This is a genomic window from Haladaptatus ordinarius (assembly GCF_054177595.1).
Genome location: NZ_JBPEHH010000001.1, coordinates 1 through 53,306 on the forward strand (window position 1 = coordinate 1; position 53,306 = coordinate 53,306).

Annotated in this window: 62 protein-coding genes and 1 tRNA gene (1 of these 63 running past the window's edge); 25 read left to right on the top strand and 38 right to left on the bottom strand. The window is 63.2% G+C overall.

Annotated elements, in window-relative coordinates; translation table 11 throughout:
* Positions 1-95: 95 nt before the first annotated feature.
* Positions 96-737, bottom strand: coding sequence for an acyltransferase family protein (locus tag ACR3FF_RS00005; RefSeq protein ID WP_458184913.1), 642 nt, complete (start codon positions 735-737; stop codon positions 96-98).
* A 386-nt stretch (positions 738-1,123) separates the two neighbouring features.
* Between ACR3FF_RS00005 and ACR3FF_RS00010 the strand changes: the two genes are divergently transcribed.
* The 4 genes from ACR3FF_RS00010 to ACR3FF_RS00025 are packed head-to-tail and all read left to right on the top strand — an operon-like array spanning position 1,124 to position 4,547.
* Positions 1,124-2,770, top strand: coding sequence for a CTP synthase (locus ACR3FF_RS00010; RefSeq protein WP_458184914.1), 1,647 nt, complete (start codon positions 1,124-1,126; stop codon positions 2,768-2,770).
* A complete protein-coding gene (guaA, locus tag ACR3FF_RS00015; protein ID WP_458184915.1) occupies positions 2,770-3,687 on the top strand; it encodes a glutamine-hydrolyzing GMP synthase in 918 nt (305 codons plus the stop codon). The genes ACR3FF_RS00010 and guaA overlap by 1 nt, the downstream gene beginning before the upstream one ends.
* Positions 3,687-4,007, top strand: coding sequence for a DUF7126 family protein (locus ACR3FF_RS00020; protein ID WP_458184916.1), 321 nt, complete (start codon positions 3,687-3,689; stop codon positions 4,005-4,007). The genes guaA and ACR3FF_RS00020 overlap by 1 nt, the downstream gene beginning before the upstream one ends.
* A 45-nt stretch (positions 4,008-4,052) precedes the next feature.
* Positions 4,053-4,547, top strand: coding sequence for a GNAT family N-acetyltransferase (locus ACR3FF_RS00025; RefSeq protein WP_458184917.1), 495 nt, complete (start codon positions 4,053-4,055; stop codon positions 4,545-4,547).
* Positions 4,548-4,614: 67 nt separating this feature from the next.
* On the opposite strand, the gene ACR3FF_RS00030 is transcribed toward ACR3FF_RS00025, so the two are convergent.
* Complete coding sequence (locus ACR3FF_RS00030; RefSeq protein WP_458184918.1) at positions 4,615-5,124, bottom strand: GNAT family N-acetyltransferase; 510 nt, start codon at positions 5,122-5,124, stop codon at positions 4,615-4,617.
* Between the two features lie 40 nt (positions 5,125-5,164).
* Here ACR3FF_RS00030 and ACR3FF_RS00035 point away from each other — a divergent pair, with 40 nt between their 5' ends.
* Genes ACR3FF_RS00035 through ACR3FF_RS00045 form a run of 3 tightly spaced genes read left to right on the top strand, consistent with a single transcriptional unit; the run spans position 5,165 to position 7,152 of the window.
* Positions 5,165-5,317: a hypothetical protein gene (locus tag ACR3FF_RS00035; protein ID WP_458184919.1), complete on the top strand. Its 153-nt coding sequence runs from the start codon at positions 5,165-5,167 to the stop codon at positions 5,315-5,317.
* A gap of 39 nt (positions 5,318-5,356) precedes the next feature.
* Entirely contained in the window at positions 5,357-6,322 is a 966-nt protein-coding gene (locus ACR3FF_RS00040) for an ABC transporter ATP-binding protein (RefSeq protein ID WP_458184920.1), read from the top strand.
* Complete coding sequence (locus ACR3FF_RS00045) at positions 6,319-7,152, top strand: ABC transporter permease (RefSeq protein ID WP_458184921.1); 834 nt, start codon at positions 6,319-6,321, stop codon at positions 7,150-7,152. Before ACR3FF_RS00040 ends, ACR3FF_RS00045 begins: the two co-directional genes overlap by 4 nt.
* 63 nt (positions 7,153-7,215) lie before the next feature.
* Here the strand turns inward: ACR3FF_RS00045 and ACR3FF_RS00050 are convergent, their stop codons facing one another.
* The gene (locus ACR3FF_RS00050) at positions 7,216-8,265 is read right to left on the bottom strand and encodes an NAD(P)-dependent glycerol-1-phosphate dehydrogenase (protein WP_458184922.1); all 1,050 of its coding nucleotides are present in this window, start codon (positions 8,263-8,265) and stop codon (positions 7,216-7,218) included.
* A gap of 263 nt (positions 8,266-8,528) precedes the next feature.
* Here ACR3FF_RS00050 and ACR3FF_RS00055 point away from each other — a divergent pair, with 263 nt between their 5' ends.
* Entirely contained in the window at positions 8,529-8,846 is a 318-nt protein-coding gene (locus ACR3FF_RS00055; RefSeq protein WP_458184923.1) for a HalOD1 output domain-containing protein, read from the top strand.
* Between the two features lie 113 nt (positions 8,847-8,959).
* On the opposite strand, the gene ACR3FF_RS00060 is transcribed toward ACR3FF_RS00055, so the two are convergent.
* Positions 8,960-10,243: an amidohydrolase gene (locus ACR3FF_RS00060; RefSeq protein WP_458185344.1), complete on the bottom strand. Its 1,284-nt coding sequence runs from the start codon at positions 10,241-10,243 to the stop codon at positions 8,960-8,962.
* 265 nt (positions 10,244-10,508) lie between these two features.
* Here ACR3FF_RS00060 and ACR3FF_RS00065 point away from each other — a divergent pair, with 265 nt between their 5' ends.
* The 3 genes from ACR3FF_RS00065 (at position 10,509) to ACR3FF_RS00075 (ending at position 12,973) form a co-directional block, all read left to right on the top strand.
* The gene (locus ACR3FF_RS00065; RefSeq protein WP_458184924.1) at positions 10,509-12,080 is read left to right on the top strand and encodes a Na+/H+ antiporter NhaC family protein; all 1,572 of its coding nucleotides are present in this window, start codon (positions 10,509-10,511) and stop codon (positions 12,078-12,080) included.
* Entirely contained in the window at positions 12,077-12,331 is a 255-nt protein-coding gene (locus tag ACR3FF_RS00070; RefSeq protein WP_458184925.1) for a DUF7513 family protein, read from the top strand. The genes ACR3FF_RS00065 and ACR3FF_RS00070 overlap by 4 nt, the downstream gene beginning before the upstream one ends.
* 159 nt (positions 12,332-12,490) lie before the next feature.
* On the top strand, positions 12,491-12,973 hold the full coding sequence (locus ACR3FF_RS00075; RefSeq protein WP_458184926.1) for a twin-arginine translocation signal domain-containing protein: 483 nt from the start codon (positions 12,491-12,493) through the stop codon (positions 12,971-12,973).
* 73 nt (positions 12,974-13,046) lie between these two features.
* Here ACR3FF_RS00075 and ACR3FF_RS00080 read toward each other — a convergent pair whose 3' ends face one another.
* Complete coding sequence (locus ACR3FF_RS00080; protein WP_458184927.1) at positions 13,047-13,379, bottom strand: 30S ribosomal protein S10; 333 nt, start codon at positions 13,377-13,379, stop codon at positions 13,047-13,049.
* 193 nt (positions 13,380-13,572) lie between these two features.
* Between ACR3FF_RS00080 and ACR3FF_RS00085 the strand changes: the two genes are divergently transcribed.
* Positions 13,573-14,001 (top strand): bis(5'-nucleosyl)-tetraphosphatase, encoded by a 429-nt coding sequence (locus ACR3FF_RS00085; RefSeq protein WP_458184928.1) that lies wholly within the window; start codon positions 13,573-13,575, stop codon positions 13,999-14,001.
* Between the two features lie 21 nt (positions 14,002-14,022).
* Here ACR3FF_RS00085 and ACR3FF_RS00090 read toward each other — a convergent pair whose 3' ends face one another.
* Entirely contained in the window at positions 14,023-14,724 is a 702-nt protein-coding gene (locus ACR3FF_RS00090) for a DUF7827 domain-containing protein (RefSeq protein ID WP_458184929.1), read from the bottom strand.
* 140 nt (positions 14,725-14,864) lie between these two features.
* Here ACR3FF_RS00090 and ACR3FF_RS00095 point away from each other — a divergent pair, with 140 nt between their 5' ends.
* The gene (locus ACR3FF_RS00095) at positions 14,865-15,941 is read left to right on the top strand and encodes a DUF5787 family protein (RefSeq protein WP_458184931.1); all 1,077 of its coding nucleotides are present in this window, start codon (positions 14,865-14,867) and stop codon (positions 15,939-15,941) included.
* A gap of 35 nt (positions 15,942-15,976) precedes the next feature.
* Here the strand turns inward: ACR3FF_RS00095 and ACR3FF_RS00100 are convergent, their stop codons facing one another.
* The 3 genes from ACR3FF_RS00100 to ACR3FF_RS00110 all read right to left on the bottom strand — a co-directional run bounded on the left by ACR3FF_RS00100 (position 15,977) and on the right by ACR3FF_RS00110 (position 17,365).
* Positions 15,977-16,477, bottom strand: coding sequence for a DUF5797 family protein (locus ACR3FF_RS00100; protein WP_458184933.1), 501 nt, complete (start codon positions 16,475-16,477; stop codon positions 15,977-15,979).
* A 243-nt stretch (positions 16,478-16,720) separates the two neighbouring features.
* Positions 16,721-16,963 carry a DUF3194 domain-containing protein gene (locus ACR3FF_RS00105; RefSeq protein ID WP_458184934.1) on the bottom strand — a complete coding sequence of 81 codons (243 nt, stop codon included), beginning with the start codon at positions 16,961-16,963 and terminating at the stop codon, positions 16,721-16,723.
* A 3-nt stretch (positions 16,964-16,966) separates the two neighbouring features.
* Positions 16,967-17,365 carry a prefoldin subunit beta gene (locus ACR3FF_RS00110; protein WP_458184936.1) on the bottom strand — a complete coding sequence of 133 codons (399 nt, stop codon included), beginning with the start codon at positions 17,363-17,365 and terminating at the stop codon, positions 16,967-16,969.
* A 206-nt stretch (positions 17,366-17,571) separates the two neighbouring features.
* Here ACR3FF_RS00110 and ACR3FF_RS00115 point away from each other — a divergent pair, with 206 nt between their 5' ends.
* Positions 17,572-18,588 carry an NAD-dependent epimerase/dehydratase family protein gene (locus tag ACR3FF_RS00115; RefSeq protein WP_458184937.1) on the top strand — a complete coding sequence of 339 codons (1,017 nt, stop codon included), beginning with the start codon at positions 17,572-17,574 and terminating at the stop codon, positions 18,586-18,588.
* Positions 18,589-18,635: 47 nt separating this feature from the next.
* On the opposite strand, the gene ACR3FF_RS00120 is transcribed toward ACR3FF_RS00115, so the two are convergent.
* The 11 genes from ACR3FF_RS00120 to ACR3FF_RS00170 form a co-directional block, all read right to left on the bottom strand.
* Entirely contained in the window at positions 18,636-18,818 is a 183-nt protein-coding gene (locus tag ACR3FF_RS00120; RefSeq protein ID WP_458184939.1) for a hypothetical protein, read from the bottom strand.
* 164 nt (positions 18,819-18,982) lie between these two features.
* Positions 18,983-19,249, bottom strand: a complete 267-nt coding sequence (locus ACR3FF_RS00125) for a KEOPS complex subunit Pcc1 (protein WP_458184940.1) — start codon at positions 19,247-19,249, stop codon at positions 18,983-18,985.
* Between the two features lie 4 nt (positions 19,250-19,253).
* Complete coding sequence (locus tag ACR3FF_RS00130) at positions 19,254-19,388, bottom strand: DNA-directed RNA polymerase subunit P (protein WP_007979966.1); 135 nt, start codon at positions 19,386-19,388, stop codon at positions 19,254-19,256.
* Positions 19,385-19,663 (bottom strand): 50S ribosomal protein L37ae, encoded by a 279-nt coding sequence (locus ACR3FF_RS00135; protein ID WP_458184942.1) that lies wholly within the window; start codon positions 19,661-19,663, stop codon positions 19,385-19,387. The genes ACR3FF_RS00130 and ACR3FF_RS00135 overlap by 4 nt, the downstream gene beginning before the upstream one ends.
* A gap of 43 nt (positions 19,664-19,706) precedes the next feature.
* A complete protein-coding gene (locus ACR3FF_RS00140) occupies positions 19,707-19,862 on the bottom strand; it encodes a DUF8015 family protein (protein ID WP_458184944.1) in 156 nt (51 codons plus the stop codon).
* Between the two features lie 39 nt (positions 19,863-19,901).
* Positions 19,902-20,618 carry a DUF2103 domain-containing protein gene (locus ACR3FF_RS00145; RefSeq protein ID WP_458184946.1) on the bottom strand — a complete coding sequence of 239 codons (717 nt, stop codon included), beginning with the start codon at positions 20,616-20,618 and terminating at the stop codon, positions 19,902-19,904.
* 156 nt (positions 20,619-20,774) lie between these two features.
* Positions 20,775-21,200 (bottom strand): zinc ribbon domain-containing protein, encoded by a 426-nt coding sequence (locus ACR3FF_RS00150; RefSeq protein ID WP_458184948.1) that lies wholly within the window; start codon positions 21,198-21,200, stop codon positions 20,775-20,777.
* 100 nt (positions 21,201-21,300) lie between these two features.
* A complete protein-coding gene (gene truD / locus ACR3FF_RS00155) occupies positions 21,301-22,638 on the bottom strand; it encodes a tRNA pseudouridine(13) synthase TruD (RefSeq protein WP_458184950.1) in 1,338 nt (445 codons plus the stop codon).
* A gap of 27 nt (positions 22,639-22,665) precedes the next feature.
* The gene (locus tag ACR3FF_RS00160; protein ID WP_458184951.1) at positions 22,666-23,040 is read right to left on the bottom strand and encodes a DUF7344 domain-containing protein; all 375 of its coding nucleotides are present in this window, start codon (positions 23,038-23,040) and stop codon (positions 22,666-22,668) included.
* Between the two features lie 349 nt (positions 23,041-23,389).
* Positions 23,390-23,701 carry a transcription factor S gene (locus ACR3FF_RS00165; RefSeq protein ID WP_458184953.1) on the bottom strand — a complete coding sequence of 104 codons (312 nt, stop codon included), beginning with the start codon at positions 23,699-23,701 and terminating at the stop codon, positions 23,390-23,392.
* A gap of 45 nt (positions 23,702-23,746) precedes the next feature.
* Complete coding sequence (locus ACR3FF_RS00170; protein WP_458184955.1) at positions 23,747-24,004, bottom strand: DUF5789 family protein; 258 nt, start codon at positions 24,002-24,004, stop codon at positions 23,747-23,749.
* 117 nt (positions 24,005-24,121) lie between these two features.
* Between ACR3FF_RS00170 and ACR3FF_RS00175 the strand changes: the two genes are divergently transcribed.
* The gene (locus ACR3FF_RS00175; protein WP_458184957.1) at positions 24,122-25,369 is read left to right on the top strand and encodes an MFS transporter; all 1,248 of its coding nucleotides are present in this window, start codon (positions 24,122-24,124) and stop codon (positions 25,367-25,369) included.
* Positions 25,370-25,381: 12 nt separating this feature from the next.
* Here ACR3FF_RS00175 and ACR3FF_RS00180 read toward each other — a convergent pair whose 3' ends face one another.
* The 6 genes from ACR3FF_RS00180 to ACR3FF_RS00205 all read right to left on the bottom strand — a co-directional run bounded on the left by ACR3FF_RS00180 (position 25,382) and on the right by ACR3FF_RS00205 (position 32,974).
* Positions 25,382-26,158, bottom strand: a complete 777-nt coding sequence (locus ACR3FF_RS00180) for an enoyl-CoA hydratase/isomerase family protein (RefSeq protein WP_458184959.1) — start codon at positions 26,156-26,158, stop codon at positions 25,382-25,384.
* A gap of 160 nt (positions 26,159-26,318) precedes the next feature.
* Positions 26,319-27,734, bottom strand: a complete 1,416-nt coding sequence (locus ACR3FF_RS00185) for an FAD-binding oxidoreductase (protein ID WP_458184960.1) — start codon at positions 27,732-27,734, stop codon at positions 26,319-26,321.
* A gap of 91 nt (positions 27,735-27,825) precedes the next feature.
* Positions 27,826-29,679, bottom strand: coding sequence for a DUF2070 family protein (locus ACR3FF_RS00190; protein ID WP_458184962.1), 1,854 nt, complete (start codon positions 29,677-29,679; stop codon positions 27,826-27,828).
* Between the two features lie 35 nt (positions 29,680-29,714).
* Positions 29,715-30,263: a GMP synthase subunit A gene (locus ACR3FF_RS00195; protein WP_458184964.1), complete on the bottom strand. Its 549-nt coding sequence runs from the start codon at positions 30,261-30,263 to the stop codon at positions 29,715-29,717.
* Between the two features lie 38 nt (positions 30,264-30,301).
* Entirely contained in the window at positions 30,302-31,732 is a 1,431-nt protein-coding gene (locus ACR3FF_RS00200; protein WP_458184966.1) for a PKD domain-containing protein, read from the bottom strand.
* A 366-nt stretch (positions 31,733-32,098) separates the two neighbouring features.
* A complete protein-coding gene (locus tag ACR3FF_RS00205) occupies positions 32,099-32,974 on the bottom strand; it encodes a TIGR01548 family HAD-type hydrolase (protein ID WP_458184968.1) in 876 nt (291 codons plus the stop codon).
* Here ACR3FF_RS00205 and ACR3FF_RS00210 point away from each other — a divergent pair.
* On the top strand, positions 32,973-33,716 hold the full coding sequence (locus ACR3FF_RS00210; protein ID WP_458184970.1) for a class I SAM-dependent methyltransferase: 744 nt from the start codon (positions 32,973-32,975) through the stop codon (positions 33,714-33,716). The genes ACR3FF_RS00205 and ACR3FF_RS00210 overlap by 2 nt on opposite strands.
* Positions 33,717-33,736: 20 nt before the next feature.
* Here the strand turns inward: ACR3FF_RS00210 and ACR3FF_RS00215 are convergent, their stop codons facing one another.
* Entirely contained in the window at positions 33,737-34,126 is a 390-nt protein-coding gene (locus tag ACR3FF_RS00215; RefSeq protein ID WP_458184971.1) for a UPF0146 family protein, read from the bottom strand.
* Between the two features lie 39 nt (positions 34,127-34,165).
* Here ACR3FF_RS00215 and ACR3FF_RS00220 point away from each other — a divergent pair, with 39 nt between their 5' ends.
* A complete protein-coding gene (locus ACR3FF_RS00220; RefSeq protein ID WP_458184972.1) occupies positions 34,166-34,702 on the top strand; it encodes an archaemetzincin family Zn-dependent metalloprotease in 537 nt (178 codons plus the stop codon).
* Positions 34,703-34,723: 21 nt separating this feature from the next.
* On the opposite strand, the gene ACR3FF_RS00225 is transcribed toward ACR3FF_RS00220, so the two are convergent.
* From ACR3FF_RS00225 to kdgK1, 4 genes are all read right to left on the bottom strand, one after another.
* Positions 34,724-35,989: an NHL repeat-containing protein gene (locus ACR3FF_RS00225; protein ID WP_458184974.1), complete on the bottom strand. Its 1,266-nt coding sequence runs from the start codon at positions 35,987-35,989 to the stop codon at positions 34,724-34,726.
* Between the two features lie 88 nt (positions 35,990-36,077).
* A complete protein-coding gene (locus tag ACR3FF_RS00230; protein ID WP_458184975.1) occupies positions 36,078-37,889 on the bottom strand; it encodes a ribosome biogenesis/translation initiation ATPase RLI in 1,812 nt (603 codons plus the stop codon).
* Positions 37,890-37,891: 2 nt separating this feature from the next.
* Complete coding sequence (locus ACR3FF_RS00235; protein WP_458184976.1) at positions 37,892-38,203, bottom strand: EMC6-like membrane protein; 312 nt, start codon at positions 38,201-38,203, stop codon at positions 37,892-37,894.
* 90 nt (positions 38,204-38,293) lie between these two features.
* The gene (kdgK1, locus tag ACR3FF_RS00240) at positions 38,294-39,247 is read right to left on the bottom strand and encodes a bifunctional 2-dehydro-3-deoxygluconokinase/2-dehydro-3-deoxygalactonokinase (protein WP_458185346.1); all 954 of its coding nucleotides are present in this window, start codon (positions 39,245-39,247) and stop codon (positions 38,294-38,296) included.
* A 187-nt stretch (positions 39,248-39,434) separates the two neighbouring features.
* Between kdgK1 and ACR3FF_RS00245 the strand changes: the two genes are divergently transcribed.
* The gene (locus ACR3FF_RS00245; RefSeq protein ID WP_458184978.1) at positions 39,435-41,372 is read left to right on the top strand and encodes a bacterio-opsin activator domain-containing protein; all 1,938 of its coding nucleotides are present in this window, start codon (positions 39,435-39,437) and stop codon (positions 41,370-41,372) included.
* A gap of 129 nt (positions 41,373-41,501) precedes the next feature.
* Here ACR3FF_RS00245 and ACR3FF_RS00250 read toward each other — a convergent pair whose 3' ends face one another.
* Positions 41,502-42,311: an aldo/keto reductase gene (locus ACR3FF_RS00250; protein ID WP_458184979.1), complete on the bottom strand. Its 810-nt coding sequence runs from the start codon at positions 42,309-42,311 to the stop codon at positions 41,502-41,504.
* Positions 42,312-42,524: 213 nt separating this feature from the next.
* On the opposite strand from ACR3FF_RS00250, the gene npdG reads away from it, so the two are divergent.
* A complete protein-coding gene (gene npdG, locus ACR3FF_RS00255; protein WP_458184980.1) occupies positions 42,525-43,193 on the top strand; it encodes an NADPH-dependent F420 reductase in 669 nt (222 codons plus the stop codon).
* 84 nt (positions 43,194-43,277) lie between these two features.
* On the opposite strand, the gene trxA is transcribed toward npdG, so the two are convergent.
* Positions 43,278-43,547: a thioredoxin gene (gene trxA / locus ACR3FF_RS00260; RefSeq protein WP_458184982.1), complete on the bottom strand. Its 270-nt coding sequence runs from the start codon at positions 43,545-43,547 to the stop codon at positions 43,278-43,280.
* 156 nt (positions 43,548-43,703) lie between these two features.
* Between trxA and ACR3FF_RS00265 the strand changes: the two genes are divergently transcribed.
* The gene (locus ACR3FF_RS00265) at positions 43,704-43,868 is read left to right on the top strand and encodes a preprotein translocase subunit Sec61beta (RefSeq protein WP_458184984.1); all 165 of its coding nucleotides are present in this window, start codon (positions 43,704-43,706) and stop codon (positions 43,866-43,868) included.
* Positions 43,869-43,905: 37 nt separating this feature from the next.
* Positions 43,906-44,490: a pyridoxal 5'-phosphate synthase glutaminase subunit PdxT gene (pdxT, locus tag ACR3FF_RS00270; protein WP_458184986.1), complete on the top strand. Its 585-nt coding sequence runs from the start codon at positions 43,906-43,908 to the stop codon at positions 44,488-44,490.
* Positions 44,491-44,702: 212 nt separating this feature from the next.
* Here the strand turns inward: pdxT and carB are convergent, their stop codons facing one another.
* On the bottom strand, positions 44,703-47,885 hold the full coding sequence (gene carB / locus ACR3FF_RS00275) for a carbamoyl-phosphate synthase large subunit (protein ID WP_458184987.1): 3,183 nt from the start codon (positions 47,883-47,885) through the stop codon (positions 44,703-44,705).
* Positions 47,886-48,111: 226 nt separating this feature from the next.
* Between carB and ACR3FF_RS00280 the strand changes: the two genes are divergently transcribed.
* From ACR3FF_RS00280 to ACR3FF_RS00290, 3 genes are all read left to right on the top strand, one after another.
* Positions 48,112-48,702: an FxsA family protein gene (locus ACR3FF_RS00280; RefSeq protein WP_458184989.1), complete on the top strand. Its 591-nt coding sequence runs from the start codon at positions 48,112-48,114 to the stop codon at positions 48,700-48,702.
* Positions 48,703-48,737: 35 nt separating this feature from the next.
* A tRNA-Ile gene (locus tag ACR3FF_RS00285) sits at positions 48,738-48,811 on the top strand.
* Between the two features lie 179 nt (positions 48,812-48,990).
* Positions 48,991-49,530 carry a DUF302 domain-containing protein gene (locus ACR3FF_RS00290; protein ID WP_458184990.1) on the top strand — a complete coding sequence of 180 codons (540 nt, stop codon included), beginning with the start codon at positions 48,991-48,993 and terminating at the stop codon, positions 49,528-49,530.
* Positions 49,531-49,656: 126 nt separating this feature from the next.
* Here ACR3FF_RS00290 and ACR3FF_RS00295 read toward each other — a convergent pair whose 3' ends face one another.
* The 4 genes from ACR3FF_RS00295 to ACR3FF_RS00310 all read right to left on the bottom strand — a co-directional run bounded on the left by ACR3FF_RS00295 (position 49,657) and on the right by ACR3FF_RS00310 (position 52,207).
* The gene (locus ACR3FF_RS00295; RefSeq protein ID WP_458184992.1) at positions 49,657-50,361 is read right to left on the bottom strand and encodes an alpha/beta hydrolase family protein; all 705 of its coding nucleotides are present in this window, start codon (positions 50,359-50,361) and stop codon (positions 49,657-49,659) included.
* Positions 50,358-51,131, bottom strand: coding sequence for a hypothetical protein (locus ACR3FF_RS00300; RefSeq protein ID WP_458184993.1), 774 nt, complete (start codon positions 51,129-51,131; stop codon positions 50,358-50,360). Before ACR3FF_RS00300 ends, ACR3FF_RS00295 begins: the two co-directional genes overlap by 4 nt.
* Positions 51,132-51,259: 128 nt before the next feature.
* Positions 51,260-51,760 (bottom strand): hypothetical protein, encoded by a 501-nt coding sequence (locus ACR3FF_RS00305; protein WP_458184995.1) that lies wholly within the window; start codon positions 51,758-51,760, stop codon positions 51,260-51,262.
* 75 nt (positions 51,761-51,835) lie between these two features.
* On the bottom strand, positions 51,836-52,207 hold the full coding sequence (locus ACR3FF_RS00310) for an SHOCT domain-containing protein (RefSeq protein WP_458184996.1): 372 nt from the start codon (positions 52,205-52,207) through the stop codon (positions 51,836-51,838).
* Positions 52,208-52,289: 82 nt separating this feature from the next.
* On the opposite strand from ACR3FF_RS00310, the gene ACR3FF_RS00315 reads away from it, so the two are divergent.
* Positions 52,290-53,306: the 5' portion of a cytochrome P450 gene (locus tag ACR3FF_RS00315; RefSeq protein ID WP_458184997.1), read on the top strand. Its footprint extends 303 nt past the window's final position; 1,017 of the gene's 1,320 nt are visible here — the first part of the coding sequence; it begins with the start codon at positions 52,290-52,292; its stop codon lies off the right edge, out of view.

Genomic DNA, 53,306 nt, shown 5'->3' on the forward strand with positions numbered 1-53,306 from the left:
GAATCTCCCGAACACGTGGTATCGAGAGGCGAGACAACCAGCTCCGTCACGCCAGACGCTTCTTGAGGAGGTGAATGCAGCACTGTATGCTGGTTTTACGTCTTAACCGAATACGAATGGACCGAACTGATGTGGTATCCGAGAGCGACGTAGAAGAATCCAAAGAAGAGGGCATCCCGTGTTCGAAACGGTACGTCAACGAGCATTCCATAATTCGTTCGGACGAGACCCACGGTGTGGAAAAGCCCAGCAACGGGCAGTAGAAAGCGGGTTTTTTCGAACTTGACAAAGCAAGCGACGAAAACGAGAGCGTAAATCAATGCCGTCAGAAACCATAGTGGAACGGAAAGCGCGCTTCCAGAGTACAGGAGGTCGACCGTGGAGATGTTGTCGAGGCCACGGTTGACGAGGGCATTCGCTACAGGAACGCCTTGGAACAACGCGAGACCGATTACTGTCGTCACTGAGAGCAGTCTCCCGAACAGGTATATTGACCCGAGTTTCCGGACGAAGCCACTGACGGTCGATTCGACGTTGTCGGCAGTCACCGTCTTTGCGAGAAAGTATCCGGACGTTACGAAAAAGAACGGAACGTCGAACTGACCGATTGTGTCCATCACGAAGTAGATGTGATTTCCGTACGTTCCGAAGCCTCGAAACGGTTGCACGTGTCCGATGACGATGAAAAATATAGCGACCGCTCGCAGGGTATCTATGCTGTGAATTCGATCACTCATCGTAGCTCAAATATCCATTGAGAAGTCGCTCCGCGCTAATTTAAAGTGTCTCCGATACGGCGAGAAAGTCAAGTTAGTTCGTGGCCGCTTCGATAGCACCGCATTTCACGTATCCGAGACGGACGAGAGTACGGCGACGACGGGGCGAGTTCCTTATTCAGAATTACCGTATACATAATAAATCTATAATATAATACTACTTAGAAACCATATCACAATATTTGGTAGCCACAGAGGCATTTTCCGGGGCGTTTTAATCGCATTATTCGTTTTTATAGTAGGTAAATAAGTTAACAGGTAGACAAAAGCTGCCAGATGGTAAGACAATTCTTAGCATTACAGTTTGTTCCCGAAATCGTTTTGAACACCGCTCGCAGAAAGTCAGTATGCCGACTAACCCCGAGACAGACTACGACCCCACGATGGGGGAGAAGTTCATTTTCGTCACAGGGGGCGTCATGTCCGGACTCGGCAAAGGCATTACCGCCGCGAGCACCGGCCGACTGCTCGCCAACGCCGGGTTCGACGTGACTGCCGTGAAGATCGACCCGTATCTCAACGTGGACGCGGGGACGATGAATCCCTACCAGCACGGCGAGGTGTACGTGCTGAAAGACGGTGGCGAGGTGGACTTAGACCTTGGAAACTACGAGCGCTTCCTCGGTGTGGATATGACGTTCGACCACAACATCACCACCGGGAAAGCGTACAAGAACGTCATCGAGCGAGAGCGCGCCGGCGATTACCTCGGTAAGACCGTCCAGATTATCCCGCACATCACGGACGAAATCAAACGCCGTATCCGCGAGGCTGCCGACGGCCACGACGTGTGTATCGTGGAGGTCGGCGGCACGGTGGGCGACATCGAGAGCATGCCGTTCCTCGAAGCCCTCCGTCAGTTCGCCACCGAACAGGACGACGAGGACTTCCTGTTGACCCACGTCACGCTCGTCCCGTACTCGAAGAACGGCGAGCAGAAGACGAAACCGACCCAACACAGCGTGAAAGAACTGCGGAGCATCGGCCTGCAACCCGACGTGCTCGTGGGGCGCTCCGACGACGAACTCGACCCCGAGACGAAATCGAAGATCGCACTCTTCTGTGACGTGCCGACGGACGCCGTCTTCTCGAACCCCGACGTAGAGGACATCTACCACGTCCCGCTGGTCGTAGAGGAGGAGGGTCTAGACGAGTACGTCATGACCCAACTCGAACTGGCCGACAACGCAATGCCGAAAGCCGAGCGCGACAGCGAGTGGCGCGACCTCGTCACGCAGGAGACGGAGGGCGAGGTCGACATCGCCCTGGTCGGGAAGTACGCGCTCGAAGACGCCTACATGTCCATCCACGAGGCGCTGAAACACGCCGGACTGGAGAAGAACGTCGACGTGAACGTCCTCTGGGTGGACTCCGACGAGATGGACGACGACCACGAAGAGCGACTGAGAGAGGCGGACGGAATCGTCGTCCCCGGCGGGTTCGGCAGTCGCGGCACGCAGGGCAAAATCGACGCCGTTCGCTATGCCCGTGAACACGACGTTCCGTTCCTCGGCCTGTGTCTGGGCTTCCAGATGGCCGTCGTGGAGTTCGCCCGAAACGTCCTCGGACTGACGGGCGCGAACTCCGCAGAGATGGACCCCGACACGCCACACCCCGTCATCGACATCCTCCCCGAACAGTACGAAGTCGAAGACATGGGCGGTACGATGCGCCTCGGTGCCCACGAGACGCAGATAGAACCGGGTAGCCTCGCCTACGAGGTGTACGGTGCGACCCAGTGTACCGAACGCCACCGTCACCGCTACGAGGTGAATCCCGAATACTTCGACGACTTCGATGGCTCCGGCCTCGTCTTCTCCGGTCGCGCGGGCAATCGGATGGAGATTCTCGAACTCGACGACCATCCGTACTTCATCGGGACGCAGTTCCACCCCGAGTTCCGTTCCCGCCCCGGTCGGGCGAGTCCGCCGTTCGTCGGCCTCCTCGAAGCGGTGTTAGACGAGACCGAACTCGAACAGGAGGTGGATGTCTGATGGTCGAAACTGGCAAGTTCATCGAGGAAGCGGTCGCAGAGATTCGAGCGGAAGTCGGCGACGAACACGCCATCATCGCGCTGTCTGGTGGCGTCGATTCCTCCGTGGCCGCCGCGCTGGCGTACAAGGCCATCGGCGACCAGTTGACGCCCGTCTACGTCGATACGGGCCTGATGCGGAAGGGCGAGACGACCCAGATTCGCAAGACGTTCTCCTACATGAGTTCGTTGCAGGTCGTAGAGGCACAGGACCGATTCTTCGACGCCCTCTCGGGCGTCACCGACCCCGAAGAGAAGCGTGCCGTCATCGGCGAGCAGTTCATCCGGGAGTTCGAGCGCGAGGCCAAGGAGACGGACGCCGAGTATCTCGTGCAGGGTACCATCTACCCCGACCGAATCGAGAGCGAGGGTGGCATCAAATCCCACCACAACGTCGGCGGCCTGCCGGACGTGGTGGACTTCGAAGGCATCGTCGAACCCGTCCGCGACCTCTACAAGGACGAGGTGCGCGAGGTGGCGCGCGCGCTCGGTCTCGAAGAGATAATCTCCGAGCGGATGCCCTTCCCGGGGCCGGGACTCGCCGTTCGCGTCATCGGCGAGGTGACCCGAGAGAAGGCCCAGGTCGCCCGCGACGCGTGTCACGTGGTCGAGGAGGAACTGGAGGAGTACGACCCGTGGCAGGCGTTCGCCGCCGTCATCGGCAAGGGAACGGGCGTGAAAGGCGACAACCGCGTTCACGGGTGGATCGTCGCGGTTCGGTCGGTCGAATCGCGCGACGGGATGACCGCGCGTGCACAGGAACTCGACTGGGAGACGCTCCAGCGCATCCAGTCGCGCATCACGGGGCAAAACGAGAACGTCGCCCGCGTCGTCTACGACGTGACACATAAACCCCCGGCGACCATCGAGTACGAGTGATGCGCGCAGTCATCGCAGGTCCCGACGAGAGCGGACTCGGTTCGGCGCTGGAGAAAGAAGGCGCCGAGACGACCCGCGTCGATGGAATCGCCTCCCGCCCCGCGCTCGAAGACGCCGGCATCCACGACGCCGACCTGTTCGTCCTGACCGACGTGGGACAGGCCACCGCTATCGCCGTGGCGAAAGACGTGAACCCCGGCGTCAAAGTCGTCGTCTACGACGAGAACACGATTCCCGAGTTCGCGCGTGCGCAGGCCGACCTCATCGTCGACCCGAATCTCTTGACGGTGGCTTCGGTGGCCGAAGAGTTGGTCGACTGAATCGGGATAGACAGAGCTAATCTCTTCGCTATCCGACGTCGTTCCATGCCCCGCGACCGTCGAGACGATTCTACGTCTGACGACACTCGAGACGACTCGACGCCCTACGAACTCCGTGACGAACTACCGACGCCTGAGGAGTTTCTCACGCTCCGCAAGGCCGCCGACATGACCCCCAGAAGCCGTGATGGGGTCGAACGGGGGCTACCGAATTCGGTCTTCGGCGTGACGGTAGTGTACAAGGGGAGCGAGAGACACGGTGATGATAGAGAGGGCAGCAGGGATTGCGATGTCGTCGGCATGGCTCGCATCGTCGGTGACGGTGGTTCGGTGTACTACCTCTGCGATATGGTCGTCCATCCCGACCACCAGCGGCGGGGTCTCGGCACGAAGATGATGGAGCGACTGATGGCGTACCTCGAGGAAAACGCGCCCGAGTCGGCCTACGTGAACCTCATGGCGGACGTCGAGGGGTTCTACGAACGGTTCGGGTTCGAGTACACCGCACCCGCCTCGCGTGGGATGTACCTGCGAACGTAGTGGCTGAACCGAGAGACGAGCGACGTCGTTTTCGTCGCCCGTACCGGCCTACCAACCTCGTTCCCGCTCACTCCGGCGAGAGTCGCTTCTCGTACACGAACTCCCGGACACCGAACCCGCCCTCGGCGCGCTCGTCGACGCGCTCGAAACCACGGGATTCGTAGAAGCCCACGCCCACCTCGTTCTCTGCGAAGACGTTCAATCGGAGGCGTTCGATGGACCGTTCACGCAAGCGTTCCTCGACGCAGTCGAGCAGGCGGGTGCCGAGACCCGACCCCCACTCCTCCGAGACGACGTAGATTCGAACGAGCAGGTACGTGTCCACCTCGTCCGAGAACGGTGCAGCGTGGACGAACCCGACGACGGTTCCCTCCGGACGCTCCGCGACGAACACTTCGTGGTCGGCGTGAGTCGTGCTATCGCGGAGGCCGTCGGGGTCGTACCACTCCTCGATGGTCTCGTCGACGGTGTCGGCCCCGATGATCTCGTCGTACGCGGCGTGCCACGAGTCTCGGGCGACGCGCTGGATAGCCGTCGCGTCGTCCGGTTCCGCGCGGCGAATGAGAGGGTCGGCCATACGAAGATTTCGGCACGAACTGTCAAAAGTTTTTCTCGAAGTGTTTTCCCTCGAAGAGTGGTTCGTGCCGGTCGTCCTCGCCGTCTGGCTCGTCGTCCCGCTGGGTCTCGGCTGTCCGTCGTCGAACGGTCGGACCTCGGATAGCCTCGTGTCGTGTGTGGACTGCAAACAGGTGTGTCGAGAGATGTCATGACGAAGTACGTTTAAACCACATGAGGACAAACGAGGGGCCATGGCCGCCATTCAAACGACTGGTCTCACGAAGCGGTTCGGCGACGTGGTCGCCGTCTCCGATCTCGACCTCGAGGTCGAGGAAGGCGAGGTCTTCGGCTTCCTCGGCCCGAACGGGTCGGGCAAATCCACCACCATCAACATGCTCTTAGACTACGTCCGGCCCACCACCGGCAGTGCCACCGTGCTCGGCTACGACGCCCAGGCCGAGACGCAGGCCATCCATCGGCGCATCGGCATCCTCCCCGATGCGTTCGACCTCTACGACCGTCTCTCCGGGCAAAAACACGTCCAGTTCGCCATCGACTCCAAGCAGACCGACGACACCGTCGCGGACATCCTAGCACGCGTCGGCCTCTCGGCCGAGGACGCCGCGCGTCCGGCGGGCGATTACTCGAAAGGGATGCGCCAGCGGCTCACGCTCGGGATGGCGCTCGTCGGTGACCCCGACCTGCTCATCCTGGACGAACCCTCCTCGGGACTCGACCCGAACGGCGTGCGCGAGATGCGCGAAATCATCCGCGCCGAGGCCGCACGCGGCACCGCCGTCTTCTTCTCCAGCCACATTCTCAGCCAGGTCGAGGCGGTCTGCGACCGCGTCGCCATCATGAATCGCGGCGAACTCGTCACCGTCGACACCATCGCCGGGTTGCGCAAGGCCACCGACTCCGGGGCCACCATGGAACTCACGGTCGACAGCGTGCCGGAGGTGGCGCTGGCCGACATCGACGGCGTGACCAACGTCACGATAGACGGCAACCGCATTGTCGTCACCTACACCGAATCGAGCGCGAAAGCCAAGGTCATCAACCGGGTCGAGGAGGCCGGTTCCACCGTCACCGACATTACCACCAAAGAGTCCTCGCTCGAAGACCTCTTTACCACCTACACCTCCGACGCCGGCGACCAGCGGCTCGAAGATAGCGTGACGGACGACGCCGAAGCCGAACAGGGGGCACAAACATGAGCTGGGCAGTCGTCGCGCGCAAGGACTTCGAAGACGCGGCGCGCTCGAAGATGCTCTGGGCCATCACCGCTCTGTTCGTCTTGACCACCGCCGGCGGGATGTACGCGGCTGGCGTCATCCTCGAACAGCAACAAGCCAGTCAGGCGCTCCAGTGGCTCAGTGCGCCAGCGGCGATGATAGTTCCGCTCGCCGCCCTCGTCGTCGCGTATCTCGCCATCGCGGGGGAACGCGAGTCGGGGAGCATCAAGATACTGCTCGGATTGCCACACACGCGTCGAGACGTGGTAATCGGGAAACTCGTCGGCCGTGCGACCGTCGTCTCCGTAGCGACGATTATCGCCTTCCTCGCAGGGGCAGTCGTGCTACTCGTCCAGTACGGTTCGTTCCCGGTCGTCGATTTCGCCCTGGTCGGCCTGAACACCCTGTTTTTCGGGCTGGTGTTCGTCGGAATCGCTGTCGGTTTCTCGGCGATGATGGCGACCCGGTCGCGTGCGATGGCGGGCGCGATAGGGCTGTTCTTCGTCTTCCAGCTCATCTGGGATTTCGTACCGCTGGGCGTCTACTACGTCGTCAAGGGTGGAATGCCGACCGTCACGAGCGGACTCCCGGCGTGGTACTTCTTCGTCCAGATGATAAACCCGAAGAACGCCTACTCGACGCTCTCGACGTATCTCATGAACCCGGAGACGACGCTCCAGTTCGAGCAACTGCTCGGCGGTGACGTTCCCTTCTATCTGCAGGAGTGGTTCCTGGTGGTCATCATGCTCGCGTGGCTGGTCGTCCCCGTGGTACTGGGCTACTGGCGGTTCCGAAGCGTCGACCTGAGCTAACTCGCGGAAAAACCTTCCTCGACCACTGAAACGGTACCGGCACCGTTCTAGCGAAACCAGCGATTAGATTACGCCCGTTCGTTCTGCCGCTTCGATGGCCGCGGCTTCGTTCATCCCGTTCCCGAGAATCGTATAGCGGTCGCGAATCTCGTGGGCCGTCGTGAGCGATTCGACGACCGTCCCGGCGTCGATTCCGAGTTCGTCCGCCGTCGTCGGTGCGCCGATGGTCGCCAGCGCGTCGCGGATTCCTTGCCAGTCGCCGCCGTGGAGGTACTCCGTGATGATGGTGCCAACGCCCACCTGGTGGCCGTGGAGGGCCGCGTCGGGCACGAGTCGGTCGAGTTGGTGTGAAAAGAGGTGTTCCGCGCCGCTGGCCGGGCGTGACGACCCGGCGATGCTCATCGCCACGCCGGAGGAGACCAGCGCCTTGGTGACGACCCACGCCGACTCTTCGAGGCCGGGTTTGATGGAGTCGGCGTTGTCCACCAGCATCTCGGCGGTCATCTCCGAGAGTGCGGCCGCGTACTCGGAGAATTCGACGTTCTGGAGCCGGTTCGCGAGTCGCCAGTCCTTGACGGCGGTGTAGTTGCTGATGATGTCGGCACACCCCGCAGTGGTGAGCCGCCACGGCGCGTCCGCGAGGATTTCCGTGTCGGCGACCACCGCGAGCGGCGGTTCTGCGGCCACGCTGTGCCGGGTGTCCTTCTCGGGGACCGAACCGCGCCCGCTGACGATACCGTCGTGGCTCGCTGCGGTCGGAATCGAGACGAAACCGTGTCCCAACTCGTCGCTCGCCATCTTGGCGATGTCGATGGCCTTGCCACCACCGACGCCGACGAGGTAGCCGGCATCGACCTCACGGGCGACCGCCATGACGCGCTGTACCGATGCAAAACTCGCTTCCTCGACGACGACCGTTTCGACGTCGAATCCCGCGTCCTCGAACTGGTCAGCGACGCGCTCTCCGGCGACTTCGTTCGGCGTCGGACTCGTCACGAGCAGGGGAGTTCCGTGCAAGTGGAGTTCGGAGATGGCATCTACCGTCTCCGAGAGGACGCCGTGGCCCACCAGGACGTTCCGCGGGAGACGAATCCACGTCGACTTCTCGAACATAACCCTCAGTCGTTCGTGCGCCGTGAAACAGTTTCCGCTCCGAGGAGCGCGAATCGACCCGAAGTGGTTTCGGAGCACGCCGTGGCGGTGTGGAAGGAAAAACGGTAAGCGACCGCTGACGGAGCAGACCGGACTATCGAGTGTTACGAAGATAGTTACACTCAGACAACAGTTTCAAATGGATACGGTAATTTTTATAATAGCCCGTCGCAATGCCTTCGGTAGACCAAGCCGGATCCACGGTATTCGAGAGGTCTACACCTATGAACGGGAATATTAACGACAGTGACGATGGAAGCGTTATCGCGAACACGAGCAATCAGAATCGACACGCCTCTTACACCGATGGCGAACCGCTCAGCACGGCAGTGGTCAAAGCGCTCGCCGAGGTCGCCGGGGACGACCCCGCATCGATGGGGGTACCGCTCTACGACGCTATCGACCCGGATGCACTAGACAATCTATTTACCGACAGGCACGATGGCACGCCGCGGATGGGTGGGACGGTCGTGTTCACCATCCTCGATTACGAGGTAACCGTCGAAAGCTACGGTGAAATCGTCGTTCGAGAACAGAGTTAGCGAAGACCTGTAAGCGTCTCTCCACGGGAGTCCCGAGTGGAGACGCCGTTCGTACATTTCTGAACGACGGACCGCCCGCGATCTCATCACGACGGCACCCCCGCCGAGCGTGGTCAGGGACGCTGGCGGGCTATCTCCCGAATCGAACCGGAGAGGAGGTCGACCGCGACGGGGAGACTGTCTTCGTCGACGTCGAAGGTCGCCGTGTGGTGGCCGCCGGGGTGGTCGGTGCCGACGCCGACGTAGGCCGCGAGACCGCCGTTTTTCTGGACCTCCTGCATGAGATACGTCGCGTCTTCGCTCCCGCCGAGCGAATCCCGGCGAATGGGGTTGTCCACGCCCCGGGTTTCGCGCGCGACGCCGTCGACGATGTCGACAAGCCCTTCGTCGCTCTCGGCGCTAGGTGCTTCGCCCTCCGTACTCAGTTCCACCGAACAACCGTGCATCGCCGCCGCGTTTTCGAGGATGCGCTCGGCACGCTCTTTCATGTAATCTTTGAGTTCGGTTGTCTCGCCGCGCACCTCGCCCTCGATGAAGGCGTGTTCGGGGATGATGTTCGTCGCCGTCCCACCGCCGACCAGTCCGGCGTTGACGCGCGTCGGGCCGTCGCTGTGGCGAGGAATGGCGTAGAGGTTCTGGATGGCGGCCGCCATCGCCTGTACCGCGTTCTCGCCTTCGTCCGGTTTACCGCCGGCGTGGGCCGGTTCCCCCTCGAACTCCGCACGGAAGTGACTCACCGCGAGAAAGCCGTCGATGCCGGCGACGACCTCACCGGTCGGGTGGTCGAGACCGATGTGAACCGCGAGCAGATAGTCCACGTCGTCCAGATGGCCGCTTTTCGCCATCGGCTTCCCGCCGGCGACCATCTCCTCGCCGGGTTGAAAGAGCACCTTCAGCGTCCCCTCGAAGTCACTCTCCTCGATGGCCTCGACGACGCCCAGACCGATGGTCGTGTGCGCGTCGTGACCGCAGGCGTGCATCGCGCCCGCGTGCTCGGAGCGAAAGCCCTCGGCCGCCGGAACGTGGTCGTCGTCGGCCGACTCCTCGCGGAGGAGGCCGTCGATGTCCACGCGCAGGGCAATGGTCGGTCCTTCGCCGCGTCCGACGACGGCGAGTGCGCCCGTGAAGCCGCCTTCGAGTCGTTCGAGGATGTCCTCGCGTGCGCCCGCCTGTCGCGCCTGTTCGTACCAGCGACCGAGTTCGGCGTCGTCGGGGACGGCCATGCGCTCGTCTTCGGAGAGCACCTCCGGACCGACGTACAGTTCGTCGACGCCGATGGATTCGAGTTCGGCCACGATTCGGCAGGTGGTGTAGAACTCACGCCACGCGGGTTCGGGGTGACGGTGGAGGTCACGGCGGAGTTCGACCAGGCGGTCTCGGCGTGTTTGCTGGGTCATGTAGGGGCGGACGAAGGCCGCCGTCTTAAAATCTCGAGAGCGGGCAGGGGTTGCTCGTTTCGAGCAGACGTGGGGATTCTGGAGGACTCGACCAGCGTCCGGAACTGCGTTCGGTGGGGGGTCGGCTCGGTACGGCTCGAAGACGGGGTCGTCGAAAGCGCGTAGCACGTTCGTGGTCGTGTTCGCCATGTCGACGTATCACCTCGCACGAACTGTGATTTATAGTCCCGTGTGGTCATGGCATAGCATGATAGAGGTAAAATAGATGGGTGCGTCAGATGAAAGTCGCGACGAAGCGGTAGAAGAAGAGTTGATGGAAGCGAAAGAGGCCCGGAGCGGTCCGCGAATCGAGTTCTACGGCGGGAAGTGGATGAGCACCATCCCCATCGCGCTGTTCATCGTCTGGGCGGTCTTCCAGAGCGGGTTCCTCGGCATCGGGGACACGACGGGGCTCGTCATCGGGATGCTCGTCTCGCTCATCGTGGGCATGTTCTTCGCGAAAGGCGACTGGAAGACCTACGCGAACACCATCTTCGAGGGGATGACCCAGCGCGTGGCTGCGACGGCCATCGTCGCGTGGCTGTGGGCAGGCATGTTCGCACAGGTGCTCCAAGACGGTGGTTTCGTAGAAGGGCTCGTCTGGGCTGCCGACGCGCTGAGCGTCGGTGCCGCGTTGTTCCCGGCGGCGACGTTCATCCTCGCCGCACTGCTGGCGACGGGTATCGGAACCGGCTACGGGACGACCATCGCGTTCACGGGGCTGTTCTTCCCTGCGGGCGTTCTCATCGGCGCGAGTCCGGCGTTGATGTTCGGCGCGATTCTCTCGGGTGCCGTGTTCGGTGACAACCTCGCGCCGGTCAGCGACACGACCATCGTAAGCGCGGTGACACAGGACTCGGACATCGGTGGCGTCGTCGCCTCCCGGTTCAAGTACGCCATCTTCGCGGCGATACTGGCGCTCGCGGGGTACGTCATCGCGGGGTCGATGATGCAGGGAGACCCCGTCTCGGGGTCCAGCGTCCTCGAAGGAGACCCGGTCGGTCTCGTCCACCTCGTCTCGATGCTCATCGTCATCGTGACGGCAGTCGCGGGGCGACACATCGTGGAGGCCATCTCGTGGGGACTCCTCTTCGCCGTCGTCGTCAACCTCACGCTCGGCCTCGCCCCGCTTCAGAGGATGCTCCTCTTCTACGCGCCGAGAAACGGACCGTTCGCGCAGGAACTGGGATTCCTGCCGATAGTGCAGGTCGTCGCGCCGGATGCTGAGACCGCTGGTACCGTCAGCGGGAGCCTCTACGCCGGCGCGGAAGGCTTCTTCCCGCTCATCGTGTTGACCTTGCTCATCGTCGCGGGCGCACAGATCATGATTCGGGGCGGAGGCTTCGAAGCGCTGCAGAACTGGCTGTTGAACAGCGTCGCCACCAGCGTCCGTCGGGCAGAGACAACGATGGTACTCGGGACGGCGGGCGTCAACGCGATGATAACCATCAACACGGCGGCAGAAATCGCTATCGCACCGTACGTCGCCCGTATCGGCCAGCGGTTCAACATCAACGGTTACCGGCGTGCGAACATCCTCGACGCCAATAGCTCCGCGATGGGATACATCTTCCCGTGGGGTGGCGGCGTGTTGGTCGGGTACGCAACGATGATTCAGCTCGTGGACAACAGCCAGTTCGGATGGTTCACGCAGTCGATGGTGGTCAACCCCGCCGAAGTCTGGCTCTTCGTCTTCCACGGCTGGTTCCTGTTCGGCGTCTTCATGCTCTCTGCACTGACCGGATTCGGTCTGGAGTACGTCTCCGACCGCCGCTCCGAGGAGGTGGCACGAGTATGAGTCTCTTCGACAAGTATCTCAAGGGGTGGTCGTTCCGCACGAACAAACCCGAGTTCGACGTGGGTGAAGAGATAGACCTGTACATCACGGGCTACGAGAACGGGACTGCCGTCGCTCGGGTCGGTGACACCATCCTCGACGTCGATGGCGCACCTGTGAGTGCGATAGACACTCACGTCCGACTTCGCATAGAGGAATTCGACGCGAACGACCACGTCGGACGGGCGACGTATCTCGAACCGATAGACTGAGCGTCGTTCTCGGGCCATCTACGGCCGAACTTCTTCGACGTCGACATCGAGACAGGAGCCAGTTACCGTGAGGTCACCAGGTGACATTCAGTTCAGCCAACATTTATAGCGATAGAATCCGTAGTTAATCGCGCAGCACCTGTGGGGGGGTGCCACTCGATGAAGAACGAGAAAAACGACACGAGAGACAGGACAGGGACGAAAACAGACGACTCACGCAGGGATTTCATGAAGAAAGGTGCATTGACGGCTAGCGCAGTCGGACTCGGCCTCGCCGGGGCGGGGACGACCGCTGCACAGCAGAGAGACGACGTGCTCGTGTACACCGACGACTACATCGCTCGAACGCCGTTCCGCATCGTCTCCCAGCTCCCGCAATCCATCACGATTCAACTGCTCAGACTCCCGAACGGCAACACCGTTCCGGAGATCTCGCAGCCGGACGACTACAACGGGTACGCCATGAGATACAGCACCGGTAACCAGAACGTCATCGGTGCGAGCTACGTGTTCACGACGGGAACGCTCCAGGAAGACACTCGCTACCGGTTCGCAACGGAGGCGAACGTCTTCAACGGGCGTCTCAATCTGCTGAACACGACCGCTAGCCGCATCGGCGGTGGCGGTGGTAGCGGAAACTAATCCCACGACGGCTCTTTTTCACGGCGACAGGAGAATCAGTCGGGTCGAAGCAGACGCATAGAAGACGAAACACTCACGCTTTTCGCATGCCCTGAACGTTGTCGAGTTCGATTTCGACGCGGATTCCGGGCGGGAACTCCATGTCGGTGAGACGGCGAGCGACGTCGTTGTGACCGATGATTTCCATCTTCCGCGTGTACACCGTGTACTCCCAACTGCGGAACTGTTTGCTCTCGTCCCCCGAGAGCGTCTTGTACTGTGGCACTCGTTTTCGTTCCGGTGGGTCGGAGTGTGGCCCCCGGAGTTCGGCCCCCTTCCGTTCGACCATCGAGCGGATTTCCGAGACCACCTTGTCGAGAACTGGTCGGTTCCCGCTCTGAAGTAGTATCTTCGTGATGAAAGTCATGGCTGGCTCTGTAGGCAGTATACCGTCCCACTACGTAAAATGTCTGCTTCTGTTTCGGGGGGTTAAATTTCAACATCCCACAGTTTTCTATGAATGAAGGTATAGTAGAATGTAACCCGTGCGCGGAAAATCGTCCGAGAACACCGGTGCTGGTCCGACATTCCTTTAATGGCGAACCTCATAGATGAACGCAATGGCAGTCCAAGCTACGAGCGCGGGTGCGATCCTGTTTCGGGACACCCGCGGTCGCAGGGAATACCTCCTCCTTAAAAGCCGTCCAGGCGACTGGGAGTTCCCCAAAGGCGGCGTGGAGGGCGACGAAGAGCTACAGCAAACGGCAATTCGGGAAGTGAAAGAAGAAGCGGGAATCAGTGATTTCCGCCTCCTCGACGGTTTCCGGGACGATTACAGCTACGTCTTCGAAGCGAACGGCAAGACGATTCACAAGACGGTTCACCTGTTCATCGCGAAATCCTACGAAGCCAGCGCGGAACTCTCGAACGAGCACCGCGACTTGCAGTGGCGCGATTACGAACAGGCAATCAACACCATCACGCAGGACGGTCCCCGAGATATCCTCCGCGACGCACACGAGTTCCTCGAAGAGTACGTCGAGGACTGAAAAAATCGGATTTTTCGGTCGTTATCGACGACGCGCGAGTAGCGTAACTCCTGCGAGCGCGGTCACCGCGACGGCGACACCGAATCCGGGTTGTCCGTCGCTCTCGGTCGTGGTCGTCGTAGCGTCGGTAGTCGTGGTCGTTTCGTCTCCCGATCCATCGTCCGTCGTGGTGGTCGTGGTCGTCCTGGCGTCGGTCGTTCCGTCGGCCTGGACGTTGAGACCACCGTGGGCGATGGCCGAGGCGTTCTCGCCGGTTCCGGCGTAGACGGTGAGACCGTACATGTTCGCCGGGAGTTCGCCGTCGACCGTCGTTTCGTTCGTGACGGTGAGGTTGTCGGCGTCCGATTTCGTCGTCAGCGCCGTGCCGTCGCCGCTGCCAGCTTTCGCGGTGTCGAACAGCAAGACGACCTGTCCATCACCGTTTCCGTCGGTGACGGTGGCGTTCAGCGTGTAGTCCGACTGGCCGCCGCCGACCTGGACGGTGATGTTGTCGAGGTCGGTGAGGGTGAGGTTCATGGTGGCCGTGTCACCTCGCGTCACGTCGTAGATGGAATCGTTGAAGGTGACCGTACCGTTGGTATCGTCTGCCTGTTGGTAGACCAGGGGCGACTGTACAGCAGGGGTTCGTGTGGTGTCAGTGGCGCTCCCGGTGGGGCCTGCCATCGCAGTTCCCGCGAGAAGCGAGACGACCATCAGGGTAGTCAGGGTTTGTCGTACGTTCATAGTTGTCTAGGTAGTAGAGCGGTAAAACCGCATTCACCCGTCGCGTGACGAGCGTACGTGAACGTTCGCAGGAGCAAATAAATGTTTTTTGTTACGAAGCTAGTCGAATCGCTTACCACTCTACGAGCGAAAGAACTGCTATGGGCGAACCGGAGTTCACCTTCGAACTGCGCGTCTGCCGCTGGGCGGAGCGACACTGGCCGCCCGAGGGACACGAGCGCAGCGTACTCGTCGCCCGACAACTCGGCGTCAAGCGCAGGCGATGGGATACGGTCGTCGTGGAGGTGGATCCGGACGCACTCGCACAGCGTAGGCAGTTCGGTCGCGGACGGTTGGACGGCGACCTCTTGTTCGTCGTGCAAAACGCGCCGGAGGAGTGGGAGTGGTATCGAGACGCCCTGCCCGACCCCGGCTATCCGTGGCGATACGTCCGGGAGACGATTCACGAGGCGGACGACCGCGATATTCTAGACGTTCGAAAACGTGGTCGACGCCTCGAACTCCGACGGCGATACGAGTATCCAGACTGGGTTCGACGTATCGTCGCCATCGAGAACAAACCCGACCTGGACGCGAGCGCCGCCCGCGATTTGCGCCCGCAGTTGGAACGGGACGTTGCCTTCGCACTGGCCGACGAGGTGTGGATCGCCACGCGCGAAACGGGGGAGCGAGTCGAACCTGCGCTGCTCGAATCGATGCCGGTCGAGGCAGGCATCCTGACCGTCGGCGAACGAGCGCCAGAAAGGAGTGACGGCGGGGACGGGAGAGACGACACCGGGAGAACCCACGACGCCTCAGTAGCGTGGTTTCCCCGGACGCTCGACGTGAGCGCGCCGGGGACTCGAATTCTGGAACGACCGGCGGGAGGAAAGTACGACCAGTCTGCGGCGCGGTTCGAGTACGTCTCGCCCGAGACGAAACGCGAAAAACGACTCGAAATCGCAGAACGGGCATACGAACGCGGCTGGCGGTCGTACACTCGCACGATGCGTCCGGACTGCCGGCACTTCGAACTGCGACACGAGAACGAGACGATGCTGCCGTACTGTGCGGCGAAAGCCCGCCACCAGACCGCGGCGGAGTGTTCGGGGCGATGCCCGCAGTTCGAACCCGAACCGCCGGCGTGGCGACAGCGAGGGTGGCCCATCGAGGGTGGTCCCGGAAAGGCGATTCAGCGACTGCTCGAATCGCGCCGGGAGCGACATCGACCGGGATAGAAGACGCTTCGAGCGGCGTCGGTGAAAATCGAACGTTATCCCGACTCTTCGACGGAGATATCCTCGCGCGGGACGGCGAGTTTGAACGTCGGAACGGTTCGGTAGACGACCTCCACGACGCCCTTTCGCTTCAGACTCTGGAGTGCGGAACGCACGTCGTCGACGTCGGGGTCGACGTCGAACGCCTCTCGGAGGTTGTTGAGGACGGAGACGACGCTCTCGGAGCGGTCGTCGGGACCAGCGAGTACGTCGAACACCTGTCGCTGGAGTTTCGGCACGCGGACGACGCTCGGCGCGTCACCGTCCTCGTCGGCGACCATGCCGGGTTCCACGTCCACGAGGTCGTTGGCCTCCGTCGTCGCGCAGATGTAGCTGTTTTCGTCCCGGTAGTAGTACTCTTTCAGTTCGTTTTCGAGATACTGGTGGACTTCGCTCCCGCTTTCTAATCCCCACCGTTCCTGTAGTTCGCTGTTTTTCGTGGGCTGGAGTTCGACCAGGTCAGCGAGTCGTTCGCGGGCCTCCTCGGACAGCGTCATCGTCCGATGGGTATGGGTGGGTGTTATTTCCCTGTTGCGGAGCGACCCGAGCGGCGCCCTCGTCTTTTCTGGAGCGGCGTCGGCGACCCGCGTCGTTCTCGGGCATCGGGGACGTGACGAGACCAACGTGAGCAGTCCACCTCGACCGAGTGGTCGGTCGACCAGCGCCAGTGTCCGGTACCTCGTCACGGATGTCACTCGAAGTGCAGTTATCGAAAAACGGTCGCGGTCGAAGCGGGACGGTCAGGCGTTCTCGGCGAACAGTTCGTCGACTGCCGCGCGAGCCGCCAGTGCGGCGTCGTTCGCCACCTTCTCCTCGTCCCGACCCGCGTCGGGCGCGTTGACGTACACGTCCACGTCGAGGATGCCCTCTTCGAACGCGACAGTCACGTCGAAGTCTTTCACTTGTGATTGCTTGATACGTTGGAAGATAACGTCCTCGGCCGCCGTTGCGGCAGTCTGGACAACTTCCTCGTCGCTGACCATTGCTTACGCGCCGCCAGCGCCGCCGGGGCCGGTCGGGCCACCTGGGCCTGCGCCTGCACCGCCGCCGAGCATGGTCTGGAGTTCGCTCTGGAGGCTCTCGAACTGCTCTCGGACGCGTTCTTCTTGCTTTTCGAGCGTCTCGACGCGAATCTCGAGACTGTTGACCTTGTCTTCGAGGTCGTCCTGTGCCTCGTCGTAGTCCGTCTTCACGAAGAGTTCGCCGACCTCGCGGAACATCGTCGTGTCCTCGTCGATGTTCTCCAGTTCGTCGAGCGCGTTCTGTGCATCGGTGAGCTGTGTCTCGGCCTGGTTCTTCTGGACGGCGACCTGCTGGGCCGTATCCTGAAGGTCCTGCAGTTGTTCGAGCTTCTCCTGTGCTTCCGGTGGAAGATTACCCTGCATACCTCGTCTCTCGTGGTGGGGACGGAAAAAGCCACGCTTTTAGACGAGCGCGGGATAGCGGTCGGAATCGACCGCAGTCGGTCGATTCGGGTCGCACTCTTCGGGACACGTTGTCGCCTCCCAACTCGGTCCGACTCGGCCTGACTCGAATCAATTCGTCTCGCTCCGGCAGAACTATTATAGCACGTTGATACGAATCGGCAGGTATGAACGTTTTCGTCGCAGGCGCGACCGGTGTCCTCGGTCGCCGACTCGTCACCGAACTCATCGACAGAGACCACACCGTCGTCGGTCTCACGCGCGACGAACGAGGGGACGAACTCGTCGCCGAACGCGGCGGTGAACCACGACGGGGTGACGTGCTCGACCGCGAATCCCTGCTGGCCGCCGCCGAAGACTGTGACGTGTTGGTCCACGCCGCGACCGCGATTCCGACCAGCCGAAAACCGACGGAAGCAGAGTGGGTTCGCAACGATCGAGTGCGCGCCGGGGGAACACGAAATCTCGTCTCGGTGGCCGCAGAAATCGACGCCCGTCGACTCCTCTTCCAGAGCATCACGTGGCTCGCCCGACAGCCGGACGGGTCGCCGTTCGACGAAGACGCCACGCCAAATCCGGACCGGACGACGCGGTCGGCACTCGACGCGGAGCGAATCGTCCGACGTGGCGGTGACGAACACGGCTTCGAGGTCGGTATCCTGCGCTGTGGGTGGTTCTACGCGCCCGACTCCTCCCACACCCGCCAGATGGGTTCCGGACTGCTCGACGGGACGTTTCCCATCCTCGGTGGCGGACTCCTCGGAAGACGGGACGCGACGCTCTCGATACTCCACGTCGAAGACGCGGCACGGGCGTTCGCCACCGCAGTCGACTCCGACGCCACCGGTCTCTGGCACGTGACCGACGACGAATCGGTCACGTTCGCAACCTTCCTGCGGACGTTCGCCGACCACCTCGGAGCGTCGACGCCACGCCGGATTCCGGGGTGGCTGGTACGTCCAGTCGTCGGCACGGCGTCGGTTCGCCTGCTGACGCAGTCTGCACCGACCTCGAACGAGCGGTTCCGCGCAACGTTCGACTGGGAACCGCGCTACCCGACCTACCGGGATGGTCTCGCCGACGTAGTCGAAACGTGGCGCGACGACGGAACGCTCGTCGAGATGGGAGATACCCCGTCACTCGAACCGCGTTCCACGTCCGGGATGGCTGGGAGCGGCGAGTGACTGAAAACTGACCGTCGCTGGCATCGCGCTCGGTGCGTACCTGCTCGTCAATCCGGTCCACGGCGTCCGCACGTCGCCACACCGGTTCCGTTGACGCTGTTCCAGTCGACGTTCGTCGGCCTCGTGGTGACGCTCTCATCCGTGGTCGGGGTCGTCTTCCCGTGGCGCGGGCGGAAGTCGGGAGCGCGGTGTTCACACTCTCGATGACCCGCATCGCTCGCGTTCGGCATCTACTTCCACTTTCTCGTCCCGAACCCGGACGACGTTCACGCCGTCGGTGGGCCGTGGGAACTGCCCGTCTTCCTGACCGTCGTGCTGGTCGCAACGGCGGGACTGGGTGGTGGCGGCGGCGCGTGGTTCAAGTGGCAGCCGACCGAGAACCAGGGACCGCGATCTAGCGACCGTCGACCGAGGTGGCCCGGCCGCTCGTCGAAACCTCCTCCGCCACACCTACCAACGTCTGCCAGGTGTTCAGGGCGGCCCGGAGCGCGACGAGGTCGTCGGCTTCGATGCGAACGACGAGGGTCTTTCCGTCGCGGTCGATCGTCGCCCGCGAGCGGTCGCCCGCTATCTCGCCGACTTCCTGTTCGACGCTTCGGAAAACGAGGACTGTGCGCTCGTCGGTTTCGTAGTCGAATTCGAGAAACGCGTCGTGAGACACGGCGTTACCGGACGTTGACTTCCTTCACGTCGCGGCTTCGTTCTTTGAGCAGGACGCGGTGCCCGCAGTACGGACAGCGGACGCCGCCGTACTCGTCCAGTTCGACGTCCCGCTTGCAGCGCGAGCACTTGTAACTCATTCTTCGTCGGAGAGGGCGGCGCGGATGGAACGCTTGACGGTCTGTCCAGCGGGCGTCTGTGGACGGTAGGTCCCGCCAGCGAACTTGTAGTCACACCGAGCACACGCCCAGATACCCGTGCCCTTCCGGTCGACGGTGTCGTTCCCGCACTCCGGACAGGTGTGGTTTTCGTGCATGTTCGATTCGATTTCGGAGACGCGCTTGCGTGCGACGCGGCCGTATCGCGCTCCGAACCGTCCGGCGCTACCGGTCCGTGATCGACTGTCTTCGGCCATAGTAGCGGAGATTAACCCGAGAACACTGATAAACCCTTTGAGTTTACGTCGGGGGGCGGGCCAGCGCGTACGCGACGACGAGCACCGCCGCGAGCAGTCCGACCACTGCCGCCGGAAACGACGTGAACTGTCCTGCTACGAATCCACCGCCCGAGAGCGTCGGGATCGCTGCGAGCACTGCGTCGTAGCGAGAGGCCATGTAATTACATATAATTAGCCACCCTCAAAAGGGCTGTGGCTACTGGAACCCCGCGCCTTCCAGGACTTCGTTCAGGTCCTCGCGCACGCGTTCGCCGCGTTCGCGGTCCATCGCCGTGGTGACGACGCGGTTTTCCTGCACGCTCGACCCGTCACGCAAGAGCAGTCGGACGTTCCCGTTCTCGTCGGCCCGCGTCGCTTTCGCCCGGACGCCGGAGGACGAACTCGAACCGCCCGCGGTAATCGGCCCGGGAACGATCTTCTTGACGTGCGGATGGGACGCGACCTCCCGAATCGCGCGCATCCCGTCTCGGTTCCCGATGAGCGTGGAGTGGGCACCACCCAGTTTCTCGCTTGGGGGCGTCTCGACGACCTCCAGCGACCGCTCTCCCCGGCGTTCGAGCACCTCCTCGACCGGCTTCTCGTCGCCCACCCGGTAGAAGTCGTGGTGCAGTTGGGCGCGCACCGCTCGAATCACGTCCCGGTCGCCCGCCGCGTACACCTCCTCGGGGCGCTTTCGTCGAACCTCGTCCGCGATTCGCCCGGCGAAATTGCGGAGTTCGACCACCTCCCGTTCCCCGTCTTCGGGCGTCGTTCGGACGTCGGTCACGCCGACCACCTCCTCGTCCAGCAGCATCGTCATCGTCGCGTGGTCACGGGACAGGTCGAGAACCACCGTGTCGGCGTTGTGCGTCCGGCAGACCAGACAGTAGTCGCCTGGACGTTCGAGCGAGGACACGCACTGCCGACACTCCATGGACCTCACTTTCCAATCGTCGGGTTTAGTCTCCCCGTTTCGGAATGGGATACCGTGAGCGGACGAAGCATCGGATGGGAGCACTCACCGCCGTCGTACTTGACTCGCTGGCGTCCGCTTATTCCCTCCCGACGAAACGGTGAGTGTGGATCCCTGTCACTCCTGTTCCATTATCTCCGCGATACCCTCGCCGCAGGCGCTACAGTACTTTGCTCCCTCCGCGACGGCGGCCCCGCAGTTCGGACAGGTCATGCCGACCGGGTCCGGTTCGGTCGGCAGCTCCGCCCCGCAGCTTCGACAGTAATCTGCATCCGGGTCGACGTCCGCGCCACACGCCGGGCACTCCCGTCCAGACTCCCAGAGCACCCGACGCTGTGAGTCGTTGACGTACTTGTACGCCGCGTAGGCCAGATTGCCGATGCCGAGCGTCCACCAGAACGTCAGCAGCGCGAGGACGACGTGGACGCCGAAGTCGCCGTAGTTTCGCTTCACGAGGACGACCCTGTCGGGTGCCTCGGACTCGATTCGCCACCCCTCCGCGAGTGCGGCGTCGACTTCGCGCTGGATTCGACTACTTCGCATCCTCGCATCTCCGTCGAGTTCCCTGTATCGTTTCCATTTTCGTTCCCGTTCGAAGTACGTTGGCGAGGGGGAAATGGCTATCCCACGTCGAGGTGGGTGGTCATCCCATGACGAGCGGATCGGCTTTCAGGAACTCGCGTAAGAAGACCGTGGCGTACGACCCCGAAGGAAGCGAAAATTCGAACGACAGCGGGTCGTTCGACAGCACGAACTCGGTTCGAACCAGCATCGCTCGACGAGTGCCGGTCGAGTAGAACTCCCCGGGCAAGTTGAAATCGGCGGAGTCGAGGTTGAGGTCGGCCAGCACCTCGCGCTCGATGTCCCCCTGTTCGCCCTCCGCAAGTTCCGTCTCGGTGCCGACCAGCGGTGCGGTGACGAACGCGCGACCGCGTTCACAGTGGCGCTCGATGGTGCGGACGCGTTTTTCGGTCACGCGCTGTCGTCGGTCGACGTCCGGAACGACCAGTCCGTCGACCTCCTCGGCGAAACAGACCACGTCGCCAGCGACGGGTCTGTCGAACGGCAGTCCTCTGCGGAGTCGTTCGCTGAGAATCCGGTTGAAGACGAACGACTGGGCCGCGTTCACGAGCAATCGCTGGAGGTTGGTCGGCAGGGCTTCGAGCGCGGCCCGAAAGTCCGCAGGTTCGGGGTCCTCGCTGCCGTGTTCTGCGAGTTGGTGGACCATCGCTCGCTCGAATCCCAGTCGCTTCGGCAGGGCGTCGAGCGCGGCGTTCCAGTCCGGTGCGATCGCCTCGACTTCCCGACGGGCCTCCTGGGTGTCTTCGGGTTCGGTTTCGAAAGGATTGCCGACGTAGGCCATCACCGCCTTCTCCCACTCGCCGCGAACGACGTGCAGGCCGACTTCGTGCGTGACGGGTCGCCGACTGCCGAACCGCTGTTGACCGAAGAAGTTCGGCACGGCGAGTCGATTTGGGTCTTGTTCGCCAGCGAATTCTCGCAGTTCGTCTGCGATCTTCTCGGCGTTCTCCTGTCGGTCGGGATTCGAGACGGTTATCTCGAACTCGTTGCCCGCGAGGTCGCCGAACTGGAGCGCCCGTCCCGCCCGCCCCACCGGTTCGATGTCGGCGTCCCCGAGGTCGGGAAGGTCGTCGTGGTCGACCTTTCGGAGACTGAACAACTGCGTCGTCACCGCCCGCTTGTCCTTCGTCCCGGCCCACGAGACGCGTTCGCGGCTGATGCCGAGCGCGCTGGAGAGCCTGCGGGCGAAATCGTTCGTGTCCCACCCGCGCAGGGTCACCCGGACGACGAGGTGGGGGTACGCCCCCGAGTCGGCGTCGAGCGGCTCGGTGTCGAATCGCTCGATTTCGCGCACGCGAAAGTCGTCGTTCGTCTCGCGGAGCGTGCCCCCCACACCGTCGGTGTCGCTGACGTAGTACTCCATACCGACCACGGTCTCGACAGGATGTGCCTCGCGCATTCGTCCGGAGATTGGACCCGGATAGAACTAAAAGCTGTACTCTGTGAGTTCGAGGTAGCTCATCGCCACCCCGATGGCCTCGTCGGGAGCGACCATCCCCGATTCGGGGTCGTATCTCACGAACCCGGCGTCCGCCATCTTCGGGAGGTGGACGTGGTAGAGCTGTATTTCGACCCGCTCTACGGCGTCGGATGGGGCATCGGTGGTGGTGTCCGTCTCCTGGTCGACGAGGTGACGGGCGAGGTCGGCAATCGGGACGGGCCTCGATTCCTTGTGGAGGGAAGAGAGCACGCGTCGGCGACGGGAGTCTCCGAGCACGTCGAAAATCGTCTCGATGGACCCGTCGAACGTTTCGTTGGACGACTGCGTCTCGGTTTCGAATTTCGTTCGCCGTTCGATCATCGGTTGAGTAGTGGCATGTCACGACGAAGAACGGTGTGCCTACGTACGTTGGTATCCGACGAACGACCGCTCCCGTTCCGGACGGCCAGAACGCAAGCCCCCATCGATGCGGAACCCGGTCGAGGGGTCGAGTGAGAGGGTGGTGTTTATAACGTCTACCGGATGTGCTTCGGAACGGTCGTTTCGAGTCGGTCGCCGGCGTCGAACTCCACACGGCATCGACGACGGAATCGGAAAAACTGTGTCGACTCCCCGGAGCGGTCGCTCTCCGGGTGTCGAGCGGTCACTCTCCGGGTGAGGTGTGTCTCCGGCCGGGCGTTTTTCGGGGAGTCTGCCGAAAAAGGAGCGGTCAGTGGTCGTCTTCGCGCCACTTGTGCTCGCACTCGGTACAGACGAAAAACCGCGTCTCGCTCTCGTCTGCCGAGCGAATCTGTTGCATGTACCAGTAGGCTTCGTCGTTGTCGCAGTTCGGACACTGCGCTCCGGTCGTCGGAAGACCACTGCTCTCGCCACTACTCTCGATAATCTCGCTGACTTCCTGGTCTTCGGTAACGACGTACTCGCTGGCGTCACCTCTTGGCTTCTCGTAGCCACAGCTTCCACAGACCCAAAAGCCATCGTCTGCTTTCATCATGGAACCGCACTCGTCACAGAACTCCATCGTTGTCCCCGGATAGCCGACGCGCCCATTTAAGTGACGTGCTTCTCAACCCTCGCCTTCCGACTGGTACGGTTCGCCAACCGCCTCTCGCGGCAGGACGTTGTTAATTTCGACTTCGAGGTCTTCGGCCGACCGGTAGGACTCCTGTTCGGTCTGTGAGACCAGTTCCCCGAGGTTCTCCTCGCCCTCTGCGAGTACCAGCGTCACGTCGTCCAGTTCCGTCGACGCCTCGTCGCGCGAGACGGGATAGTCCAGTTGGTCGAGCGTGGACTCTAGATGGCTGAATTTGACAGTACGAGACATGGTACCTACGTACATCGGACACGGTATTAGCTGTTGTTGCGGGACGTGTCGCGGTCACAACCACGAGGCTATCCCCATCACAATCGTCTTGAGCACGCGGTCGGTACGTCGAATGGAATGTTCAGTATCGACAGGCGAGTGCTCGCGCTGGCGCTGGCGCGGATGGCCGACGCGGTCGGAAACTCCTTTCTCATCGTCGTCCTGCCCGTGTACATCGCCAGCGGTGCGGTCTCCGGCGACACGTTCGGTCTCGCGGAGACGTTGGTGACCGGCATCGTCCTCTCGCTGTTCGGCTTTCTCAACAGTTTCACCCAGCCGTTCGCGGGGCGCATCTCCGACCGAACCGGCAAGCGCAAAGTGTTCATCCTGTTCGGACTGGCGATTCTGACGGTGACCAACGTCGCCTACGCCTTCGCCGGAAGCTATGCCTCGCTTCTGGTCATCCGTGCGCTCCAGGGAATCGGCGTCGCCTTCACGATACCCTGCACCATCGCGCTGGTCAACGAACTCGCGACGACAGACACGCGCGGCGGAAATATGGGTCTGTTCAACACCTTCCGGTTGCTCGGGTTCGGTCTCGGCCCAATCGCGGCGGGGACGGTGGTGGACGGCGGCCCGTACGACCTCTTCGGCTTCCAGATGACCGGCTTCGACGCCGCCTTCTACTTCGCGGCAGTCGGGGCGCTCGTCAGCTACCTGCTCGTCACGCTGTTGGTGAGCGACCCGGAGAGTACGAAAGCCAGCGCTGGCGAGGAGTTCGAACTGTCGGTGCGCGACAGTCGGGGTCTTGACCCTGTGTTCACGCTCGGACTGGCGACGCTGTTTCTGGCGGTCAGTATCGCGCTTTTGGCGACCATCGAGCCGATGATAAACGAACGGCTCGACCAGGGGAAGACGTGGTTCGGACTCCAGTTCGCGGCGTTCGTCCTCGTGCAGGTCGTCCTCCAGACACCGGTCGGGCGGGCGAGCGACCGCTTCGGACGCCGCCCGTTCATCGTCGCCGGACTCGTCGTGCTCGTTCCCTCGACGCTGGCACAGGGGTTCGTCGACACCTCGATGCAGATGCTCGCCGCCCGACTCGTGCAGGGCGTCTCGGGCGCGCTGGTGTTCGCCCCCGCACTCGCGCTCGCGGGCGACCTCGCGCGCGAGGGACAGTCGGGGACGCAACTCTCCATCCTGACGATGTCGTTCGGACTGGGCACCGCCATCGGCCCGCTCGCGTCGGGCTATCTCGTCCAGTTCGGCTTCGCGGTTCCGTTCGAGGTCGGTGCGGTGCTGGCGGCGTTCGGGGCCATCCTCGTCTACACGCAGGTCGAAGAGACGGTCGCGCCGGGAGCGGACGTGCGCCCAGCGCCCCAGGATTAGCGGACGTTTCTGTCACTCGAACTCCGCGTCGCGGTCGTCCAAGAACGCGGCCATCCCTTCGCGCTGGTCGTGCGTGCCGAACAGGGAACTCCAGAGGCGGCGCTCGTAGGTCAGCCCCGACGACTGTGTGCTCTCGTGAACCTGATTCAGTGCTTCCTTGGCGGCCTGGAGTGCGAACGCCGGGCGCTCCGCGAGGTCGCCTGCCATCTCCGCGACGTGGTCTGCGATCTGGTCGTGGGCGACGACTTCGCCGACCAACCCCATCTCGTGGGCGTCCTGTGCGTCGACTCGCTCGCCGAAGAAGACGAGACGGCGTGCGAGTTCGTCGCCGACGATGCGCGAGAGGCGCTGTGTGCCACCCCAGCCGGGGATGATGCCGAGGTCGATTTCCGTCTGGCCGAGGACGGCGTTCTCGCTCGCCACCCGCAGGTCGCAGGCCAGCGCGAGTTCACAGCCGCCGCCGAAGGCGTAGCCGTTGATGGCCGCGATGACGGGGGCGGGGAACGATTCGAGCGCGTCGGCGACCTCGTGGCCCAGTTCGGCGTACTCCTGTGCCTCAGCCGTCGAGAGGTCCTGCATGTGGCCGATGTCGGCTCCTGCGACGAACGCCTTCTCGCCCGCGCCCGTGAGCACGAGCGCGCGAGCATCCTCTGTTTCGGCTTCGGCGATGGCCTCGCGGAGCGCGTGCAGCGTCTCCACGTTCAGCGCGTTGAGTCGGTCGGGGCGGTCGACCGTGAGCGTCGCCACTTCGCCGTCGAACTCGAGCCGTACCGTGTTCCAGTCGGACATGACTGAGGTGTCTCCCGGTGGCCGGTTAATCGTTGCGACGGGGGGTATGACGACGGAGAATAGTAGACCCACGAACGACCACCCAATTCGACGACCGTCGGGACGTGTCGCCCGGGACCACGAGAGACACTGACGAGAGCGTCCGGCGTCTCCGCTCGCCTCACTGCTCGGGGTCGATGTTCCCGTGTGCGGTGAAGACGTTCTCGGGGTCGTACGCGGCTTTCACTTCCGCGAGACGCGCCGCATTCTCGCCGAACGGAACCTTCGATGGCTCCTCTTCGAGACCGGGGAAGTTGACGTACTGGCCGCGCACTTCGGGATGCTCTCGCATCTCCGCGATGCCCTCGCGCACCCACGCGATGGCCGCTTCCGTCTCGCGCGGGTCGTCCCAGTTGGCCTCGAAGTTGAGGGCGTACGGCGCGTCCCGGTGGGCGAAGGCGGTCTCGTTCTCGCCGACGCGGGCGATTTCGCCGCCGAGGTGCCAGATGTCGACGGTCGAGAGTGCCACCGGACACCGCTCCGAACAGGCGACGATGCTCTCGACGACGTCGTCGTTCAGGTCGTCCAGATAGAGCGACTTCCAGTAGTAGTACCGGCCGTTCGGGTAATCTTCGTCCAGCATCGTCTGGAGTTCGACGTAGGGCATCGTTCCGCTGAAATCCGCGACCGGGTCGGCGAACTCCCGGACGGGCCGAAGTTCCGCTTCGCCCGCTTCGGGGTCGCCAGCGTAACAGCCGAGGAAGACGACGGCCGGGTCGCCCCACGACGATTCGGGGAACTCGTCCATCTCGGGCACCCACGCGTAGAACGGGAGCAGACTCACCTCGTCGGGGACGTCTTTTGCGTACTCCCGGAAGAACTGGAGGGCTTCGGCCGCCCTGTCGCCCTCGTGCCAGACGAAACACGTGGCGACCTCCGGTCCGACCGGGTGACACTCGTACTCGAACGCGGTGACGACGCCGAAGTTACCGCCGCCACCGCGGAGCGCCCAGAACAGGTCTTCGTCTTCGTCCTCGCTGGCGGTGACGAACTCGCCGTCGGCGGTCACCACGTCAGCCGAGACGAGGTTGTCACAGGAGAGGCCGTACTTCCGGCGGACGTGACCCATCCCGCCGCCCAGCGTCAGACCCGCGATACCCGTATCGGAGACGACGCCGCCCGGCACGGCCAGTCCGAACGCTTGCGTCTCGCGGTCGACGTCGCCCCACGTCGCACCCGCACCGGCGCGAACTCGTCGCTCGTCCGGTTCGACTCGCACCCAGTTCATCGGTTCGAGGTCGACGACGAGTCCGTCGTCCACCGTCGCCCGCCCGGCGACGCCGTGACCCCCACCCCGGACCGCGATTGGCAGGTCGTGCTCCCGCGCGAAGGTCACCGACGCCGTAACGTCCGCGACGCCTTCACACCGGGCGACCATCGCCGGTCGGCGGTTTATCATCCCGTTCCACACCCGCCGTGCTTCGTCGTACGCCTCCTCGTCTTCGGGCGTGACGAGGTCGCCTTTCAGTTCGGAGTCGAACGCCTCCACTGCCGATTCGAACGTCTCGGTCGTCGATGCGGTAGTCTCGATTGCCATGTTCCCCACCGCCCACGGGTACCACCGGAACGTCAATAAACACGACTGCAAAATGGTCTGACACGGTTCGACCGGGGAACAAGGCCTGGATTCAGGCGAGGAAGAAGATGAGCACGCTGATGGCCATCACCGCGAGGATGACTGCGCCCGCGAGCGCACCGCCCATGGCGATGACGGCGTTGGCGTGACTCGCCAGCGTCTCGGTGCGGTCGTTGCCGAACACCGTCACCTCGGCGTGTTCGCTCTCCATCCCCGCCTCTATCGGTTCGAGGTCGTCGGTTGCCTCCGCGATCAGCCCATCGACGAGGTCGATGAGTTCGTCGTGGTCGATAGCCGCACCGACCTGGTTCGAGGATTCGACCATGTTGACGATGTGCGTGTCGGTCGTCATCACCTCGATTTCGTCCGTGTCGACAGCGTCGACGATTCGGTCTCGCAGGCCGGGTTCCATGTTGTTCCCATCCACGAGCACGTAGGCCGTCCGCTGCTCGGCGACCTCCACCACCGCGACCCGCACGCCGAGCGGCCCGATGCCGTCGGTGGGCGTCCACTCCGTCTCGTCCCACGCGACGCCGAGTCGGGGTCGGCCGCGTTCTGCCTGACCGAGTTCGTTCGCGGTAGCCGCCGCGGCCTGAATCATCTGGAACGACCGCTCACTGCCGGGGTAGACGTGACCGATGTCCTCGCCCTGAAGTCCGTTGTTGCAGTTGTGGGCGTCGACGAGCATCACGTCGTCCAGTCCGTTCGACCGGGCTTCCGCGGTCGCAGCGAGTCCGACCGCGTACTCGACGTCGTCGGCGAACTTCGGCGAGTAGGTGGCGGCGAACAGGGCGTCGTCGCCGAACCCTTGCCCGACGATTTTGGCGTCCCCGTTCTGCGCCCTGACGCTCGTCGTCGCGCTGTCGCTGTACTCGATTCGGTCGTAGGCCGCCCGTGCCGTTTCGATAATCGTGTCTACCTCGCGTTCGGTGACCAGGTTGAAATCGTGTCCAGCGGTGGCGTGGGGTGGAAACGCGAGCCCTTCGGCCTGACTCGCCACGCGCCGAGGGAGGTTTCCACCGCCTATCTCGCCCATCGGGCCGGGGTGTATCATCGGCAGGACGAACCGGGCTTTCTCGCTTCCATCCCACCGACGAAACGAGAGCACGGTGACGGGAACGACCGCCTTCTGGCCGATCTGTTCGAAGAAATCTTCGAGTTCGCGGGTGCCCTCCGCGATGTGTCCGATGAACCCCCGGATAAAATCGAGCGAACTGACGCCGAGACTGCGCCGCCACGGTCGGTCGATGACGACGAGAAACCCCCACACCCCGAGCGCGTACATTCCGCTGACGATGGCCAGCACGATGAAATCTCGCGGCGTGATGACGCCGAGCGCCTGGGGTGCTTTGTCGCCACGAGCGAGCAGGTTCTGTACGAGCGGGCCACCGACCTCGAAGACGCGAATCGTCTCGCTGTAGATGAAAAAGAGGAGCGCGGCGGTTCCAGTCTGGATGCTCGCCGGAATCGTTGCGACGAGAAACGAACTTCGCGAAACGGCCATCACGACGAGGAGGCGAAATGCGAAGACGGACGCGAGGCTGACGATGAGTGCGTCGAAGACGAACTGCTGTCCGACCCACGTGAACGCGGCGATGATTCCCGCAATCGTCAGCACCGCGACGACGAGCACCTCGCACGTCAGCGCCAGCAGCGACGACCGGTTGTAGGTCAACTGGCCGCCGAGACGGCGGTCGACCGGCGTCGTCAGCACGCTCGCGGCGACCGTCGGAATCCCGATGAAGAAGACTCCTTCCCACGCGTCCTGAAGGATGTACTGTGAGTCGAAGGCCCCGACACCCGTAATGGCCGCGATGAGCAACGCGAAGGCGACACTGGCGTACCACCGAGGCGCGCGAAAGATGTAGCGCGAGAGACCCGCCAGGTCGCTTTGTGTCGCAGTCATTGCAGGAAAGCTACGCCGGGGAGAGTTAAAGAATGCTACTCACAGATGGTGAGGAAGTTTTCGAACACTTCCTCGCCCTCGGCGGTGTGTGCCACTTCCGGGTGCCACTGGACGCCGTACAGGTCGCGGTCGGTGTCGCTCATCGCCTCGATACCACACACGTCGCTGGTGGCGGTGCGCTCGAAACCGGAGGGAACCCGCTTTACTTCGTCGGCGTGGCTCGCCCACACGCGCGTCTCGGGCGCGAGCGACCCCACGAGTGGGTCGTCGTCTTCCGTTATCTCGACGGTCACGTCCGCGTAGCCACCGTAGTCTCCCTCGCCGACCTCGCCATCGAAGACGTGTGCCATCACCTGCATGCCGAGACAGATGCCGAGAACCGGCACGCCGAGGTCGAGATACTCCGCAGAGTGTCCGATGTCGTCCATCGACGGGCCGCCGGAGAGGACGAGTCCGTCGGCGTCGATTTCCCCGGGCGGGGTCGTGTTGTCGACGAGGTCGGTCTCGATGCCCATGTCCCGAAGCGCCCGATGTTCGAGGTGCGTGAACTGGCCGTGGTTGTCCACGACAAGAATCTTCGTCATTGACGGGCGCTATGAAGGGAACGAATAAAAACGCCTCGTCACCGTCTCGCCGCGATTGCGCCGCCGAGCAAGACGAGTGCGACTGCGACCGCTCCCCACTCGGGATGTGCGGCCAGTTCGTCCATCCCCGGCAGGTCGTTCCGTTCCTGGGTCACGTCGCCCGTCGTTCCGTCGCCCGGCGACTCGCTGGTTTCCGCCCGCTTGACCACGAGCGTTCCCGCCTCCGCCCCACTCACGCGCACGGCGTGTTCGCCCGGCGACTCCGCCCGGTAGGTGAACTGAACGTCACGGGATTCTCCCGCCGGAACGGCCACCCGCTTCGTCTCGACGACGGTTCCCGCGACGGACAGTTCGGCGGTGGCCGTGCCGTCTCCGTCGCCCGCGTTCTCGAGCGTCGCGGTCACGGTCACCGACTCACCTTCAGACACTTTCGATGGGTCAAGCGAGGCGTCTGTCACCCGAACGTCGGCGCTTGCTCTCGTCACCCGCACGGTCGCGGTCGCATTGTCCGTCTGGCCCTCGCTATCCACCGCGGTTACCCGCGCGGTGTATTCGCCGGGCGACTCGAAGACGTGCGTGGCCGTCGGTTGCTTCGTCGTCTCGTCGACCGACCCGTCGCCGTCGAAATCCCAGCGATACTCGGTCACGTCGTCGTCCGGGTCGGTCGTCCCGCTCGCGTCGAAGGACACCGGTTCACCCGTCTTCGCTCCATCGTCCGTCCCACTCGCAGTGAGTGCGGCCTCCGGCGGCGCCCCACAACCGCCGGGTTCGACGACGAGAGGTGCGTCCATGTCGAGTTCGGTCTCGGTCGGATTGGCGACGCTGCCGGAGAGGAACGTCCACGAGTTCACCGGTTCCGACCCGAAACGCGGGTCGTGCAGGGCAGCCGCCTCGTTCCACCGCGGGGAGACGGTCGTCCGGAACTCACCCGACAGCCCCCGGAAGACGGCTCCGTCGACGCGCGACCCGGTCCAGGTCCAGTCGATGCGGTTGCGCGACCAGCGGTCGTCGCGCCCCTCGTACGTGTCGTCCATGAGCACCCACTGACCCGACGCCGGGAGGCCGCCGAATCGGAACGTCACCGCGCTCATCGGCAGTCGTTGTCCGGTCCGACTGGCTCGTCGCTGGTCGTGGAGTATCACGAGGCTCACGACGCCGTCCGGAGCCTCGTAGAGGAACATCGTGCTCCCGTTGTCGCGGGTGAGCGACGAGGGTGCGAACGAACTGTACGACCAGTCGCTCGGTTCGGTGTGGGGATTTCGATAGTCGTAGAACTCGACGACGTTCTGGTTGCCCTGGACCGGTTTCACCGGGACGCAGGTGTCGCCCTGCTGGACGGCGTAGGTGTCGTGGTCGGACGCTGGCGCGTCGGGGAGGTCGTCGCCGGGAAGACCGGGTGGCGGGAGTGCGGCGGCCGTGCCGAGCGTGGAGAGGACGAGGAGGACACTCAGGACAGCGCGTCTGCTCATCGACGATTCGACCTCGCGGTTCGGTGCGGGCGGCTCGCGGTGATTCGACGTCCCATATTCTCGGCGTGTCCGCTTCGTGCGGACTATCGTCGCCGAAGACGGACGTTCTCCTCTTTGTAATGGCCCGCCTGAAGAACGCGCAGGTCGTGCCTATGTCGCCCGGACCGGAATGGACTACGCGAGACGCGTCGGTGCGAACTAAGCTACGGGGACCATCACGACGAACAGCGGAACCGTATAGAAAACCTGCTCGAACGGGTCGGTGGCGAGAGGATTGCGCCGAGAACGAATGCCGAGATCAGGGCGAGCAGGACGGTTTCGACGGCGTGTTCGGCAGAGACCGAGCTCGCTGCTCTCCTCCCGAAATCAGCGACCTTCTGCGAGGAGTGCAGGCAGGTCGTTTATTGAATCGACGACCGCCGCCGCGCCCGCGGCCTCGTACTTCCGACGGCCGTCCTCGCCCGTCAGTCCTCCCGTCAGGACGCCGACGCCGAAGTACTCGCGGTCGGGGTCGGTCTCCGCGGCGTTCACGGCGGTTCGAACGTCGTCCAGCGTGTCGCCCACGAAGACGACCGAACTCGCGTCGAAGCGGTCGGCGAGCGTCGTCAGCGCGTACGGATGTGGCTTGCCCTGCTCCCAGTCGTCCATCGTGAATCGGTGGTCGTCGGCCACGTCCAGTCCGGCGCGTTCGAGGGCGATGTCGGCCTCGGCTGCGGGTCTGCCGGTGACGACTCCGACCGGATGGGTCGCGGTGAGTTCGGTTATCGTCTCCGGGTCAACCAGCACGGGTTCGTCGTTGATGTAGCCCCGCGTGGAAAGCGTCGGTTCCGCGCCCTCTATCTCGGCGTACAGTTCCCTCCCGAGGTAGAGTTGCTGGAACACCTCGCGCAGTCGTTCGGGATTCCACGCATCCCGGACCCGGGCGAGGGCGTCGTCGGAGAGCGCGGCGGCCACGACTGTCTCTGCGGCGTCAAGTCCGCCGCCTTCCTCGGCGATTCGGTCGGTGAACGTCTCGATGGACTGGTCGAGTCCGTCGCGCGAGGCGAGAACGTACAGCGCTGCGGCGTACGTGAGCTCCCAGTCGTTGTTGAAGCCGCCAGCGTCTTTGAACGCCTGCACGTCGTCGTTCGATATCGTATCGTCGTACAGCTTTTCGACGGACTCCACGATGGCCCGTCGGTAGGAGTCCGCCACGTCCACGAGCACTCCGTCGACGTCCAGCACGAGAGCGTCCACGTCCATGTGCTGGCGTTCGTGCGACGGAGTATGGGTCTACCGAATCACCTTTTTCCGTCTCCCCTCCGAAACACGACCGAGGCAGTACGACGAACTCCAGCGAGTCTACGGACGCGAGGAGTACTACTGGGGAACGGACCCCAACGAATTGGCCGAGGTTGTTCTGGAGTTCGCCCCCGACCGCCAGGCCCCTGCTGCGGTCGATATCGGTGCAGGTGAGGGTCGAGACGCGGTCTACCTCGCCGAATCGGGGTACGGCGTCCTCGCGGTCGACCCGGTGCCCAACGGACTCGAGAAGGCCGAGCGACTCGCCGCGGAGCGCGGTGTCGAGATTCAGACCCGCGAGGCCGACGTAAACGACCTCGACTTCCCGGCGATGGACGTGGTGTACTCCTGTGGCACGCTCCAGTATCTCCGTCCCGAGAACCGCGAGCGACAGTTCGACCAGTTCAAAACCGACACGACGGACGGCGGCATCCACGTCCTGTCCGCCTTCGTCGACCACCCCGACGTTCCGCCAGCGCCCGACTGGGGAGAGAACGAACACTTCTACGAACAGGGCAAACTCAGGGGGTACTACGACGACTGGGAGGTGCTGGCGGAAGACGAGTTCGTCTTCGACGTTCACGCGAGAACGGCTCTCGTGAGCCAATCAGAATCGCGTTCGGATTCTGATGACGATAATTCCGGCGGAGAGCCACACCAGCACGCGGCGGAGACGCTGGTGGCGGAGAAACCGGAGGAGTAGCGTCGACTGAGATACTTCCGCTACTCCCGCGCCCAGAACAGCGTCTCGCCCAAAATCGTCTCCCGGCGCACGGGAACCGAGGGCTGGTCGCCGCCGAGCGTCGTGAAGACGAAATCGGCGTCGAACGCGCGTGCGACCGCCAGCGCCGGGCGGTGCATTTCCGGCGGGACGTTGAGGCCGTAGAGCACGTCGACATCTTCGTACACTGTCGCGTCGGGGTCGGTTACGTCGTCCAGGACGAACCGGACGCCCTCGGGAACCTCCTTGGGGTGGACGTCAGTTGCGGTGACGGTCACGCCAGCGTCGGAGAGCGCGCGCGCGACGTCAGTTCGATTGCCGATTCCGATTTCGACGGCGCGCTCGTAGTCAGCGAGGCGGGCGGCGATTCCGTCGCAGGTTCCCGAATTCACGGCGGGATATTTATGGGGTGTCCCGCCATAGACGTTTCTATGTTGATTGACATCGTCCCCGTGGGGGACGTGACGGGGCGGGTCAAACGCGAGGCGTCTGCGGCCCTCCGGACTATCTACGACTGCGACGTGATGGTACACGACCGACAGGAAATCCCCGCCGGGTCACACGACCCCAACCGCGACCAGTACCGTGCCGAGGACTTCATCGAGTTGGCGAGTCGCATCGGCACCGGGGAGAAGAACATCGCCATCACGCCCCAGGACCTCTTCTACCGCCGCCGAAACTACGTCTTCGGTCTCGCCTATCTGGACGGCAGCGGGAGCGTCATCTCTACCTACCGACTCCAACCTGCGTCCGACGGTCTCTCCTCCGACGGCGGTATCTCGACCAAACCTGCAGACGAGGTGTTCTCCGACCGCGTGCGCAAGGAAGTCGTCCACGAGATCGGGCACACATTCGGCCTCGAACACTGTGACAATTCTCGCTGCGTGATGAACTTCTCGCCCACCGTCCGCGAGGTGGACGTGAAAGAAGAGAACCTCTGTGGCACCTGCCAACGACAGGTTTTGTAACCGCTTCGAACGCTTTTTCGGCTATCGCCAGTGCTCGATTCCGGTTCCGACGAGTGCGAGTGCCCCGAGGACGATGACGATCAGTTGCTCTGCGAGGGCGTCCGGTGCGACGTATTTCGCCATCGAAATCGCCCACGCGCCGCGTTCGTGGACGACTGAGGAATCTTGCGTTCGGTTCGGGATGCCCGCCTCGCTCGCGGTCGGGCCGTCGCTTCCCTCTCCCGGGAGGCGGTCTGCCTCGTAGGGGAGTCCCCTGGTTTCTATCGCCCAGACGACGTCGCCGTTTTCGTCCACTTCCACGACGCGGTCGTTGTACGAATCGGCGACGAGCGTGTGGCCATTCGAGAGGCGGTCGGCGTCTCTCGGCCAATCGAAGACGGCGCTGCCGCCGTACTCCCAGACGAGTTCTCCGTCCCGAATCTCCACGATGCGGTCGTTCTCGCTGTCCGCCACGAGCAGGGTGCCACCGAGCGTGTCGGGGTTGTGCTGTTCGTGGAGTACGTCACCGCGTTGCGAGAACGAATCGGGGCCGACGACCGGCTCGACGCGAATCGAGTCGTTGGTGGAGTTGCTCTCGACGTGCAGATCGATCACGGTATCGAAGTTGCGGAGGCTGACCCGGAAGACGCCCGGTTCGACCCTGTCCACGTCGTTGGCGTGCGTCCAGTCGCCTTCTGGCCCCATCTTCGCGGGGCGGTCGTAGCGGTCAGTCGCGTTCCACTGCCAGCGAACCTCTTTCGCGCGGTTCACCGCGAACACGCGGTCGTTGCCCATGTCCACGAGCACCCAGCGGTCGTCGCCATCGACGGTGTAGTGGTCGGCATCGTGCAGTTCGTGTGCGTGGAGTTCGGCGTCGAACCACGCGTACTCCCACTGCGTCGCTTTCGTGTCGCGGTCGACCACGCGGAGGGCGTTTCGCACGCAGTCCTCGTGGCCGTCGTCCCGGAATCGGGGCGGGCACTGCTCGTCGGGCAGTTCGTCGGCCACCGCTATCTGGACGCGATTCGGGCCGAGAGCTTCCACGTCGAACACGTCGTCGGTTTTGTCGTACTCCCAGACGACGTCGCCCTCCGGATTCACCTCGATGGCTCGCCCCTCGGATTCGTACCCCTGCAAAGCGACGAGGGTGTTGTTCGTCGGACGCTCTTCGTCTGCGGTCAGGAACGGCCCGTCGGGTGCGGAGAGCACCCCGACGCCAGCAATCGCGAAGAGCGAGACAGCGAGGAGGGCGAACAGTTTCGCGCGGTTGTCGGAGCGAGAGAGCCACGCGACGAGCGTCGAAATCACTGGTGTCCGATTCGGCCGGTCGGAAAAAAGGTGATTCGGTTCGCGGTGCGCTCGTCGTGGCTGTCGTCTGAAAGAACGTAAAACCGGGTTAACTGTAGTAGTACTCGCCTTCGCCTTTTTGCTTTCGGTCGAGTTGACTGCCGGGCTTGTTGATGCGCGGGCGACCCACGTTCTCGTCGCGGCGGAACGTGATGTCGAGGTTGGCGAGGAAGTCGTTCATCCCCTCGCGCATCCCCTTCGGGCGACCGGCGTGACCGTGCTGGGCGGGTTCGCCGTCGAACACCATCAGGCGGTCGGAGACGAGGTCTATCATGTAGATGTCGTGGTCGATGAGCAACACGGTGGCGTCTTGCATCTCGGCGTAGCGTCGGATGGCGCGGGTCGCCCGGACGCGCTGTTCGACGTCGAGGTACGCCGAGGGTTCGTCCAGCAGGTAGAGGTCTGCCTCTTTCGAGAGGCAGGCCGCGATGGCGACGCGCTGGCGCTCACCGCCCGAGAGGTCGGTGAGGTTCTGCTCCAGGATGCGGTCGAGCAACAGCGGTTGGGCGATTTCGGTGTTCCAGTACGACGACCCGAAGTCGTCGGTGAGCGAGGAGAGGAAGGCGTCCACTCGCATCGGCTGGTCGATTTCGATGTACTGTGGCTTGTACGAGATACGGAGGTCGAAATCGACATCTCCCTCGTCGGGTTCGAGGCGGCCGGCGAGCAGTTTCGCGAGCGTCGACTTCCCGATTCCGTTCGGGCCGACGATGCCGAGCACTTCGTTTTCGTATATCGTCCCACCCTCCACGTCGAGCGAGAACTCGCCTTCGCCGTAGGATTTCGAGAGGTCGGGATACTCCACGAGGGGGTCTGCGGTCGTCGCCTCGCGGGGGGCGTGCTCGTCGAACTCGATGGCGTTCGGCCGGATTCGCATGTTCTCGTTGTTGAGATAGCCCGCGAGATACTCGTTGATACCGTTGCGCACCGATTTCGGCGTCGTGATGACACCGTACGCGCCGGGTTCGCCGTAGGCGACGTGGAGGTTGTCGGCCACCAAATCGAGGATGGCGAGGTCGTGTTCGACCACGAGCATCGACCGGCCGTCCTCGTTCGCCATCTCCTGAATCAGGCGTGCGACTTTCACCCGCTGGCTGATGTCGAGGTACGGCGTAATCTCGTCCAGGAAGTAAAAGTCTGCGTCGCGGGCGAGTGCGGCCACCAGCGCGACGCGCTGGAGTTCACCGCCGGAGAGACTGTCGATGTCCTGTTCCATCACGTGCTCGATTTCGAGGCGTTCGAGGAGGTCGTCTAACACGCCTCGCTCGTCCGTTCGTTCGAGCAGTGTGGCGGTGCTCCCGTCGAATCGGTCCGGAATCTTGTCGACGTACTGCGGTTTGCGCGCGACCGTCACGTCGCCGTCCCGAACGGCTTCGAGGTAGTTCTGGAGTTCCGTCCCTCGATACCGTCGCAACACGGCGTCCCACCCCGGCGGGTCGTGGAACTGGCCGAGGTTCGGCGCGAGTTCGCCCGCCAGAATCTTCACGGCCGTCGTCTTCCCGCTCCCGTTCGGGCCGAGGATACCCGTCACTTGTCCCTTCTCGGGGACGGGGAGGCCGTACAGCGCGAAAGCGTTCTCGCCGTATCGGTGGGTCGGGTCGTCCTGTAGCTCCTGTGGGAGATTGATTATCTCTATCGCGTCGAACGGACACTTCTCGACGCAGATACCGCAGGTTTCGCCGAGACATATCTCCTCGCTGATGTGTATCTGGTCGGGTCCGCCTTCGTCTGCGTCCTCGCCTCGGAGCGTGATACACTCCTTACCGGTCCGGTTCGGTGGGCAGTAGTTCTTACACTCGTAGTTACACCGGTCGGGTGAGCACCGCTCCAGGTCGACGACGGCGATACTGTCTTCCGCCATGGTCACACCTGCACGTGATTCATGAGCAGGATGCCCCACGTGATGAACCACAGCGAGAACGTCATGAACGTCACGTAGAGATAGTCTTTCACGCCATCCAACTCGTAGCCGATGACACGGAGCAGCGGGAGCTGGACGACGACGAATCCGAGTACGATAGCCAGCCCTAACTGGTCTGTCGCTGCCGCGGTCTTCGTCCCTACCATGGCGGCAGAGACGAACGCCGCAGCGATTCCGGCCAGCGAAGCGAGCGACGTGACGGTGATACTTCGAAGATGGGCCGCCCGTCGCTCTGATGCCTGTTCGGTCGCCATGGATGGCACTCGGTTACCCTGCCTCAAAAGGTGTTCGTTTGCGTGTATGCGCGTCGGGGCTCTCGTTTCGCACTTCGGAACGCACTCTGACTACCGCGAAATCTCACGCCCCTCCGCGTCGATTACCTGTTCGACCTCCTCCCGGGTCACGACCGCGACGTCGCCGGGAATCGTTCGCTTGAGGGCGGCGGTCGCCGCACCGTATTCGAGGGCAGTCTGGACGTCCTCACCCGCGAGTCGGCGGGCAAGAAACGCGCCGACGAAGGCGTCCCCGGTTCCGATGGGGTCGACCGTCTCGGTGTCGAACGCCGACTGCTCGGTGGCCTTGCCGTCGTGGACCGCGAGGGCACCGTCCGAACCGCAGGTCACGACGACAGTGTCGAAGTGCCACTCGGTAGCGAGGCCGCGTGCTATCTCCTCGGTGGCACCCGACCGGTCGAGCACCGCGCGAGCGTCGCGCTCTGCGGTCACGAGCACGTCGATGGCCGGGAAGAGGTCGGTCATCGTCTCACGCGCCTCGGCGGGCGACCAGAGCTTCGACCGATAGTTCACGTCGAACGCGGTCGTCACGCCGGCGTCCTGTGCCTCGAGGAGTACCTCGTCGACGGTCGATTCCAGCGTCGGCGAGAGCGCGGGTGTGATACCACTGGTGAAAAAGAGGCGGGCGTCGCGGATGGTTTCGAGGGGCAAGTCGGTCGGCCGCGTCGTCGTAACCGCGGCATCGGCCCGGTCGTAGATGACGTTGGTTCCGCGTGGGCCGGTCCCGTGTTCGAGATAGTAGGTCCCCTGCCGCCCGTCGTCGGTCCAGGCGACGTCGGTTTCGATGCCGTACTGTCGGAGTCCGGCGACCACCCGCCGACCGAGGGGCGTCTCGGGGAGTTTCGAGGCCCACGTCGCTTCTGCGCCGAGTCGATGGGCGGCGATGGCGACGTTGCTCTCCGCGCCCGCCGCCCGGAGTTCGAGGGTCGCTGTGCTCTCGATTCGCTCGCGGTCTGGTGGCGAGAGGCGCAACATCGTCTCACCGAACGTCACGAGGTCGGTCATGTGCGCGAGAACGACCGGGAAAGTCATAGTTCACCCGGATTCTCGATTCCAACGGGAGTGGAATTTTCCACCACCGCAAACTATATTGTCGGATGAGCTACTACAAGAGAGTCACAGATACCGAATGGTAGAACGAAACAGGGGAAATTCGAGATACAGGGGAAACGACGAAAACTCCGAGGGAGGAGTGTTCGACGAGACGCTCTACGATACGCTTCCCGACCTGTTCTACGCGGTCGACTCCGAGTGGCGCACCCGACGCTGGAACGACCGATTACGGGAGCGAACGGGGTACACGGACGAGGAGATTGCCGAGATGCATCCCCTGGAGTTCCTCCCCGAAGAAGAGCGTGAACGGATGGTAGCGGAGGTAAAACGGGTGTTCGAACGCCGCGAGACGCGCACCCACGAATCGTACCTCCTCACCAAAGACGGCGAGCGCATCCCCTACGAGTTCAACGGGTCGCCGATAGTCGACGAAACGGGGACGGTCATCGGACTCGCCGGCACCGGGCGAGACATCTCGGAGCGAAAGGCGCGCGAGCAAGAACTTCGCCAGTACGAGACGGTGTTCGAGACCATCGACGACGGCGTGTACGCGTTCGACACCGATCTCCGCTTCACTGCCGTCAACGAGGCGTTCGTGTCGATGACGGGCTACGACCGCGACCGACTGCTCGGCGCGCACGTCTCGCTCGTCACGACCGAGGACGGATTCGACCGAGCCTCGGAGTTGGCAGTCGAGATGACCGACGGAAAACGAGACGTGGCAGCGTTCGAATCCGACCTCGTCAGGAAGGACGGTTCGACCGTACCCACCGAAACCCGGTTTACCTTCCTCCCGGACGAATCGAGGTCGGCAGTCGGCGTCGTGCGCGACGTCACAGAGCGCCGCGAGCGAGAGCGTGCGCTGCGCCACCGACGCGACGAACTCGAGACGCTGAACCGAATCAACGTCATCATCCGCGAACTGGTTCGGGCACTCGCGTCGACGGCGACGCGCGAAGAAGTCGAGCAGACGGTGTGTGCACATCTGGCCGACTCCGAGCTCTACCAGTTCGCGTGGATCGGCGAACGGGACCGCAGCACGGGGGGAATCGAACGGAGAACACAGGCAGGAATCGACGACGGAACGTGGGAAACCATCGAAGCGGGCACGGAGGACGGCGACTGGGAACGCCCCGCGAGTGTGGTGCTCCAGAACGAAAGGTCCACGGTCGTAGACGACATCGAAAGCGACACTCGGTACCCGGCGTCGGTTCGGGCGGCACTCGAAGACACCAGCGTTCAGTCTGGAATCGCCATCCCTCTGTCACACGGGAAGGCGACCTACGGGGTGCTGGTGGTTTACGCGACTCGGCAGGACGCGTTCAGCGAGCGCGAAGCCGCCGGATTCGACGCACTCGGCGAACTCGTCGGGTTCGTCATCGACGCAGTCGAGAGCAAGCGACTGCTCCTCGCAGACCGCGTCGTGGAGTTAGAGTTCCAGGTGACCGACGACGATTCGTTTTTCGTGTCCCTCTCGAAGCAGTTCGACACCACCTGCGTTCTCGAGGAGGCGATTCCAGCACGAGACGGGGCGCTGCTGGAATACCTTCGCGTCGACGGGGTCCAGGCGGACGAGGTGCTGAAACTCGCAGAACGATGGGAGACGATACACCACGTCAGGCGAATCGAAGACGACCTGTTCGAAGTCACGGTGACCGAACAGTCGCCGGTCCTGTCGCTGGTAGCGTACGGTGCGTCGATAACGACTGCGTCCGCCGAGAGGGGGCGAGCACGTATCGTTGTCGAACTGCCCCCGGATACCGACGTTCGAAGCGTCGTCGAGACGCTCGGCGATACGTTTCCCGACTCCGAACTCGTCGGCAAACGCGAACGCGAGCGGGCAGACCGACTGACCGAAGACGTTCGAGGAGAACTCGAACGCAACCTCACCGAACGCCAGCTAGCAGCACTTCGGACCGCGTACGTCGCGGGCTACTTCGGGTGGCCGCGCGGAAGTACGGCAGAGGAGGTCGCCGACGCACTGGGTGTCACCTCGGCGACGTTCCACCAGCACATCAGAAAAGCCGAGCAGAAACTGCTCAGTGTGTTCCTTGGGGAAAACCCGGCGAGAGAGTGACGGACTCACTCACGACGCGGCGAGGCCGGGCAGATTACGTCGCGGCGAGGCCGGACAGATTACGTCGCGGCGAGGCCGGACAGATTACGTCGCGGCGAGGCCGGGCGTGACAGCGACGAGGAGAGACGACTACCACGGCGCGAAGTCGGGGTTGACTTCGCGTTTCTTTTGGTCGATGCCGTCGATTTTCTCGATATCGTCGTCGTCCAGTTCTAGGTCGAGGGCGGCGAAGTTGTCCTCGATGTGGTCGGTCCCGGTCGCCTTCGGGATGGCGACGACGTTGTCTTTCTGTAGCAACCACGCGAGGCTGACCTGTGCTTCGCTGACGCCGTGTTTTTCGGCGACCTCGTTCAGTTCGGGTACGTCGAACACTTCCCCACGAGCGAGTGGGGAGTAGGCGACGAGGGTGATGTCGTTGTCCTGGGCGTACTCGACGAGTTCGTCCTGCTGGAGGAGAGGATGCATCTCGACCTGATTGGCGAACACGGCGGCGTCGAGAACCTCCTGTGCCCGGTCCAGATGTTCGGGTTCGAAGTTGCTCACGCCGATGTGTTCGATTCTGCCGTCGTCGTACAGTTGGTCGAACGCGGCGAGGGTCTCCTCGGGGTCGTACTCGCGGGCGGGCCAGTGGATGTAGAGCAAATCCACGTAATGGGTGCCGAGTTTCTTCAGGCTCGTCTCCGTAGTTTCTAACACGTCGTCATGTTCGAGATTGTCTATCCAGACCTTCGTGGCGAGAAAGAAGTCCTCGCGGGCGACCGACGACTGCTCGATTCCGTCGCCGACGTACTCCTCGTTGTCGTACACCTGCGCGGTGTCGACGTGCTCGTAGCCGAGTTCGAGGGCGTGTTTCACGCTCTCGGCACACTGTTCGGGGTCGGTGTTCTGCCACGTTCCGAGTCCGAGTTTCGGCACTCCGTCGCTAGCGTCGTATGTCATCGTGTAAGTGGCAAGGGGGAGTGGGGAAAAAGGGGTTGTGGCGGCGGAAATCCAGTGGGGGATTCGAAACCATCGGACTGAAGTAGGGTGTCTGAATCGCGTCGAGTCCGTTCCACAATCGATAGGCAGACTGCTGGAATCGATCCACACAAAAACTACCACCAGAGTGTGCGTTTCGGAGAACTTAACCTCGCTCCGACAGACACCCCGTGTATGCGAATCGCACTACTGGGGGGAACCGGCGATATCGGGCAGGGACTCGCACTTCGCTGGGCGTACGACACCGACCACGAGGTCGTCGTCGGCTCGCGCGACCCGGAGAAAGCCCGCGCGAAGGCCGCGGAGTACGAGACCGAACTCGACAGTCTGGGCGTCTCGCGGTCCATCAACGGCTTCGCCAACGAGATGGCCGCCGAGCGTGCCGACGTGGTCGTACTGGCGGTGCCGCCGTTCCACATTCGGGACACCGTCGAGGCCGTCGCAGACCGTCTCAACGACGTGGACGTACTCGTCACCCCCGCCGTGGGGATGAACCGCGACGACGACGGATTCCACTACAAACCACCGAAAACGGGGAGCGTGACGGCGCTCGTCGCCGAGTCCGCACCGGAAGGAGTGCCCGTCGTGGGCGCGTTCCACACGCTCTCAGCGGACCGCCTCGCCGACCTCGAACTCGAATTCGCCCAGGATACGCTCCTCGTGGGTGACGACGAGGACGCAAAGGAGTTGGTCCGGATGCTCGCCGACGGAATCGAAGGACTCCGCCCGCTCGACGCCGGCGGCCTCGACAACGCCGCCGAGGTTGAGAGCCTGACGCCGCTGCTCATCAACCTCGCGCTGAACAACGAGGGGATGCACGACGTGGGCGTTCGGTTCGAGTAGCCGAACGCCGTCGAGACGGCGTCTGGTAGCCGCGTCGCTCACGCGGTGTGTGACGAAAAATGACGGGTCGCGTTTGCCGCGAACTTACGCGCCTGCGTTTTCCAGAACGCGCTCCAAATCTTCACGCTGGGTGACGCCGACGAATCGCTCGACCACGCCTTCGTCGTTTTCGATGACAATGGTCGGAATCGAGCGCACCTGGTACTCGTTTGCGGTGTCTTGGTGTTCGTCTACGTCCACCTTCTCGAATTCGACGCGGTCGCCCCAGTCTTCTTTCAGGTCGTCGAGAATCGGGTCCTGAGTCTTACACGGCCCACACCAGTCTGCGTAAAAGTCGAGTAGTTTGACTGTCATACGTTTCTCTGCTGAATTTCAGTCCCCGTGTGTATAAGAGTTTCTTACTCTGCCGACTCTGCCGGTGTCGGGGCAGTTCGAACGCACGATCGACCCCCAACCCGGACCCGGCGGCGTTGCGAAAGCTTTACCCTTCACGCTCTCCGACCCGAACCTATGAGCAGTGGCCAGAACTCCGGCGGACTGATGTCCAGTGCCGGACTCGTGCGGTACTTCGATGCCGAAGACCGGAACGCGATTCGAATCGACCCGAAGACCATCTTCGCGTTCGGTATCCTCTTCGGCGTCCTCATCATCGTCCTGAACTTCCTCGCGCTGTAGCGAGACCCTTTTCCCGCCCCGCTTCGAAGCAGTGCCGATGAGTCTCACCGCTGGCGTCATCGCCGTGCAGGGCGACGTGAGCGAGCACGCCGACGCGATACGGCGGGCCGCCTCCAGCCACGGCGACACCGCCGACGTCATCGAAATCCGTCAGTCCGGCATCGTTCCGGACTGTGACCTGCTCTGTCTGCCCGGCGGCGAATCGACCGCTATCTCCCGACTGCTCCACTCGGAGGGGATCGCCTCCGAAATTCAGGCCCACGTCGAAGCGGGCAAGCCCGTGCTCGCCACCTGCGCCGGTCTCATCGTCGCCGCAGCAGACGCGAGAGACGACCGCGTCGAGAATCTCGGCCTCGTGGACGTGACGGTCGAGCGCAACGCGTTCGGCCGCCAGAAAGACAGTTTCGAGGCACCCCTCGACGTGACCGGTCTCGACGACCCCTTCCCGGCCGTGTTCATCCGCGCACCCCTCATCGGCGAGGTCGACGATGCCGAGGTCCTCGCCGACTGGGACGGGCGGCCCGTCGCGGTCCGCGATGGCCCTGTCGTCGGAACGTCGTTCCACCCTGAGTTGACCGCCGACAGCCGAATCCACGACCTCGCGTTCTTCGACAGACGCTGAGACTCCCGTCGGCAGTTTCCCTGGAGACTCGGGTTTCGTTCGAGACGATGCCGGTGCTGACGTAGAATCATCCAATCCATCTCGGTCGCTTCGAGTAATCGAACTATCGCAGTTGCGTCGTCCCAGAAAGCGTAGCCCCCCTCAAGTGAGCGGGCGTGAGAACGTTGGTTTCGCGTCGTCCGAGCGACGTTCGGAACGTCGCTAAAACTCCGTTATCCCCAGTTCGACTGCCGTTTCGGGCGGTCGCTGACGGACTGTACACACATCGGTTCGTCGCGCGCGCCGAGTGCTTCGATCGCTGCCCGGGCACTGGCGACGGTCGTGAAGTAGGGGACGTCTTCCTCGACGGCCATCTCCAGCGCCTCGCGGTCGTCGGAAACGAGCAGGTCGACCTCGCCGGCGCGAATCGCGCCGGCGGTGTCCTCGTACTCGGCGAGGTCGTAGTAGTCGCCGAAGCCATCCACCGGGAGTTCGACGACTGCGGTGCCCTCGTCTGGGAGTGCGTTGTAGGCCGCTGCCTGCGCTTTCTCGTAGGCTTTTCCGAACGAGTCGGCGGTGCCCATCACCTCGCCCGTCGATTTCATCTCGGGACCGAGGCGCGGGTCCGACCCCGGCAGGCGGTCGAAGGGGAGGACGACCTCCTTGACGCTCGTCTGCTCGGGAATCTGTTCTTTCGCGTCCAGTTCGTCCAGGCTGTGTCCGGCCATCACTTTCGCGGCGAGTTTGGCGATGGGGACGCCAGTCGCCTTCGAGACGAACGGCACCGTCCGTGACGAGCGGGGGTTCGCTTCGAGGACGTGCACCTCGCTCGCGGTTTCACCGCTCGCATTCGAGGCGCTTTGCGTCTCGCTTTCCCCACCGCGCACCGCCAGTTGGACGTTCATCAGCCCGACCGTGTCGAGGGCGCGGGCGATGTCCTCCGTGACCTCGCGCACGCGGGCCAGCGTCTCGTCGTCGAGCGACCGTGGCGGAATCATGCAGGCCGAGTCGCCCGAGTGGACGCCTGCGGTCTCGACGTGTTCCATCACGCCGCCGATGACGATGTGTTCGCCGTCCGAGACCGCGTCGACGTCGAGTTCGACGGCATCTTCGAGGAACTCGTCCACGAGGATGGGTTTGTCCGGCGAGACGCGGACGGCCTCCTCGATGTACTCGATGAGTTCGTCGTCGTCGGAGACGATGTCCATCGCGCGCCCACCGAGGACGTAGGAGGGGCGCACGAGCACCGGGTAGCCGATGTCGTGTGCGAGTTCGAGGGCTTCTTCCTCGCTCGTCGCGCTTCCGCCGGTCGGCTGTGCGATGCCGAGGTCGGCCATCAGGCGGTTGAAGCGGTCGCGGTCTTCGGCGAGGTCCATCGCGTCCACCGTCGTCCCGAGCACCTCGCAGTCGAGGCCGCGGCGCTCGATCTCCGCTTCTAGCGGGTGGCCGATGTCCACCGAGGTCTGGCCGCCGAACTGCACCATCACGCCGTCTGCGTTCGTCGCTTCGATGACGTCTGCGACCTCCTCGGCGGTGATCGGTTCGAAAAAGAGGCCGTCGGAGGTGTCGTAGTCGGTCGAGACGGTCTCGGGGTTGTTGTTCACGACGTGGGCCTCGATCCCCATCTCGCGCAGGGCACGCACCGCGTGCACGGAACAGTAGTCGAACTCGACGCCCTGCCCGATGCGGATGGGGCCGCCACCGACCACGACGACGCTCTCTACGTCGTGGTTGACCTGCAGTTCGTCGCGGCTCGGAACGTTCGTCTCCCGGGCGGTGCGGGCGGAGTAGTAGTACGGCGTCGAGGCGGCGAACTCGCCCGCGCAGGTGTCGACCTGCTTGAACGCACGCTCCGGAGCGGTGGTTTCGACCGAACCGACCTCTGCGCCGGCCATCGCGGCGACCTCCTGGTTCGTGAAGCCTTTCTCGGCGGCAGGGGCGAAATCGCCCTGTTCGGCGGCCTCCGCCGCGTCGGCGATGCGCTCGTAGCGTTCGACGTACCAGCTCTCGATGCCGGTCAGCGCCGCGACGTCCGCGACGGTGTACCCGCGGTCGAACGCCTCGAACATGGCGTAGGGGCGGTCGGGCGTGGGCGTTTCGAGGTAGTCGGCTTCGAGTTCGGAATCGCTCACATCGGCCCAGTCGACGTCGGGGTCGTACTCCGAACTGCGGAGGGCTTTCAGCAGACTCTCTTCGAACGTCCGGCCGATAGCCATCGCCTCGCCCGTCGATTTCATCGCGGTGCCGAGTTCGAACTCGACGTCGGAGAACTTGTCCTTGGGCCAGCGCGGGACCTTCGTCACCACGTAGTCGATGGCGGGTTCGAACGCGGCGGTCGTCTCGCCCGTGATTTCGTTTTCTATCTCGTGGAGACGCTTGCCGAGTGCGACTTTCGCAGTCACGCGGGCGATGGGATAGCCGGTCGCTTTCGACGCGAGCGCCGAGGAGCGAGAGACGCGGGGGTTCACTTCCACGACGCGGTACTCGCCGCCGGGGGTGCCGTCGTCGTGCCACGCGAACTGGATGTTACACCCGCCCTGGATACCGAGGTCGCGGATGACTTCGAGTGCGGCGTCGCGCATCTCCTGATGGCCGTCGTCGGGGATGACCTGCGAGGGTGTGACGACGGTGGACTCGCCGGTGTGGATGCCCATGGGGTCCAAGTTCTCCATGTTACAGATGATGAGACACGAGTCGTCGGCGTCGCGCATCACCTCGTACTCCAGTTCGACCCACCCGGCGATGGATTCGGTGACCAGCACCTCGTCGTTGCGCGAGAGGCGAAGCCCCTTGCGCACGCGCTCTTTCAGTTCGTCCATCTCGTGGACGACGCCCGACCCCGACCCGCCGAGGGTGTAGGTCGTGCGGGCGATGACTGGGAGGCCGCCTACCTCCTCGACGGCGGCTTCGACCCGTTCGCCCAGGGCCTGTTCGTCCAGCTCTGCGACCAACTCGCCCTCGTCCAGGGAGATGGTCGTCGAGCGCGGTACCGGTTGCCCGAGGTCCTCCATCCGCTGGCGGAACAGGTCGCGGTCTTCGGTGGCGTAGATGGTGTCGAGCGGCGTGCCCATGATTTCGACGTCGTACTCGTCCAGCACGCCCTGCTCGCTGAGTTCCGCGGTGACGTTCAGTCCCGTCTGTCCTCCGAGTCCCGCAATGACCCCGTCCGGGCGCTCTTTCCGGATGATTTCGGCGATAGCGTCGGTGGTGATGGGTTCGATGTACACCTCGTCGGCCATCTCCGGGTCGGTCATGATGGTCGCCGGATTGGAGTTGACGAGGACGACTCGCGCCCCCTCCTCCTGTAGCGCGCGGCAGGCCTGTGCGCCGGAGTAGTCGAACTCCGCTGCCTGTCCTATCTGGATGGGGCCGCTTCCGATGAGCAAAATCGTCCTGTCCTCGGTGTCCTCACTCATGGGTTGTTATCCTGATGAAGTTCGTACATCGTAATAAGCGCCACGAATCGTTACGAGGTACGAAATCGAATTTCGAATTTCGGAAATGAGAATCGATTTGACGCATCGAAGGCTCTCGGAGCGAACTTCGAAGGCGAGGGCGCTCCCGACCGAGTTCGAACGCCCCATTCCTCGCGGACGCGTCAGTAGGTAAAGCGTTTTACAGCCAGAACCACTACGTCCGGGCATGTGGAAACGGCTGCTGGCGCTGCTGTTGTTGATTCCGTTAGCCGATGGGTTGTTTCTCGTCTTCGTGGCCGGGAAGATCGGCTGGCAACTGACGGTCGCACTCGTCGTGTTGACCGCGCTCGTCGGGATGCTCCTCGTCCGCGCGGAGGGACGACACACCCTCCAAAAGATTCAGTCGGACCTCACGCAGGGTGACATCCCCACCGACCGCATCATCGACGGCGGGTTCCTCCTCGTCGCGGGTGCGTTCTTGCTCACCCCCGGACTGATAACCGACACGCTCGGGTTCCTGTTCGCGTTCCCCGTGACGCGGGCTGGGTTCCGAACGGTGGCGAAACGCTGGGTCATCACGCCCTACATCGACAAGCAGACCGGCGGGTTCGCGTCGGGCAACGTCTACACCTTCGGCTTCCCGAACCCCGGCGACGCGGGTGGTTCCAGTACCGGCGGGTTCGACGGGGCTACCGGCCCCGGCGGATTCGACAGGTCGACCGATTCCGGCGGGTCGAACGAGGACACCTATCGCGTGGATTCGGACGCCTACGACATCGACTTCGACGACGAGAGCGACGAGAAAGGAAACCCTTAAAACACACAACCGGCAACGGGTAAATGCGCTCAATTGGGCCAATAGCTCAGTTAGGTTGAGCGCTCGGCTGATAACCGGGAGGTCCGCGGTTCAAATCCGCGTTGGCCCACCTTTCGACGGGGGCCGAGGACATCTCCCCAGCCACCTAATCTTGCGGTCTCAATCTTCAACAGCGACGTCTTTCTCCCGTACAATCCGAGCTTATCAGGAGTATTCTAGACACACCCCGGAGTTCCGCCCCGTGACCGGTGAATAACAAAGCCATTCCTCGCCGAGCACTCGGTCGTCATGCCGACAGACCCGACTCACGACAGACGAACGATGCTCCGACTCGCCAGCACCCTCCTCGGTGGCAGCTTGCTCGCCGCACCCGCCGGGGCGAACCAGGAGACGACGACCCAGACGACCGGAACCGAAACGGGCGAGGAAAACGGTCTCGTGACGGTCGAGAGCGAACAGGACTTCGACGAGACCGTCGGACGAATCGAGGCAGATATCGAGAACATCGAGGCGCTGACCCTCCTCACGACGGTCGACCACGCCGAGAACGCCCAGTCCGTGGGACTCGACCTCCCGCCGACGACGTTGCTCATCTTCGGCAACCCGCAGGTCGGGACGCCGCTGATGCAGGCGAGCAGGACTATCGGTATCGATCTCCCGCAGAAGATGCTCGTCTGGCAGGACGGCGAGACGGTGAACGTGACCTACAACGACCCCCAGTATCTCGCGGACCGCCACGGTATCGAGGGCCGACGCCAGCAGCTCAGAGCGATTGCAGAGGTGCTTCGTGCACTCGCCGAGGGACGTACCGGTGGGGGAAGCAACTGAGCCGAATCGGGTCACTCGTTTCGCTCGCCCTGGAGCTTTCGCACCAGCCAGACGAACGTGAGCACGGCCACGCCCGTCAAGAGGTGTTTCAGCAGTTCGCGCCACCCCGGTCGTTCGTCTTCCATCTCAGACCCCTCCCTCCGACAGCACGGCAGCGACGCGCTTCTGGTAGTCGTCTTTGCGAATCACCCGGAGGAGCGTCCCGAAGTGCCCGCAGTCCCACACGGTTCGATTGCTCGCGGGGACACCCCACCGGTCGAACAACTCGCTGGCCGATTCGTAATCCGTCATCCCGTCACGGAGGCCGCCGAACGGGTAGACGTTCTCGGGGTCGACTCCCGGCGTCTCCGGCGGTCGAAGGAGGGGTGCCAACTCCCGGAGTCTGTTCGTGTCCCACCCGGCGTCTCGGAGGGCGTCAATCCCGTCCAACAACGCTACCATCGAACTCCCGAGAACCAGTTCGTCCATCTTCGCCGACATGGCGACCGGGAACGCGGCGTCGGGTCGATACCGGTCGGGCCACTCGTCGCTGTGTCCGGCGACGAACAGCGTGACGATGCCGCCGAGACTGACGCCGCCGACGCCGACGGTCGGTGCCCCCTGCTCGCGCGCCCAGCCGGTGAGCACCGCTATCTCCTGGGCCTGGGCGGCGTACAACTGGAACAGCGTCACCGGCATCGAACGCAGATAGGGTTCGCCGCTGTAGTGGCCGGGGGACTCCCGCCGTCCGTGCCACGGCGATTCGGGGAGGACGACGCGGAACCCCGATGGGGCGAGCGACCGGCCGACGTACTCCTCTTCGGGCCAGTAGGACAACTGGTCGTACATCATACCGAGTCCGCTCCCGTAGACGAGCGTCGGCAGCGGGCCGTCGTGTGTCGCGGTTCGTACACCCTCGCGTACGCGCGGTCGTTCGTGTACGGCGACGGCGACGGAAACCGAACGAGATACTCGGTCGTCGCCGGCCCGCGCATCGAATCCGACTGTTCGACCGTCGGGCATGTCGTCGTCGGGGCGTAGACCGTCTCTGGCGATTCGAGTTCGTCGCGCCACGTCTCGGTTACGCTCTCGGGCGAGGGTATGGAGTACTCGACCGGACTGAACGTCGCGCCTTTCGTGAGAAACCGGAAGGTGCTCGTCGGCGTCGCCCACGTCTCGCTGACTTCCCGCCGTTCGCCTTCGAGTTCGACCCGTTCGTCCATCGACACTCCTTCTCCACCCCAGAAGACGGCGTCCCACTCGTCGGTCACTGACTCGTACGCGCGTCGATGGTGACGATGTGCCGTCAGTGCGTCTTCGATTCGCTCCCGTCGGTCTTCGTCGGAGTCGATACCGAGTTTCCGCACGAACGCATCGACTCCCTCGTCGGCGGTCACGTCCGCGACGGCACGCGCTCTCGCGACCCGAAACTCGCCCGGTACGGACCGGGTCTTCAGTCGTTCGAACAGTCGGGTGTTGAGCACGATTCCTGCCGGGGACACCATGAATTTGTGTATCAGTGGCGTCCTGAGATGGTCGGTCATGGGGTGCTTTCCTTCGACGCTGATTTCCATAGGTCGTCGGATTCCTCGGCGTTCGGAGACGACCGTCGTGTCGGACATCAGATAAAAATTCACCCAGTTTGCGCCACTACGGTCGGTTCTGTTCTCCGTGGGTCCTCGGGAGGGGCGGACGTCGGCCCTGGAAAGCAGGTGTCGGCGGACGTGGTCGTCACCTCCTAAACCTCGTACTACGCCGCCGAACTGCGCGTGTACTTCGATGGTAACCGCACGTCACACTCTTTGTACAGAACGTCCGGTTCGTCGTTCTGCAACCAGATGACTATCGAACGGTCGTCACTCGAATTGTACTGGTCGCCGCCACACCCCTTCACAGTCAACGTGTCTGAAACCGATGACCCCTGCGAGACTGTGGCTTCGAACTGGTATTCTGTACCGCGTTCGAGCAGGTCGGTGAATTCCAGAATGTACTGGCTCGGAACCTCGTACGTCGAATCGACGAGCGTGTTCCGTTCGTCCGCCTTCGGAGATACCACGAGGTCTATGGTTTGCGTCGTAGAATCGTCGTTCAACAGGAGGAGGTTCACGCTTCCCAGTTGCGTCGCTGTCGATGTGCCCGTCGTGGTCATTTGCGTAGTGGTTTCACCGGTCGAGTTTACCGAGTCGAGACAACCGGAGAGCACGGCAGGGAGGAGGACTGTCCCCCGAGCCAACAGGGCACGTCGTTTCATGACAGCAAGTGATAACGAACAGGGATAAGTTTTCTGTCCTCTTGGCCGGCCTCGACTGTCGCTCGCACGCTCGGATTATCGTTCCATTTCATTCCGCTCTCGCTGCACTTTCGCGTCCTCGATGGTCTCGTTTGCCAGCAGCAGGTCGACCCGGCGCTCGAACTCCGCTTCGTCTATCTCCCCGCGGGCGTATCTCTCTCGAAGCGTGTCCAGTGCGTCCTGCTGTTCGTCTGCGCCTGCTTTTTCTCCGTCTACTCGCTCGCTTTCCCCGCCGAACAGCGACTCGGAGAGTATCGCGACGATGGGCAAGACGACGGCGAATCCGAGAATGAACACCATCCAGAACCAGTCGTAGCCGAGAAACAACGCAGTGAGACCAGCACCGAGGACGAGGAGCGCGACGATGCCTGGAATCTGCTCGGTCATCGTCTGTGGCGTGTCACCCATGCTCGAAACTTCCCTGCGAGTGATAAAAACTCTGTCACTGGTTGGCGAGGAGTACTTACGGTATGCGGACGAATACCACGACATGGCAAATCGAGTGCCATCCGGGCCTGAGGGGGTACCGTTTCTGGGTTCGAGCCTCCAGTACGCAGACGATCCGCTGGGGTTCATGGAGCGCGTCGCCGAGGAGTACGGCGACGTAGCTCGAATCGACGTGTACAATCAGGAAGTGTATCAGGTCACCGACCCCGAGGCGATAAAGCGCGTCCTCGTGACGAACGCGACGAACTACAGCAAACCGAGTCTGGGTGGCGACGAGGGGCTGGGGGGGCTTCTGGGCGATGGTCTGCTGACGAGCGACGGGGAACACTGGCAGCGCCAGCGCAGAGCGATGCAACCTTGGTTCTACGGCGAGAGACTGAACGAGTACGCCGACGTCATCGTCCGCGACACCGAGGGACTGGCCGACTCGTGGCACGACGGCGACCACGTGGACATCCACCACGAGATGTCCGAACTCACTCTTCGAATCGTGGTCGAGACCCTCCTCGGCGCGCGACTCGACGGGATGGAACGCACCGCCCGCGAATCCCTACTCGACGTCGGCGAGCGATTCCAGCCCGGCCCGCAGGGGTTCGTCCCCGAGGAGGTTCCCACACCCCGGAACGTACGCTACCGACGCTCGGTCGAGAAACTGGAGCGAATCCTGCGCGATATCCGCAGACAGCACGACCGTCGCGGCGACGAGGACGACCTGCTCGGGACGCTCCTCAGACTGCGCGACGACGGCGACCTCGACGACGAACAGGTTCGCAACGAGATGCTGACGATGTTGCTGGCGGGCCACGACACCACCGCCCTGACGCTCACTTACTCGTGGTATCTCCTCTCGAAGCATCCCGACGAAGAGCGCAGATTCCACGAGGAACTCGATTCGATGCTCGACGGGTCGCCGACGGTCGCCGACCTCGCGAACCTCGACTACCTCGAACGTGTCGTGAAGGAGTCGATGCGCCTCTATCCCCCGGCCTACGTCGTCTATCGACAGGCCGAGAAAGCGGACGAACTCGCGGGATTCCACGTTCCCGCAGACACCGTCGTC

Coding starts and splice junctions, on each gene's coding strand:
- ACR3FF_RS00005 (WP_458184913.1), bottom strand. CDS start 737: ATGAGTGATCGAATTCACAGCATAGATACCCTGCGAGCGGTCGCTATA.
- ACR3FF_RS00010 (WP_458184914.1), top strand. CDS start 1,124: ATGCCGACTAACCCCGAGACAGACTACGACCCCACGATGGGGGAGAAG.
- guaA (WP_458184915.1), top strand. CDS start 2,770: ATGGTCGAAACTGGCAAGTTCATCGAGGAAGCGGTCGCAGAGATTCGA.
- ACR3FF_RS00020 (WP_458184916.1), top strand. CDS start 3,687: ATGCGCGCAGTCATCGCAGGTCCCGACGAGAGCGGACTCGGTTCGGCG.
- ACR3FF_RS00025 (WP_458184917.1), top strand. CDS start 4,053: ATGCCCCGCGACCGTCGAGACGATTCTACGTCTGACGACACTCGAGAC.
- ACR3FF_RS00030 (WP_458184918.1), bottom strand. CDS start 5,124: ATGGCCGACCCTCTCATTCGCCGCGCGGAACCGGACGACGCGACGGCT.
- ACR3FF_RS00040 (WP_458184920.1), top strand. CDS start 5,357: ATGGCCGCCATTCAAACGACTGGTCTCACGAAGCGGTTCGGCGACGTG.
- ACR3FF_RS00045 (WP_458184921.1), top strand. CDS start 6,319: ATGAGCTGGGCAGTCGTCGCGCGCAAGGACTTCGAAGACGCGGCGCGC.
- ACR3FF_RS00050 (WP_458184922.1), bottom strand. CDS start 8,265: ATGTTCGAGAAGTCGACGTGGATTCGTCTCCCGCGGAACGTCCTGGTG.
- ACR3FF_RS00055 (WP_458184923.1), top strand. CDS start 8,529: ATGAACGGGAATATTAACGACAGTGACGATGGAAGCGTTATCGCGAAC.
- ACR3FF_RS00060 (WP_458185344.1), bottom strand. CDS start 10,243: ATGACCCAGCAAACACGCCGAGACCGCCTGGTCGAACTCCGCCGTGAC.
- ACR3FF_RS00065 (WP_458184924.1), top strand. CDS start 10,509: ATGGGTGCGTCAGATGAAAGTCGCGACGAAGCGGTAGAAGAAGAGTTG.
- ACR3FF_RS00070 (WP_458184925.1), top strand. CDS start 12,077: ATGAGTCTCTTCGACAAGTATCTCAAGGGGTGGTCGTTCCGCACGAAC.
- ACR3FF_RS00075 (WP_458184926.1), top strand. CDS start 12,491: ATGAAGAACGAGAAAAACGACACGAGAGACAGGACAGGGACGAAAACA.
- ACR3FF_RS00080 (WP_458184927.1), bottom strand. CDS start 13,379: ATGACTTTCATCACGAAGATACTACTTCAGAGCGGGAACCGACCAGTT.
- ACR3FF_RS00085 (WP_458184928.1), top strand. CDS start 13,573: ATGGCAGTCCAAGCTACGAGCGCGGGTGCGATCCTGTTTCGGGACACC.
- ACR3FF_RS00090 (WP_458184929.1), bottom strand. CDS start 14,724: ATGAACGTACGACAAACCCTGACTACCCTGATGGTCGTCTCGCTTCTC.
- ACR3FF_RS00095 (WP_458184931.1), top strand. CDS start 14,865: ATGGGCGAACCGGAGTTCACCTTCGAACTGCGCGTCTGCCGCTGGGCG.
- ACR3FF_RS00100 (WP_458184933.1), bottom strand. CDS start 16,477: ATGACGCTGTCCGAGGAGGCCCGCGAACGACTCGCTGACCTGGTCGAA.
- ACR3FF_RS00105 (WP_458184934.1), bottom strand. CDS start 16,963: ATGGTCAGCGACGAGGAAGTTGTCCAGACTGCCGCAACGGCGGCCGAG.
- ACR3FF_RS00110 (WP_458184936.1), bottom strand. CDS start 17,365: ATGCAGGGTAATCTTCCACCGGAAGCACAGGAGAAGCTCGAACAACTG.
- ACR3FF_RS00115 (WP_458184937.1), top strand. CDS start 17,572: ATGAACGTTTTCGTCGCAGGCGCGACCGGTGTCCTCGGTCGCCGACTC.
- ACR3FF_RS00120 (WP_458184939.1), bottom strand. CDS start 18,818: ATGCCGAACGCGAGCGATGCGGGTCATCGAGAGTGTGAACACCGCGCT.
- ACR3FF_RS00130 (WP_007979966.1), bottom strand. CDS start 19,388: ATGAGTTACAAGTGCTCGCGCTGCAAGCGGGACGTCGAACTGGACGAG.
- ACR3FF_RS00135 (WP_458184942.1), bottom strand. CDS start 19,663: ATGGCCGAAGACAGTCGATCACGGACCGGTAGCGCCGGACGGTTCGGA.
- ACR3FF_RS00140 (WP_458184944.1), bottom strand. CDS start 19,862: ATGGCCTCTCGCTACGACGCAGTGCTCGCAGCGATCCCGACGCTCTCG.
- ACR3FF_RS00145 (WP_458184946.1), bottom strand. CDS start 20,618: ATGGAGTGTCGGCAGTGCGTGTCCTCGCTCGAACGTCCAGGCGACTAC.
- ACR3FF_RS00150 (WP_458184948.1), bottom strand. CDS start 21,200: ATGCGAAGTAGTCGAATCCAGCGCGAAGTCGACGCCGCACTCGCGGAG.
- truD (WP_458184950.1), bottom strand. CDS start 22,638: ATGCGCGAGGCACATCCTGTCGAGACCGTGGTCGGTATGGAGTACTAC.
- ACR3FF_RS00160 (WP_458184951.1), bottom strand. CDS start 23,040: ATGATCGAACGGCGAACGAAATTCGAAACCGAGACGCAGTCGTCCAAC.
- ACR3FF_RS00165 (WP_458184953.1), bottom strand. CDS start 23,701: ATGGAGTTCTGTGACGAGTGCGGTTCCATGATGAAAGCAGACGATGGC.
- ACR3FF_RS00170 (WP_458184955.1), bottom strand. CDS start 24,004: ATGTCTCGTACTGTCAAATTCAGCCATCTAGAGTCCACGCTCGACCAA.
- ACR3FF_RS00175 (WP_458184957.1), top strand. CDS start 24,122: ATGTTCAGTATCGACAGGCGAGTGCTCGCGCTGGCGCTGGCGCGGATG.
- ACR3FF_RS00180 (WP_458184959.1), bottom strand. CDS start 26,158: ATGTCCGACTGGAACACGGTACGGCTCGAGTTCGACGGCGAAGTGGCG.
- ACR3FF_RS00185 (WP_458184960.1), bottom strand. CDS start 27,734: ATGGCAATCGAGACTACCGCATCGACGACCGAGACGTTCGAATCGGCA.
- ACR3FF_RS00190 (WP_458184962.1), bottom strand. CDS start 29,679: ATGACTGCGACACAAAGCGACCTGGCGGGTCTCTCGCGCTACATCTTT.
- ACR3FF_RS00195 (WP_458184964.1), bottom strand. CDS start 30,263: ATGACGAAGATTCTTGTCGTGGACAACCACGGCCAGTTCACGCACCTC.
- ACR3FF_RS00200 (WP_458184966.1), bottom strand. CDS start 31,732: ATGAGCAGACGCGCTGTCCTGAGTGTCCTCCTCGTCCTCTCCACGCTC.
- ACR3FF_RS00210 (WP_458184970.1), top strand. CDS start 32,973: ATGTGCTGGCGTTCGTGCGACGGAGTATGGGTCTACCGAATCACCTTT.
- ACR3FF_RS00205 (WP_458184968.1), bottom strand. CDS start 32,974: ATGGACGTGGACGCTCTCGTGCTGGACGTCGACGGAGTGCTCGTGGAC.
- ACR3FF_RS00220 (WP_458184972.1), top strand. CDS start 34,166: ATGTTGATTGACATCGTCCCCGTGGGGGACGTGACGGGGCGGGTCAAA.
- ACR3FF_RS00230 (WP_458184975.1), bottom strand. CDS start 37,889: ATGGCGGAAGACAGTATCGCCGTCGTCGACCTGGAGCGGTGCTCACCC.
- ACR3FF_RS00235 (WP_458184976.1), bottom strand. CDS start 38,203: ATGGCGACCGAACAGGCATCAGAGCGACGGGCGGCCCATCTTCGAAGT.
- kdgK1 (WP_458185346.1), bottom strand. CDS start 39,247: ATGACCGACCTCGTGACGTTCGGTGAGACGATGTTGCGCCTCTCGCCA.
- ACR3FF_RS00250 (WP_458184979.1), bottom strand. CDS start 42,311: ATGACATACGACGCTAGCGACGGAGTGCCGAAACTCGGACTCGGAACG.
- npdG (WP_458184980.1), top strand. CDS start 42,525: ATGCGAATCGCACTACTGGGGGGAACCGGCGATATCGGGCAGGGACTC.
- trxA (WP_458184982.1), bottom strand. CDS start 43,547: ATGACAGTCAAACTACTCGACTTTTACGCAGACTGGTGTGGGCCGTGT.
- ACR3FF_RS00265 (WP_458184984.1), top strand. CDS start 43,704: ATGAGCAGTGGCCAGAACTCCGGCGGACTGATGTCCAGTGCCGGACTC.
- pdxT (WP_458184986.1), top strand. CDS start 43,906: ATGAGTCTCACCGCTGGCGTCATCGCCGTGCAGGGCGACGTGAGCGAG.
- carB (WP_458184987.1), bottom strand. CDS start 47,885: ATGAGTGAGGACACCGAGGACAGGACGATTTTGCTCATCGGAAGCGGC.
- ACR3FF_RS00280 (WP_458184989.1), top strand. CDS start 48,112: ATGTGGAAACGGCTGCTGGCGCTGCTGTTGTTGATTCCGTTAGCCGAT.
- ACR3FF_RS00290 (WP_458184990.1), top strand. CDS start 48,991: ATGCCGACAGACCCGACTCACGACAGACGAACGATGCTCCGACTCGCC.
- ACR3FF_RS00295 (WP_458184992.1), bottom strand. CDS start 50,361: ATGATGTACGACCAGTTGTCCTACTGGCCCGAAGAGGAGTACGTCGGC.
- ACR3FF_RS00300 (WP_458184993.1), bottom strand. CDS start 51,131: ATGTCCGACACGACGGTCGTCTCCGAACGCCGAGGAATCCGACGACCT.
- ACR3FF_RS00305 (WP_458184995.1), bottom strand. CDS start 51,760: ATGAAACGACGTGCCCTGTTGGCTCGGGGGACAGTCCTCCTCCCTGCC.
- ACR3FF_RS00310 (WP_458184996.1), bottom strand. CDS start 52,207: ATGGGTGACACGCCACAGACGATGACCGAGCAGATTCCAGGCATCGTC.